We start from the raw sequence: 57,671 nt of genomic DNA, 5'->3' as shown, positions 1-57,671 counted from the left end.
CAGTAAGTAAAACATTGGTATTGGATATGGGTAAACGTGTAAGTTATGCGCATGACAAAATGGAAGGTCTATGGTTGATTAACCGACAAACTCTTGGCATTGTGAATGATGATGACATGGGTCTTTGGACAACCAATGGTTTAGAGCAAAAGTATTTGGATAATGTGGGCATGCGTGTCGATACACCTACCTTATATATTGCCGATAAGTTAAATCTTTTCAACCCATAACAATGAATGAAGCCCAAAAGCTAAAACTTTTGGGCTTTTTAAATTCAACTTTTGTCTAGAGAGAAAAATGAGAATAACTCAATCGGCTTTGATAACTTTCTTGGCAATTACAGTGCTACCATCGCTGAGCTATGCATCTCCCAAAGTCACATCTCGCGAATACAAAGTACTATTAGATCCCATAAATTTTAATTATGGAAATGAAGCAAGCAGCATAAATAGCTATTTTTCAGCGGTGAAAAATGCGATTGAAAATAAAATCAGTCGTGACGTAACTGGTGCTATGATCTTTGATACACAAAGAGAAATCCGCTTTTACGATACTCAAGGAAGCTGTACTTTAAAAAATATGGGATACAGCTTCAGAGAGCGTAATGAAAATGGTACAAAAGAAGTAACTTTAAAGTATCGTGGATATGACCATTATATTGCTGACTTCAAAGATTTGACTAGCAATGTATCAGGCGCAAAAACTAAGCTAGAAGATGACATTACTCGTAAAGATAACTTGAGTTTCCTTGTAGTTGCAAGCAAGTCAACAACCGTACCAACCTCGCGAACCATTAACGATTTTGAGGATATCAATATTCTATTTACTGGCTTCAAAAATGACTATAATTTTAATAATAGTCTAGCCCTGAATCAAGTTGGTGGTCTAACTATCTATGAACGAAAATATAGTGGTGCAACGATTGATTTAGGTGAATTCGATGCAGATTTAGAGTTAAGTTTATGGTATACCCTATTGCCTTACGGTAGTCTAAAACCTGTTTTAGCAGAAATTTCGTTTAAATATTCAGATCCCAATGCGAATTTCACAAGAAAAGTAGTTGATCGTGCTGCTTTAAGCTTCAGTGCTTTAAAAGGTTTAACCCAATATAATGCACCAACTTCGACAGCAACAAAGACTCAGTTTGTGTACCAATATCAATCAAATTTCTGCAATTAGCCTTCATACACATCTAGAAAATTTAACCTGATAGAAACAATAAAAAATGGGTAACTGTCAGATCAGGTTTGAGATACAAGTTATCCTTCTCTGCCCCAATTTCAAGCCCAATATTTAAAGCTTGGGCTGTTCTAAACACATTAATCACACAGCCTAAACCGAGTGAATAAATCGGCTGTCTTAATAGAACAACAACAGCACCTAGAATATGCTCAACTTCAGCCACAGTTTCAGGCTCGTATAGGTATTTTCCGTTCGCTTCTACGTGATTGTCAGTTTAGGACGCAAACTGGGGCTCATCCCGCCTGCACGTCCAACGCACAGCTTGGGGTATGAAGAATCACTCTATTGGTTCAGAGTATTGGCCTTCTTCGATGGCAAACGCAGCCGCATGTCGAAAAGGCCCATCAGGCGAAAATAGCAAGCCCCCCATTTGATCACTTACCGTGGCAGTTGGGACAATGGGGCAACACTTGATATGCCGAGCTTAAGAGGGTGAATAAGAGGGATGTGAACCGCCCCAAGGAATGGGGCAATTGGGGATGCGGTAACAACTCCTAACCGCATCAAGAATACCAAACTTGCAAAAGTCCCAAATTGGGACTAATATCTATTTATGAGAATTATCGCACTATCAACCTTAAAAACATTTTGGGAAGACAGCTCAGAATACATTGACGCTAAAGAGCCAACGTTAGCTTGGTATAGGCATGCATTAAACGCTGATTGGGGAGCACCGGCGGATGTGAAACAGGACTTTAGAAATGCCAGCATCCTCAAAGATGGGCGTGTCGTGTTTAACATTGCCGGTAATAAATACCGGTTAGTTGCTTGGATCAATTATGCGTACAAAGTGGTTTACATACGGTTTATCGGCAGCCATGCGCAATACGATAAAATTGATGTACAAACGATTTGAAGCCAAAAGGTAGTAACAAGAGGTAAATATAATGGACATCAGACCTATTAAAACAGATGCCGACTACCGCGCGGCATTAAACGACATCGAAAACCTAATGATGGCGGAGCCTGATACCGTCGAAGGCGAAAAGCTGGACATTTTGGTTACGTTAGTCGAGGCCTACGAAGCAAAGCATTTTCCAATGGATTTGCCAGACCCTGTTGAGGCAATAAAGTTTGAGATGGAGCGCAAAGGCTTAACCGTTAAAGATCTTGAACCCATGATAGGTAAAAGCAATCGTGTTTATGAAATCCTAAACCATAAGCGATCACTCACGCTAAAAATGATTTGGAAACTTCATGAAGGGTTAGGTATTCCAGCAGAGTCGCTGATCAAGCCACCGCAAGTTCGCGCTTTATAGTGCTGCGAATCAAAATTAGTTTGTTATGAATGACGCTCGCTACCCAAACATTTCTGCTATTGATAACAGGCTAGCTGAGCTTGAAAATGAAAAGCAGCAGCTTCTCGCATTAAGAGAGGCTTTGCGTAGCGCTCAAATCGAGCGTTCAGTACAGACATTCACGCCAGAACAAAAGGTCGCCTTATTCAGACAACGATTTCGTGGAAGAGAGGATATCTTTGCCAATCGTTGGCAAAATCAACAGGGGCGCAGTGGCTATTCCGTAGCCTGTGATAATGAGTGGGTAAGCGGGCTATGCAACAAACCCCGCATTAAATGCCAAGACTGTTCACACCGAAAGTTTAGCGAATTAAACGAGCACATTATTTACAGGCACCTTGCCGGTCATCAAGTGGTTGGTCTGTATCCACTACTTAAAGATAATTCGTGCTATTTGTTGGCAGCCGATTTTGACAAAGGCTGTTGGCAAGAAGAAGTCAAAGCAATGTCTAAAGTGTGCCAAGCGTTTGATATTCCGCACGCGATAGAAATCTCGCGTTCTGGCAACGGGGCTCACTTATGGATATTTTTTGAAACCAATATCCCAGCGAACCATGCTCGGGCACTGGGTTTCGCTTTGCTTGATAAAGCCATGGAAATATTTCCAAATCTATCGTTTGACTCCTATGACAGGCTCTTTCCTAACCAAGATGTACTTCCTGAAGGCGGGTTTGGCAATCTCATTGCGTTACCACTTCAAAAGGAGGCTCGCCTTTCAGGTCGTAGTTGCTTTGTTGACAGTGACCTGAATGCCATCGATGATCAATGGCGGTACCTTGCTGAGCTTAAAACGCTCACTCAGTCGAGTATTGACCAACTCATAACAACTATTTCACCCAACACCCTATTACTGTCCGAGCAAGGGCTAACAGACAACCGCCCTCCTTGGGAAATCACAGCCAAAGCCGCACCAATAAAATTAGAGTCTTTGCCGAAAAACGTGACCATTACCTTGGCCAACCATATCTACTTTTTGATGAGCGAGTTACCTGGGCCATTACTGGCCGGACTAAAGCGATTAGCTAGTTTTTCTAATCCTGTGTTTTTTAAAACACAAGCGTTGCGCTTTTCAACCCATGGCATTCCGAGGTTTATTTCCTGTGCTCGTATTGAAAACGGTTATCTAGCACTACCGCGAGGCTGCCTCGATGATGCGATTGCTTTGCTACAAGAGCAAAACATTTCGCCACTATTTGACGATAAGCGTGAAATTGGTAAACCATTATTAAAGCTTACCCCTGAGTTCACTTTGCGAAAGAACCAGCGTGACGCAGTGGCCGCAATATCTAAACATGACTTCGGTATTTTGCATGCGCCAACTGCATTTGGAAAAACGGTTACTGCCATTGCTATGATCGTAAAACGCAAAGTAAATACCCTCATACTGGTTCATAGCCGACAACTGCTCGAACAATGGCAAGAGCGCTTACGCACGTTCCTACCCGAAGTAACCATTGGCAGTATAGGCGGAGGTAAAAGAAAGCCGAGTGGCATTATCGACATAGCCACCTACCAAAGTTTGGTTAATAAAAAAGACAATTCCATCACTCCTCTCATTCAAGACTACGGCCATATTATTGTTGACGAATGCCACCACCTATCTGCACCAAGGTTTGAAATGGTACTCAACGAGGTAAGAGCAAAATATGTATTGGGCCTTACAGCAACACCAGAGCGACAAGATGGTCATCAAAAGATCATTTTTATGGCGGCAGGGCCTATTCGCTACAAAGTGAAACAAAGCCCTGATGAGCAATTTACTCAAACCGTGATGATTCATCAGCTCTACGATGTACCAGCAGCAGAGCTTATAAAAACAGATGAGCGCCCCAAAATAAGCGATGCCTACCGCTGGCTCGTCAATAATGAGCAGCGCACTTCAAAAATCGTCTCAGACGCCTACGAGTGTGTTCAAAATGGCGGACACCCGTTAGTCCTTACAGAGCGTAGAGAGCACGCAGAATCCATACACTCACGACTTACCGAAATGGGTATAAGCACTGTCGTACTTAAAGGCGCCATGAAAGCTGCGGAACGCAAGAACGCTGACAATCATCTGCAATCGGCTCAAGTCGTCGTCGCAACAGGAAAATATGTAGGCGAAGGGTTTGACCTACCAAGACTGGATACGTTGTTTTTGGCCATGCCCATCTCATGGAAAGGAACATTGGCTCAATATGCCGGTCGTATTCATCGTGAATCGGAAGGCAAAACACAAGTCACTATTCACGACTATGTGGACTGCACTCTCCCTATGCTGCAACGCATGTTTAAAAAACGCGAGAAAAGCTACAAGGCTATGAGGTACGCCCTTGAGTACATTGATGACAACAGTAACAAGCAACCTTCATTGAAATTAGAAAACATCCCTTCACCAAATACCAAGCCAAAATAAACAGCAGCACTTCATTAAACACTTCCCCATGCCTTTACCCCCATACGCCAAAACTGAGCTAAATCAGCTGTGGTTTGTGCTCCACAATTGGAAATAAATTCAGCAATCTCTAAGTAGCTGGCACCTTGAGATTGTTCACCATCATAGTATTGAAGCTGTGTCATGGCCGACGAAAAATGCAGCCGCTTGTCACCGTCGCGGTCAAACCGTTTTGTTAAGAAGGTATGGTGCTGTGACGAAAATTGCCTCATCTCACTTGGAAACATGTCAACACCTGCCGCTAACGCCAATTCATAACAGACCATCTCCCACGCGCCCACATCATGGGTATCGTTTAAATTGGGAAACTTAGCAATCCACAAGTGGTCTTGTTCATCTGTGACACAAGCTTTGGGCCTTGCACCACCTAATGATGAGCCTGGAGAAATCAGCATTTTCAACCAGCGGTAATACTCGTCACTGTCGATGTTATCGTCTTTTTCAATCTGCATTGCTGCATGCTCTAGCTCTCGCAAAGAAGCCATTGGCGGCGCAGCAAATTCAGAATTGTCGTCCAAAAAAGCATTCGAGCCTGTTCGCTTAAATCGAATACCACCCATCCGGTAAGAGTCATTTACGCCCAGCAGGTAATCCAATTCGTTTAATCGACTTGTTGCTCGAATGCCTTTGCGCGCCTCAATCGCCGCACGCCGCTGCATTAAAATACGCCCCCATCTATCAGGCGATGAATCAAGAAATGCGCGGAAGCTTTTATCGACTTCATCGTTTTAGAGTACACCGGAGTGGAGGGTCAGGATGGGATCAATTTGCAAGCGATAGGCTGAGGTTAAAAATGCTTTATCGTAGGCAAAACTAAACACGCCACCTCGGCTTGAATCGCTGTAAGAAAGCAGCCCTATTAGCAAAGGTGCTTCAATTGGCTGCCAGTCGGCATAGACTTCAACGATTTCACGGCTCATCTTGAACCTTCCAGCAATTTTATGTTTTGCAGCTTGATACCCACTTCATCATGGGCGGCCATTTCTGCAAAGTTGCTTTCCATGCCAAGAACGGCCATCACCTTTAAGTAAGTGCCTATGGCAACGCCCGGATCACCGGCTAAGACTTAATTCACGGTTTTATGATCAAAACCAGTACGTTCACACAGTAGCTTTTTGGTAAAACCACGTCTTTTCATCGCCAACAGCAAGTCTTCACCAAACTGCGTCAGGATTTTACGCTGCTTTGGAAACAATATATTGTGTAAGTCACGCTTAGCCATATCACCAACCAAAGGGACTATATTCCCACTTTACTCAATATAATTGGATTTATATCCTACTTTTAGGTTTAGCTTGCGCGTTGGCCAAGGCGATGATGTGAATCCCTGAATGCCAAAGGTCATCAAATTACACTTTTATGCGCATAAAAATGTAAAATTCCGCACTTTTCTGCGCGTAAAAGTGTAGGCTGAGTTATACTACAGGCAGTTAACAGTCTTAATTGGCGGGAAATGACAATGCAGCGCAACTTACTAAACGCCCTAATAACATGGAAAAATCAACCGGTGCGCAAGCCATTATTGATCGATGGTGCAAGACAAACAGGTAAAACCTATCTGCTACAAGAGTTATTTGGGAATACCTTTGCCAACATCCTTCGTATCGACTTCCTTGAAAACCCTGCCTACAAAGAAGCGTTCGATGGCTCTCTGTCACCTGACGAGCTAGTAATGAATATTGAGTTGTTAACCAACCAAGCGTTCAACCCAGAAACCGATCTGCTGATATTAGATGAAATTGGCGAATGTGAACGTGCCGTTACCTCACTAAAGTACTTTGCTGAAAAAGCACCGTCCTATTTTGTCGCTGCCAGCGGCTCGAATATTGGTTTGCTCAACACCTTCCCTGTGGGCAAGGTAGAACAATACAATTTACGACCACTGACCTTCCAAGAATTTATTTACGCATCCAACGAGCAAGCGCTGATCAAAGCGTTTGATAGTCAAGCAAGCACACCGGCAGTACACACCAAATTGATGGACAAACTCACTGACTACTTTTTTACTGGTGGTATGCCGGAAGCCGTTTCTGCTTGGTATCAGTATAAGGATTCAAGCATTCTAGAGCGTGTTGAAAAAGTCACAAAAATTCATGCCGATTTAGTGGAAGGTTATCGCCGCGATTTTGGTAAGTACGCGGGCAAGGTCGACACCACACTGATTGAATCGGTATTTAATAGCATTCCAGCCCAGCTATCACTTGTCAGCGATGAGTCGGTTAAACGCTTTAAATTTAAGCATGTGCATGAGCGTAAATCTCGTTATAGCGATTTTGAAACCGCGATCCATTGGCTTAACTGCTGCCGCCTAGCTTTGCCAAACTACCCTATTGAAGGATTGCCGAAATCTCCGTTAGCGGCCTATAAAAAAGAAAATATGGTGAAACTGTTTTTGTTTGATGTGGGTCTGCTTAATCATATGCTCGGCAGCAGTTATAAAGAAATTAAGCAACAAAACTATGAATACAAAGGTTATGTGGCTGAAAACTTTGTGCAACAAGAGCTCACTGCCATTGGCGTTGACCCAAGCTATTCATGGAATGACGCCCGTGCCGAAATCGAATTTATTTTGGCGACCGATGAAGGCGATATCGTCCCTGTGGAGGTCAAAAGTGGTAAACGTACAAGAGCAAAATCGTTGGCATCCTACGTTGAAAAATGTACTCCAAGTAAAACCTTTAAGTTAACGGGTACACAAGGCTCATCCGCATTAGAGCAAACCAATATCGTGATGCCTTTGTATTTCACGCAGTATTTACCACAGAGATGGTAAAAGCGCGTTACTTAGACCCCGAGGTCTACACAAAGTGACTTCATAGGTAACAATTTGTAGACCTTTGGTGGGCTTACAACCTTTCAACCAACCCTCAATCGGTTTTTTGCTAACGTCATTTGGCCAGCCTATCGCCTCATCGTTTAAAGCAAATCACTCAAGCGATTTAACAGTGCTTTACGGCTATTATTCGCCACAACAAAGCGCTTAAAACGTTGTTCAAACGCCGCTTCATCAGCTTTGAACTGATAGGCCTCAAACAGCTGATGCAGATAGCGTGATGCCGCATCGTAACCACTGGCGCAAGTTCGATCCGCTTGCTCTTGTGATTGCTGCCAGTAGTGCTCACGTTGATTGTAGATATACGTCAACGCTTTTTCTTTTTCCGCTTTTTCGATAGCTAATTTTTTTGCGAGTGCTGCGGCTTGCTCTTGCTGTAATTGACTTTGCGCTTGCTCAATGAAAGGAGAAATGACGGCGGAAGTTAACCAGTATTGATAGATCTCGTCTGTGTTGACAGGTTCTTTTCGCGTCAGCGCTAAGGCTTGGTGACGGGTTAGCTGGCCTTGCTCAAACAACGTGCGTAATAGCGTGTCTTTCTCTGCTTGCGAGAGATTATGGATCCACGCATCAAGCGTAAGCTGAGTTTGTTTGGCTTGGTGACTGGGTTGTTCGCTCAGCACCATGGCGAGCGCCTTAACCAATGCTAAGGGAATATCATACAGCGCAGCAAACGCCTGCTCCTCTTCCCTGAGGTGCTCAAAATCGAATTGAATTAACGGCACTCGCTCAACGCCATCATTAAAATCAAACGCTTTGAGCCACATTAAGTACACAAGGCGCCAATCCCCTTGCATTAACCCGCCGCGTAAAGCGGCTAAATGCTGGAAAAAGTCGTCAGCATGCTCATCGTCAAAATACTCATCACACTCCTCAAGGGAAAAAATCAGCAACTGCCACTCATCGTTTTCGTGAACATGAAGTCCATCACTTGAAAAGCCAAGTAACGCATCTGGAAGCGTTCCTGCTGGTAGCTTGATGTATACATCGATTGAGCCCCAATCGGCATAGTAAAAACCGATATCAAAGTATTTTAACATCAGCTCAAAAGGCTCGGCCTTTAGATCACTGTAGGTGTAATACACCTGAAAGGCCGTAGCGCTGATCTCGGCACGGCTTGAAATGGCTCTGAGTGCTTGACGTGCTTTAGCATCTAAATACCCATCCAGACGCTCAAATTTATAGTATTGAAATTCGCTCACGGTGACCTTGCTATTTATTTATTGTGAATTGAAAAGTTTGTTTTAACAAAGGCTGTACCTGAATCACTCTGGCGACTTGTTCAGCGTTTATATAACGTCTTGGGTCAATCGTTACAAATCCCCAAAACTGCAAAAATCGCTCAATAAATCGTGATTCGATGAGCATACTTAAGTTTCTTTCTGGCGAGAAGTAATCATCCGTAGGGAATACCAGCAATAGATTAGGGAAAGCTGTCATCACCTCTTTCACAAGCTGCTCCACACTGTTGTGGCTTTGAATACGCCACAGCATAAACAACCAAAAAGTGCGCAAGTCGACATCGTATTCGAAACTGTCCAAATAACCCCAGTTATATTTGCTGATAGCGGCCTCTAACATAGGTTTGAAAAAGGCCTGTATGCCTAGCGCTTGATACTGCTTTTGCGCTGATTTTTTTACATGGTAGCGGCCACTGCGCCGATAAATAATACCGCTAATTTCGGCAAGCACTCGGGTGTAGTGCAAGGCATTAAATTTGTCTTCATTGCTGCCCGAAAACTCGCTGATGCTTATACTACGTTCTAATTGAGCAACGGCAAACTCAGGCAATAACTCACTGGCCTGTTTAACCAACTTAGCCGGTAAGTTGCCTTTACTCGTGGCTTTGAAGGAGCCTTCTTGCGCCATGGCCTCATCAAGAATGAGGGCTAGATAACGCATTATTGGGCTGGCAGAAAGAGAGTCGGGAGTGCAAATTGTCACCCACTTTAATTCATCAAAAGGCGCATAAAGCCAATTGGCCATTTGCGTTGGCGTTACGCCACAAAAATCGGGATGAGGTTGATGATTGCGTTCTTGCACTTTGTGCTGCAAAGCGGCATTGAGTTCATCAAGACTCAAATTTGGGTTCATTGCCAGCATGGTTTCAACATCATCGAAGACTTGGGCATGTTGCTTGGAAACGCTGCTCATACAACAACGTTTAAATTTTTTACCACTGCCACAATGGCAAGGATCGTTTCGGCCGAGCTTCATTACTGTCCCTTCTTATTGTTATAGAAAAAGCGCTGCATTTTCTTGTTTACGCTGCTCCAATGTCTTAGCAATCACGGACATTGTTGTTTTACTGATCCCTTGTTGCTTGGCAAGATACGTAAATTGGCTGATGGCTTCTGCGACTTCTTCAATAACTTGCTTTGCATCATTCCAATTCGCAAAGCCAGCACTAGTAGCAAGTTTTTGCATCACCTTAAGCGATGGCGCTTTGCCATAACCGCCGAAAGCAGTGGCGTGTTCGTTGAATGGATGTGGGCTGTAGGTAACATCGTAAAAAGGTGCAGGGTTCCATTGACCGTCATCCGCTTGCAAAAACGCCCAGTTTTTACTGTGGTCGTCTTGGTTAGACGACAGCAGGTTAAAAACGGCACGGCGAAATTGCAGCTGCCCAGCAGCAGGAGATTTACACAACTGACGGCTGGCTTTGATCAAGTCAATATAATCTAAACTTGGCGTTCGAAAGTCTGCATCCAGCAGCCCGCAAGCGCTGTGCATATGCAAGCGACCTGAACTGCGATTACCGCTTAAACGGGCCTGCTCCGTGACATAATCAAAACGCTTAAGCGCCAACCAGGCAGACGCACCGCTTGTAGTTGGTGCTTCAATGAGTTGCCAGACTGGTGGTTGGCACTTGGCAAGCTCGGCCATTTGCAAATAAACCGCTTCACACAACCCTTCTTCATGCCCGAGCGCGAGATTTTTCGAGGTAAACTTAATCAGCCAAGCCTCATCTCCAGGCTGAGCAAAGGTTCGACAATGCTGAGTTTCCCCTGCAGGCATATAAATCTGCGCCTTAGGCCTTGCTCCACCCGAACTACCACCGGCGACTAATGCGGCCAACACCTGTTGCGTATGCCCATCTAACTCATCGTGATTATCATCCATATAATCTGACATTGAAGCATCGAACAGCGTTTGTGCTTCTAAGCCCAAGGTTGCTAAATCAATGTCCGCGTATGTCGTGGCTGAAAACTCAGACACCGGAGCAAAAGACAGCGCTCCCATGCCTTTATCACCGACAAAGGCCAGTCTATCCATCGCCGTTAATTGATTAGGTAGGATGCCCTTTTGCCGGAAAATACGATCTTGTAACAACATGCCCCAGCCATCGGGCAAACAATCCCCAAATACGCCATGTACACCTTGGTGCGGCGCTTTAGGTGCGGCTTGAACTAGCGTATTCGCTTGCAAGGTAAACGGTGATAAATTGCCAAACTGCTGCAAATAGTCGTCAGTATACTGAAAAAAAACGCCTTGCCGATTCTGCGCCAAGACTCCAACAGATATCTGCTCACCTGAGCTTAGCGTACGAGTAACATTAAGCTTCTGAATCGGTTTAAAACTCATCTTTTAGCACCTCATCAATACTCATGGGTATAGCAGCGCGTTCTTTGCTAAGTTGCGTGAGCTGATAAAGCCTATCTAGCGAATCAAGTGTCTGCCATAGCAACAGCAATTGACGAAATGAAATTTGCCCGGTCAGCTCAAATTTCTTAATGGTGGCCGCAGGTACGCAGCTTCGCTCAGCCAATGCAGCGCGCGACAGCTTTGCCTGCTTGCGTAACTCACGTAAATAAGCCGCATAAGCTTGGCTTACATCGGTATCATCAAGTAAGGTAAAATTCATCCGCAAAGACCAAATGGATACAGTTATATCCATTATAGCGAAATAAAACATAAAGTGGATACTATGATATCCATAATTGCGTAGAGTGTTGAAAAAATCACTCGATAAAGCCCTTCAAAACTGCTATTTTTAGACCCTAACAGCAGCATAAGATTAACCCGTTAGGTCAGGTGGCCTAACTTAAATAAAAAAGTCTCCGACAAACCCGGTACGGTTCAGCCATATATAACTCCATCAACCTGATTTTTTACCATTCGGTTTACCTAATTAATCATCACAAAATTATGTTGGTGATTATTTGGTAAATTTTTAAAAACTTATGTGACCAAAATTAAACGATCTTAATAAACATTAATTCCAATAAAAATATTTTAAAACGTAAGTTATTGATGTTATTGTACTTATATACACAGCAATTTATACAATTTAATGTAAATTATGTTGGTGACTATTGCCAAGGTTGGGGTTTCTTGTAGAGTGGCAACTTCCGCAACACTTTTACCTTCAGAAAGCCAGAGAATAGTTTGGGCACGTTGTCTTTCACGCCAATGTTTTGCATGCTTGGCCAGAAAAATGAGTCATTCTCGCTGTTCTAAACTAAGTGGTACAGAAACAATTCGAGGCATGTGTGAACATCTGTTAACTAAAAAAACTTTTTCGCATGATTAGTTATTTTTGTCAACTTATCGAAATCATAAAGTTTGTCTTCTAAATCGTTTTTAGAAAAAATTTTGCTAGGATGCATGAGGAGTGCAGTGAGAATAGACCATTCCCGATTAGACAACTCGATCGGTTCACCATTAAAGCATACGATGTGCTGTTCCAGGTCCAGTTCCAGCCCACTGTGTGATAATTTCTTATTCATATCTGTCACAGTATTTTTTAAGCCGGCACGTCGGATTAAGGCATGAATACGGGCCAGCAGTTCGTCAAACTCATAGGGTTTAATCAAGTAGTCATCAGCTCCCTGATTCAGCCCATCTACCCGGTTTTGTAATTGATCCCGGGCAGAGATAATCAATACCGGTAAATTCGGAAACTTCTGCCGGATATTTTTTAGCACCAACATGCCATCCATCATTGGCAAACCTAAATCGAGCAGCACAATATCGTAGACCTGCTGCTGTAATTGTTTTAAACCCTCAATCCCATTATTGACCCAGTACACCTCAAACTGATGCAGTTTAAGCAATGTTTCAGTCGACTCGGCAATCATAAAGTCATCTTCAATAATCAGTATTTTATGCATTTCAAGCTCTGTTTTTTAATGATGATGAGCATTGTGCAAGCATATCATTTTTAGCTTCAATCACTTGCGTTTTTATATCCAGCATACTTAATAAGCTGGGGAAAAGATGATCGTGACTGCGTGCCTGTCCGGTCTGTGTTTTTAAACAGTTTAGCTGCAGGGCATTATACTGTTGCCAGGTATCAGAAAACCACATCAGCATTGGGATATGGGTTTGCTGCGTGGGCGCCATGCTATAAGGAGCACCATGCAGGTATAAACCGTGCTCTCCGGTAGATTCTCCATGATCAGACAGATACCAGAAACCGGTTTGATATTGAGTCTGTTGCTTTAAAGTTTCAATGATCTCGGCAAGAACATGGTCTGTATATACAATCGAATTATCATAGCTATTCTTTAATTCTTCTGTACTGCAGCCCTGAATGGCATTGGTATTACAGGTCGGTTGAAATGGCTGATATGGTGCTTTGGAGCGCTTGAAATATGCGGGGCCATGACTGCCCATCTGATGCAGTACAATTAACTGCGGTTTCGAGTTGTTTTTATCCAGATGCGCCAGATAATCTTTCAGGCTATCCACCAGGATTTCATCAAAACATTCACCACCAGCATCACACCATCTCTGTTTCAGTTGGGCTGGAATCTGGTATTTTTGTACGCGGTCACAGGCACCTTTACAGCCCGAATTATTATCAATCCAGGTCACCTGATAACCGGCCCGCTGAGCAATATCCAGCAAACCTTCTCGGTGGCTAGCCAACTGTTCATTATAGTTTTGACGTGTCATCCCTGAAAACATACACGGTACTGAAACAGCTGTGGCAGTTCCGCAAGAACTGACTTGATTGAAATTAATTATCGGTAACTTGCTCAGTTCAGGATTGGTATTGCGTGCATAACCATTTAAAGCAAAACTCTCGGCACGTGCAGTCTCCCCAACCACCAGCACCATCAATTTGGGTTGTTTCTGTATTTGAGCCTGCTGCAGCAGATGGGCATCTTCACCATAAGGAATCAAAGGCAAATTGGCTTTAGGTGCTTTCTTTTTATAGTAGGATACGGTGGATGCAATACTATTTTGCGGGGAAATCATGCCCTTCAGATCGCGGTGCTCGCGGAAGATGGCTGCATAATCGACATAAAAACAGAATAACAGTCCTAGAATCAATACGGCCGAAAACAGACTGCTCAGGCTTTTATGCAACAATTGACGCCCGAAAGATGCAGGCTGAATGTTCAGCATCCAGACGATACACAAAGGAAAAATCACAAAGACCAGCGTCCAGATCACCAGCCGTATTGACCAGAGATCACGGACTTCCCGGGCATCGGTCTGCAGCATATTCTGGATCTGGTCCGGCGTAATAACAACCCCCAGACTATTGACAAAATAAGCACTAAAACCGCCCAGAATGATCAGCACACTGGCCAGTATCTTGGCATTCCATTTCCAGTTCAGCCACTGCAAGACCAGATTGTACAAGCCGATAACTACCAAGACTGTAGCCGCCAATAATGCGTCTGCCTTGAGGTTGGTATAAGGCGTCAGTTGATGGATTTTCTGATAGAAAGCAAAGTTTAAGACCAGTCCCAGCCAAATGGCGAGTAACAGGTTGAAGCGTGCAAGGCTGAGGGGTTTGATCTGGCGTAGACCGGGAAAAGAAGGCAGCTTAAGCATTTTTTTTAGTTCAAAGACTTTAATATGCTTTAGCCTAAAATTTGAATCTTAAAAATGACTTAAAATAATCTGAGAGCTACAAAAACTTATACATATTTTGATTTCAAATCAAATCTGATAAAACCAAAAATGCAGCCCAAGCACGTTGGGGAAAATCCGCAAGTAATGCTCAAGCAAATCATGAGCACAGCCCGAGTATTACTCAAGTCATGCTTGAACCAGGCCCTGGACTGCCACCATTCTCCTAGACAAATTTCGTCTATTCTTTTTGCATAGGAGAGAACATTATGAGTGGACAACGATATACGCCAGCATTTAAATTAAATTTATAAATCAATATGATAAAATCTATTTTTTTGACTATCGTTTTAATAAATATTCAATTTTTTGAAAAATTCAATTCTGACAATCAATCCTCCAACTGCATTTGCACGTTGTAAAGTAATCTTGCCTAAATGAGAGTCAATAATCTGCTTCACAATAGATAATCCCAGACCACTTCCTACTACAGAACTGGCTTGATTTATTCTATAAAAACGCTGAAATATAAATGGGATTTGTGCTTCATCTAGACCTATGCCGTTATCTTCAACCTGTATAAAACTACCATTTCCAATACTTCCACAACTGACTTTAATAATAGGTTTATGTATTGAACTACGATAAAGAATGGCATTTTCGAGTATATTTCTCAACATAATTTCCAACTGATCTGACTGCCCCCAAACGCACACTGAGGTGAGATGCAATTGTAAGTCTACACCTGCTTTTCTGAACTGAATACCCATCATTTCAACTGTACCTTTAACAATATCTACCAAATCAATATTGCTTTTGTTTTGTGTGGCATTCGGTTCAAGCCTCGCTAATGTAAGCAACTGAGTAATCATTCTTGATGCTTTGTCTACTCCTGTAATAATGTCCTGTGCAGCTTCCTTAGACTCCTCATTGGAACGTGCATTTTGAAGTACTTGGGCATGTAAGCGTATAGCAGCTAATGGTGTACGGAGTTCATGAGCGGCATTTGAGGTAAAACGTTTTTCACGTTGCATACTTTCAGCAATCTCACTAAGTAAGGTATTTAAAGAGCTCACTAAAGGTTCTATTTCTTTCGGTACAACTGGCTTAATTGGATTTAAATGTTCAATGGATTGTTTTTCTAAGTTTTGACTAATGCTATATACAGCCAATAAATGACGACGGATCGTGCAAATAATCAACCATAATAATAATGGCAAAAATATGATTGAAACCAAAATCAAAAACAGCAACATATCTTGCTGAATATCTTTTCGAATTGTCCAAACCTGCGCAATTTGTACCTGTATTGTATGCGTACTATCCCAAACAGAATAACTACGATAAGTATTATTATTCAGTTTAATCCAACCAAAATTATCTTGCTGAACAAATGGCTGTGTTTCCACACCAATAGAACGATAAATTAATTGTCCATCACGATGCCAAATTTGAAATACAATTTGGTCATAATGCTCACCCTTAGCTTTTTCAATCACTGTATGCTGCGGTACTTTTCCATCTAGGGTACTTAGAGTCGTAGACAATAAAGCATGAGCAGTTTCTGCTAATGACTTATCAAAAATATTATTGGCAGTGTTTTGCATTCCCCAATAAATACTTCCTAAACTACCCAACCAAACGCTAGTGGTAATTGCCAGTAAAATTATAGATAAGCGCTGGGTTAATGAATAGCTGCGAATTGGATCAGCCATTTAATGCTGTTCATCCATGATATATCCAAAACCTTGTACTGTACGGATAATATTTTTACCTAATTTCCGACGCAAGTTATGAATATGGACTTGTACAACATTACTACTCACATCAACGTCATAAGCATAAAATGAATTTTCTATATTTTCACGCGAAATTACACGACCACGATTGAGAGTAAATAACTCCAATAAATGAAACTCTTTATGTGTCAACTCAATTTCGACTTGATTTAACAGTACTTGTTTACTCGCTTTGTTAATACTAATATTTCCAACCTGAATTAGGTCCCCTACCTCTCCTGAAATTCGGCGTAATACAGCATGAATCCTTGCTACGACCTCATGTAAATCATAAGGTTTAACAACAAAATCATCAGCTCCTGCCTCTAGACCTGTAATACGATCATCAACTTGATCTTGAGCAGTCAGAATAATAATTCCAACTTGATTCTTTTTGCGACGTAGTGATTTTAAAATTTCAATCCCATTTCGATCAGGCAAACCTAAGTCTAGTAGAATAAAGTGATAATGATAACTCACTAAAAAATGGTACGCTTGCTCTGCTGTGCTCGCAATGTCAACTACAAAGCCCATTTGATCTAGACCACGTGCAGTTGCTTTTGCCAACAAGCTATCATCTTCTACCAATAGAACTCTCATAACACCTTTTTCTCTTGCTTACCAAACTACAGCGCAAATTTATAATCCCTACTATGCTCGTAAATATTACTGTTAAATTCTATCCATCTCATGTAAAGGCCACAATTGATGAGAATCAAGTAATAAGGAACTCATACTTTCTGCATAATCTACTTTAGCTTGATCGACTCGGCTACGTGCTTCAATCAATTGCTGCGAATGCAACAAAAGCTCATTGAGATTCAACTCACCTAATTTATACGCTTTTTGCATCAAGTGATGTTGTTGTTGCAACAGTTGTAAGTTTTCTTGCGCCTTCGTATTCCGTACAGTCGCTGACTCCATTTGAATCACCCACCCCTGTATTTCTTGACGCAGACGTTTTTCTACACGCAATACCTCCAAATCCGCTTTTTTTGCTTCTGCCGCTGCCATTCCTGAAGCAATACCGACTTGTCGCGCAGTCAAAGGAATTGAAACACTAACCCCTAATAAATTCTCCTCTCCCGATTGCTCCCTACTGTAACCAAAACCAATCGTAGGATCTGGCAGTCTATTAAGCTGCTCTCTTTTTAATACTGCGTATTGCTGTGTAGCTTGCATCCTTACGAGTGCTAACTCATGATTAACTGACAAAATTTTCTGTACCCACTCTGCTTGACTATACTGTATAGGGCTAGGCTGTATAACATCGCTGCTCCACTGTTCAGGGATCTTTCCTCTATAATCGCGGGCCAACAATTGCTGAGCTTGAATATATGCAGCTTTAGCTTGCATATATTGTTCCTCAAGTTGTTGGTACTCATTCTTCAAGAGCATTAGCTCAAGTCGTGGTGCATCTCCTGCTCGAATACGTTGTTCAGTCACTTGGATAAATTGCTGAATTTGATCCAGCTGTTCTTGCAGTCGCTTCAAATGCAATGTGCTTCGCATATAAGCAAACCAACTATTTAACAACATTTTAGATGCTTGATGTTGAGCATTCTCATACTTCAGTTCTGCAATACTTGAAATACGTTGTGCTAGATCTTGATCTAGCCGGTATTTATTAGGCAAACGTATTTGTTTTTCTATCCCCAAACTAGGTTCATAACTATTGGCTTGTTTTCGCTCTAGTTGTGTATCCGTCTTACGTACTTGCATACCGGCTGTAACAGTCCACGGATTTTGCCCTACTTTTAATCCTTGTCGGGCAAAGTCTGCATAATCTTGCTCTGATATTGCAGCACGCACATTCGGATGTTCTACTAGACTCTGTTGTACTGCTTCAAGTGGTGGCAAAGCAGCTTCAAGTTGAGGTTTTGCAATTGCTGTCGAAGCCACTGTAAAACAATAGCCCAACCCAAACAGATACCAAATTTGGCCTAGAAGTGTTGATTTAAATTTGATATTTAATGTCATTAGTCAAGTGCTCCTTGGCTCATATAACCAGAAATTAATGTAGGTATGACCCAATAAAAACAATCACTTGATTTAAATTTTTGCTGAATATGCGCCAAAACCAATGATACAGATTCGTGTTGTACAATCAGCAATATAAGATTCCGTTCAGTTGCTCCGCGAATTTTTTCCTGAACATTACGATAATGTTGGCGATTACCAAACCCTTGTGCGTTGACACAAGTACACCCTGAAATCAACTCAGGAATTAACCACAAATGCTCCATAAGTTCTTCAGCAATATCAGAGGACACGTTAATAGAGAGTTGGCATATTTCAGACATGATGATCTCGCGCTAAACCAAATTTTTTAAACAAGTTAGGAAGTAAAATCAGAGTCAGCAAAGTACAAGAAATAAGCCCTCCAATCACAACTATCGCCAATGGACGTTGAATCTCGGCACCAGGGCCAGTAGTAAATAACAATGGGATCAAACCTAAAGCTGCAATACTCGCGGTCATCATGACTGGACGTAAACGGCGCATAGCACCTTCACGAACAACTTCCTCAATTGCAACACCACGAGAAATCAGTTGATTAAAATAACTAATCATCACTAAACCATTCAGTACAGCAATCCCCATCAAGGCAATAAAACCAACTGATGCAGGAACAGATAAATACTCACCTGTTAATGCTAATGCAAATACTCCACCGACTAACGCAAAGGGAATATTGACGAAAACCAATACGGCTTGACGCACCGAACCCAAAGTCGTAAATAGTAAAAAGAAGATCATTGTTAATGCAGCAGGTACAACAAGCATTAAGCGAGCAGCCGCACGTTGTTGGTTTTCAAATTGCCCCCCCCATTTGAGTGAGTAGCCGGTTGGTAACTTGACTTTCTCTGCAACCAATTGTTTTGCTTCATCTACAAAACTAACTAAATCACGATCACGTACGTTGGCACGTACCACTGACATTCGTGATGCATTTTCACGATCAATTTTTACGACACCCTCAGTCTTAACCACTTCTGCTAAAGATAACAATGGCACTGCAGCTGCATTCTCAATTGGCAAGGCAATATTGGAAAATTCAAAACTCGACTCTCCCAAACGTGGATCCCCTTTCATCATTAATGGAACAGGGCGCCCCTGTTCAATAATGGAACCTATTTCTTTGCCTTCCACGAGCATCTTGAGTTGGGCTTGAACATTTTGACTGTCCAATTGATTTCGTATAGCCATATCACGATGGATTCGCAGCTCTTGATACTGTACTCCCGAATTTTCGAGTGTCATGACATCTTCATTGCCTTCAATGCCTTGTAGAACTATTGCAATTTGCTTTGATAAATCATTAAGCTGGTCTAAATCACTTCCAAAAATTTTGACAGCCAAATCTCCTCGTACTCCAGACAACATTTCTGAAGTGCGCATCTCTATGGGTTGACTAAATGTTAAGTTCACGCCAGGAACATCTTGAAGTACAAGACGAATTTTTTCTAAAATTTGCTCTTTATTTTTGACTTGCCATTGCGTTTGTGGTTTTAGCACAATGAAACTATCTGTTTCATTTAACCCCATAGGGTCTAATCCCAATTCATCAGAACCTGTACGTGCCACAATTCTTTCAACTTCAGGCACTTGTTCCAAAATACGTTTTTGAATATCCAGATCTAATGCAATTGAGTTTTGTAAGCTAATCGAAGGGATTTTTTCTAACTGTAAAATAGTATCTCCCTCATCCATGGTTGGCATAAATGACTTTCCAATGAATGGGAAAATCAATGCAGCCAGAAGTAAGGTACCACCTGCTAAGACATAAATCTGTTTAGGATGGGCTAAACTCAGATTCAAAAGTTTTCGGTAACCAGTTTCTAATTTAGCTACTAAAAAGGGTGTGTGATGTGCTTTCGGTTTTAGAAAGAATGAACACACTACAGGAATCACTGTCAAAGAAAAAATTAGTGAACTTGATAAAGCAAATACAATTGTTAAAGCCACAGGTGAAAAGAGCTTCCCTTCCAATCCTTCAAGCGTGACCAATGGAATAAACACTAACATAATAATGATCATGCCTGCTGTGACTGGTACTGCAACCTCAGACACTGCGCGGTAAATCATATTTAATGGCGGTAAAAAAGAACGTTGCGGTGACTCTTTTGCTTCAGCAAGTTGCATTTCAATATTTTCAACCACTACAACTGCAGCATCCACTAATAAACCAATCGCAATCGTCAAACCACCTAAAGACATTAAATTGGCACTTAAACCAAAATGGTGCATCATCAAAAAAGTACTTAGTGCAGATAATGGTAAAACTGCCGCAACCACTAAAGCAGACCTTAGGTTTCCTAAGAACAATAAAAGTAAAATCAAGACTAAGACAATAGCTTCTAATAACGTTTTACTTACGGTATGAATGGCTCGGTTTACCAACTCACCACGATCATAAAATGGTTCAATCGTTGTACCCTGTGGCAGAGTTTTTTCAATGTCGGACAAATGCTCACGAACATGTTGAACGACTTGACGTGCATTCGCACCTTTTAAAGTTAATACAATACCTTGGACAGCCTCACCTTGGCCATTTTCAGTCACTGCACCATAGCGTGTGAGTGCTCCAGTATGTACCTGTGCAACATCTTTAACCCGCACCAATGTTCCTTGATGGCTAGAAACAATAATATCGCCTAACTCTTCAAGGTTTCTGACGCGGCTATCGCTTCGGATCAGTAATGACTCTCCATTTTCATTAAGCCGCCCAGCACCATCACTGGCATTATTTAGCTCGATTGCCTGTTGTAGCTGTGTTAAAGATAAGCCTCGTGCCGCCAGGGCCTCTAAATTAGGGGTCACTTCAAATGTACGAACAAGTCCCCCCAAAGCGTTAACATCGGCGACCCCTTCAATTTTACGAAGTTGTGGACGAACCACCCGATCAAGTAGAGTTCGTTTTTCCATATCACTGAGTGGCCCATGTAAGGTAAACATAAAAGATTCACCTAATGGGGTCGTCATGGGTGCAATTCCACCTGACGTACTACTTGGTAATGCAGACATCACATTACTTAAACGTTCATTCACCTGTTGTCTAGCCCAATAAGGGTCAGTGCCTTCAGCAAAGTCTAATGTGATAATCGCAATCGCGTATTTAGATTGCGAACGCATTACTGTCTGATGAGATATTCCCAACATTTCTTGTTCAATGGGTACAACAATACGGCTTTCCACCTCTTCGGGCGTCATGCCGGGCGATTTCATCACAATTTGTACTTGCGTACTTGACACATCAGGAAAAGCATCAATTGGTAGTTTCGTAAAAGCAATGTAGCCTGCCACACTGATCGCCAATGTGAGCAATAATATTAAAATGCGCTGACTAAGTGAAAAGGCGATAAGACGTTTTAACATATGTCTCACCTCAACGTTCTGTAGTGCTAATAGGTGCTTGCTCTGCACCAAAGCCAGACCACACCGCCTTGAGACGCTCTACACCACTGATAGCAAGTTGCATTTTGGGTTTTAATTTTTCAGCTGTAATATAACTTTGCTGCTGATCAGCTGATAGAACTTCAACCGTTACAGCTTCAAACCCCTTCTGATTTTTAACAAAAATAATGTGTTTACCATCTTGTGAGGTTATGGCAGTACTTGGTACTGGCCATGCTGCAATTACTGTTGGCTGCTTACTTTGAACATGAACTTTGACAAATTGTTGCACCCGCAAACAATTATGTTTGGTATCCATTTGTACGATGATATTTTGAGTTTGTGTATTCCCTACAAGTGCTGGAGCGATATTTTGTATATGCCCTGTAATATCACAACCTTCAACCTGAACAACATCCCCAATATGCACATATTTACTGTCAGCTAAATTAGCTTGTAATAACAATTGTAACGGTGAATCAGCGTTTACAAGTTGACCTAATACTGTACCAGCCTCAACATACTGACCTGTAGAAACCTGTAAGTTTTCTATATAACCACTTGTTGGGCTTTTAACATAGACAATGGAATTTAGACTATTTACCTGCCCTCCTCCCATAAATTGCAGCATTCGCTGTTTTGCACCTAAGTTAATATTAAGACGCTGTACTTGATTCTGTGCCTCTTGCACACGCTTCTCGGCAATAATGCCTTCAGCATATAAGCTACGTTCACGTGTTAAATTTTGCTGGGCTAATTGTTGTTGAGCACGAAGCTGCAATATTTCATTTTGAATCTGAATTAAATCTGGACTATGTACAGCAAGTACATGATGATTCCGGGTAACTTCTGCCAAGGGTTGTACCAAAACTTGCTGCACCATTCCTGAAACAGGACTAGTCAGTACAACTTTGCTTTCTGGTGACCACTGTACTTGCCCTTGTAAAATAATTTGTTTTTGTATGTTAGTAGAAGAAGCACCTAATGTGTGTAATTTGATCCCAACTTGCTCAATTTGTTTTGAAGAAATTAAGATTTGTTGCTCTGAGACTTCAGGACTCCTCTCAGCCTCTGAAACCTGTCTCTCTACTTTAGCCTCTATATTTTTATTCGAGAGCAGCTTACTTCCCCACCATAGCCCAAGGCTAATCAAGATCAAGACGCTCATTAGATATAATAGTTTTTTAAAATTTAGTACATCTACTCGCTGATCCACTCGTTTCATCCTTCAAGAGATTTTCTCTACAAAGCTAAGATTAAGTTCTTAAGATCAGATTAAGTTTATAAACCTATTTCAGACTGCATAGGCCCAAGTGAACCGTATTGGGTTTGTGGGAGACTTTTATTTAACTGATGTTACGTAGTAAGTGCATTTTGAGCATCTTCGCTACTACATGTTGTAGTCGATTTATAAATTATTAATAATCATTATATTAAACTATATATTGTTATTATTTCTCACGAAAATCAGCATCAAAACATAGGTGACTTTTATAAACTAAAATGTCTAAAATGAAGTGACCAAAACCACATTAAATGATCTAAATTGATCAAAATTTTACTCCACCAAAAACTATATACCAGTAATCAAATCATATACTTATAATTAAGGTCATTTAATGGAATAAATCTCGGTGACCTTGCCAAGGTTGGGGTAAATTTTTATGATCTAACTTTTACTACTTTGTAGCAGGAATCACAGCCATACAATCAATCAATCCCAACCTCGGTAATAGCTTAAAAATATTACTAATAAAAATAGAACCAAATTAAATTATGCACACCAAAACTATAAATTGTGTCTACTTTTCTACACTTACACAATAAATACCGTTAGATTACTTGAAAAGTAAACAGTTAAATAGTAGAAATGTATCATAGTTATATTTTAATAATCTAAATATGTGCCGTGGAACGCGTAAACAAGTAACTTCTGAATGTTCATTTAATTTTGATAACCCCAAAATTATCTTCAAGCGAGATCTTTCTAAACTCGCATTAAACACTCATCCAGATTTTGCTGGCATTCATCACTGCTATCACATGGCCTTTCGAGCTCTACGATTAACTTCTCATTTTCGTTTAGCATCAAACAAACTCAATGTTTGGTCTATAGCAGGAATATCCAATTTCTGGATCGCTGATAATTTTGATTTGTACCTGCATCACATGAAGCTTCCGCCTTCACCTCAGGAATTACATGTATATACGTTCCCACCTGATGCCAACTTACAACAACAACTCAAACACTATGCAAGCTTTGAATTCTTAAGTTTTTTGCAAGCAAATACTTTTGATATACACAATTTAAATCCGCAGCATCTTCAGCAAGCGATCAACCGATATATTTCGACTGAAGTTTTACTCGACTTTAATCGCTTACATTCATTCAAAGCACATAAAACGCTCAGTCTTGAGGGGCTTGGTAAGTTACTCAATTTTAGCCATACACAACTCCACAATAGAAACAGAAAAATCCATGCACGTCGCCAGCATCTACTTGACGAAGTCAGCAAGCAATCAAAAGTCGTCGATCATTATTTAAATCAAAATGATTTTTCACCAAATCCAACAGATTTTTGGAATTGTTCATATGCACGAAAGTGAAACTAAGCCCCTTCCTCAACCCAAAATTTTATTATCAGACTTATTAAAAAAGCTTTTTAATGCAGAGGATTTGTGTCTTCATGCACATATTAACTTTATCGCAGATCTATTGGTTTACCATGACTGCTCAGATTATCTTAAGGGGCTTGTTCTCAGTGAGATTGAATCTGATATTTCTACAAGTTCACCACCTCGCATTCCCGCTACTCTCCAAGCGTCTAGAAAATCTAAAATTGGTGATTCCCCAATCACGTATTACATCAACAGTATTGCCAGCATTTATCATGCGCACACGGAACTACTCACCTGGAATGTGCTCGTCCTTAAAGCAGCACTATATTTATTAGCATTGCCGCAGATCAAACCAGATTTATTTGAAAAACAACATACAGAGCATCTCAATACGATTAAGCGCTTATTTCAGCGTTTCCGCGTTGCAAACAAGTCTTTTTTTGCAAAAAAAAAAGATGCTCACGCATTAGATTATCAAGCATTCTTAACTCTTAAATTCCCTGCTTTATTTCTATCATTAGAGCAATTTGTAGAGTCTGCTCTTCAACCTGAAGCAGATCAAGAACTAAATGATTTTCAGAAAAATTTCTGTGATGAATTACGTATTGCATTCAATTATGTACTAAAAAGCCGTCCAAAAATTGCCAAATCAAGTGTAGATAGTAAACTGCAATATCGTACATGGGATACCGATGGAACTATTAACGAAATCATTGAGACTAAAAAAAGTAATAGAGGTTTAGCTAATGAGCAAGCCCTTGACGAGCAAGAAGACCCCTCTGTTATTGTTCAAGCAGATCAGATTACACCACTTGCCAGACATTCTAAAAATGCCCAACGTATGGCACTTTCGTTAATTCCAAAACATATGCAACGACAAGATCATTTGCTCACTGCAAGTTGTTTACTCCCAAGTGTTTATACTATTTCTGACCTAATTACATACCTGTATCATGATGATAAAAAACATAATGATAAAAGCGTGCTCGTTGTATTACTTTGCTTAATCACAGGCGTTGGCTTTAAAGACTGGTTAAATTTTCAAAAAAGGCGTGTAAAAAGATTAAATCATCGCCAAGTCATTAAATTGCAAAGTGACCAATACTATCTCTCAACCAAATTCAGCATTTTTGAAGATGCAACGTTTGAATATCCGGAGTCACTGATCAATAACACCGTTCATTTAGATATCCCTATCCCAAATCACTTTATTGATCGTATCAAAGCAGAACCAATCATCACTGAAGATGAGCTAAAGAAAAAAATTAGAATAATAAAAGATGAAGTCAAAATTCCTCAGCTGAACTTATCAAAAACTAGCTCATTACTGCATCATGTTATTTTGCAAAAAACAGGCAATAGGCAACTTGCTGACATCATCACTGGTGTAGATGCAAGTCACTCTTCTTCAAGCTCTTACTGCCATTACAATGTAAATAAATTACAAAAAAATTATGTCAAAGTTTTATCTGAACTATGTACACAGCTCGCTGAAAATGACTACGGTGATATTGTCTATAGTGATCAGTCCATCTGCTTTGGTAGCCAAAAAGCACCAAGTAAAAATGTCATAAAGGACATCCTTTTCTATCTTTACACCAAAATTTATACGACTTCAGATAACGACTGGGTAGAAAGTTTTAATGCTTATAGCATTTGGATGTGGCATATCCTACTTTTGTTTACCGCTGCACGACCTGTTCGGGACTTTCCAGGTTTTTTGAATAATATAAGTTTTCAGCAACAGACAATTATGCTGTCTGACAAAGAGGTCGGTGGTAGACGTGGCTTTGGACGCTTGATTCCACTTTGTGCATTTCTCATCGGTGAATTAAAGAAATATCTTCGTTTCCTCGAACATATCCAACAACATTACATGGCGATTAACCGCGAAATCTCAGCCCAAATTGATGCCATATTTAATAATGAACAGCCTCTGTTAAATCTTTTACAAAATGGCACACTCACTCCGCTTACACCTTCCAATGTGCGTGACTTTCATCCTGAAGTTGGGTTAGCACATCCCAACTGGCACCGCCATACAACACGTGCCTTTCTCACCAACAAACAAATCCCCGAGCCTTTAATACTTGCACTTTTTGGACATGAAGCCTTCCAACAGGAAGCCGCACATCCATTTTCTAGTTTGTCTCTGAACCAATATCGCGCGCTCGCAACACATTTAAATGAAATGCAGGAATATTTTGAAATTATTGGAGTGAATTTAAATGTCCTCATCGCTTAAAAAAGCAGATCAACTGTTTGCCGAAAAGAAACGAGAACTTACTCGACAATTAAATGAACAAAAAATTCAAAATGAAGTTCATGCTTCACTCCGCAAATATTTTTCAGAACAGCAGTTTGATCAGAATCCACATTTGCTAGGTGATTACGGCGAGGTTTATAGCCACATCAAGAAAAACTCTACGAGTAAAAAGTGGATCAAGTTTGCATATGATTTTTTTGAAGATTACATCAAAGAGTTAAATGCTCAGCATCGCTTGGATTTAGAGCTGCCTCATGCTGTTTTAGATATTAAAAGAGATAAGCCTATCGTGACCATGAGCTGGAATGCCGATGGTCATGAAATAAATGACCTCGTACAACAGCTTTATAATTATTGGGAATTGGCTGAAAGCTGTGACTCATTCTCAAATGAGGAAATCGTGGGCAATATTATATTGTCTGCCATTCTATTTGGTGGCTTAAATGAAAAAGCTGAACTTAATGCCTTGCTTGAACACCTCAGAAATCCAGTAAAAGTACGCCATTATAAAGACCTTAATATTCTTTTTTTAGAATCCCATTCTAATCATTATGGCGATATTTTTATTGATGAATATACTGTTCGAAAATCTAGAAATTTTATTCCAGACCCCGTCACACGTCTGTGGCTAATACATTTTAATCTGAGAGATATTCGACATGTTCATCTTCCCGTAGAGGGCTATCTTGAGTATATCTTTCGAAAAATAAAGAAAAAGTTTAAAAAAAATAGCTTATCGCATTTACTTCAGCATGCTCGCTACAACTGGTTACAGCTTCCCAACGTAGATATAGATCCGGCGCTCTCTGAATGCCTCATCGGGAATTTACTCAGTTGTGGTTTACCCGAACAAGAGTTTGAGCGTTTTGTGCAACCAAAATTTAAATATAAGCATGAGCTCACTACTGAAGTCATTCATCAGTCTAAGAATTTACCTCCACAAACTGTTTATTTGCATCATGAGCAAGATGCACTAAAAGATGTACTAAAAATTCATAAAGACTTATTAAAAATTATTCGTCTTCGCCAAACAGATGCCCCAATCTATCAACTCATGATCGATTATTGTATGGAGAATGCAAAACTCTTTAATGAATACAGTAAACGAATCACCCTGTGGTTAATTAGTCTCTTTAAACCACCTCAAGAAGATATAGATCTGCTAGCTCAGAGATTTGATTTTTGCGCTACAATTTTTGCTAAAATCATTTCCAACAATAGCCAGTTAGCCAAAAGCTCAATTTACACATACTACACTCGAATTGGTGAGCCTTGGCTAATCTATTCTTTACAATATCAATTTTCTGAGGACGATGAAGAAACACGCCTGCAAAAAATATATGCACAGATTTATCAAAATAACTGTATTGCTGAAAGTCTGCTCGAAGATACTGTTAAAAAATCGGCTGCTCAAATTGTAAAAACACTCAAACGTTTTCATCAATTTCAAGAACAACTATTCGATGCCCCAGCATTCACTTTAGAGACGCTGGATCAACAAACCAGACCACGCACACGTATTATCAGCCCAGTCACATTTCAACTGTTAATCAAAAAACTTCAACAAGCACATCTACAAAATATCATCTCTCAACATGACTATGAAAATCTTAGTCTTATTTATACGCTTGCTTACAGAACTGGGATGCGAATTAATGAAATGATTGGTTTACGTATCAAAGATACTGAAGGATTAAACAGAATATCATTATTGGTCAAGCCATATGGGTCAGAAAAAATAGGCAATGAACACAGATTAAAGACTGACAGCGCGCAACGTAGCGTGCCCGTGTATTGCTTACTCAAAGCATCTGAGTATCAACAATTTCATCAATATGTTGTCAAACAGCGGTTAACAAAAAAACCGAATGATTATTTATTCAGTCAGTTCAATGAGAATAAGAAACTCAGCCAGCACATGCTGACTGCACCCTTTAAAAATTTTATGGATCAGTTATTCAAGCAACATCACTATACATTTCATTCATTTAGACATTCTGCAGCAAATCATTTAGCATTAATTTTTAAATGTGATTATCATTTTTTGTCTGATAGCCTCACAGACTATACGGAAGTTGAATATAATCAGCTCAGGGCTGAGTTATTACGTAATTCAATTGATCAAAATCATTGGATTATCATCGCACATCTTTTGGGGCATCTCGAACCCATCGAGACCTTTAAAAGTTATATTCATGTAGCTTACTTTATTGCAGGTTATCAATTTTCCAAATATCGCCCATTACTAAGCAATGGTTTGGTTAAGAAAATGCTGGGGATAAGCAATTCAACACAAGAGTTACATTTTCTAAAATCGCTCAATGATCAGTCTGAATTCAATTTTGAAATGCATGCTACAACGCTCTGTAAACTCCTTCTAAACAATCAAGAAAAATGGATAGCGAGCAATGCTCACACACTACATGCAGAATTAGAGGTAAATCAAACGCAAGAACATTGTATTTTTGACTATTTTGTCGCGACTCCAGAATCTAAAATCGATCTTGATCTATTTTATAAGGCACTCTGCTTATTAGAGTTATACAAATATGATACGGAGCGCGTAGCACAAGAACTTTGCCTATCTCATGAGCTCATCAAGTATTGGTATGACAATGCAATCCAACTCAAACAACTTAAATCTAGAAAAAACAATCCAAGACTTTTTCATATAACCGAACTGCAATACATCAAACCGTCAATGATTGATACTAATGAGGACCTTTTATTGGTCACACATTTTTTTAACTATCTACAAGCCTGCTATCAAAAGTCACCTGAAAATATTAGGTATGTCTTAGAATTCTTTATTAATCACGTAACTGCTTCACATACAGGTTTACATTCAACGCGGAAAAATATTCAGAATCTGGAAAAATTCTACTATGCGGCCAAAGATCTGTTTCCTGCCAACATGTGGCATTTACTTGGAATAGATATGGTTAATTTTTTAAACAAAGAAATTACGCCGAATCTACTCAAACTTGCCAAGGCAAATCAGAAACTAGAAGGTTACCCAACAACAAAAGAAAATAATGCACGCTTACAGCTATATTCCTTAAAACAAGGCAAAGCACTACCAGCTTTTAAATTTTGTTTACATCTGGCTTGCATTGGTAGGCCTGCTCAATTGCAGTTAGAAATAAAATGACTTCAATAAATCATCGTAACGGATACTGCTTAACTCTCGTGCTACACCTAAGTTTTAATGGTGAGTGTCTGTTTTAATTTTTTTTGGGGGTTATACAGTTAATTAATGCTGATAAAAGCCTAGGTTGGCCATATATAATTCCATCAACCTGATTTTTTACCATTCGGTTTACCTAATTAATCATCACAAAATTATGTTGGTGATAATTTGGTAAATTTTTAAAAACTTATGTGACCACAATTAAACGATCTTAATAAAAATTAATTCCAATAAAAAATATTTGAAAACGTAAGTTGTTTATTTCATTGTACTTATATACACAGCAATTTATACAATTTAATGTATATTATGTTGGTGACTATTGCCAATATCGGGCTTTGGATTTTGATGCTGTATTGATTGAATTTAATGGGGAGGATGATCATGTTCATTTATTAATTAATTACCCACCAAAAGTTGCTATTTCAAATTTAGTGAATAGCTTAAAAGGTCTATCTAGTCGCCACCTTAGAAAAGACTTTCCTGAAATTAAAAACAAACTTTGGGGTGATTCTTTATGGTCGCCAAGTTACTTTGCTTCAAGTTGCGGTGGTGCGCCATTAGAAATTATTAAACAATACATCGAGCAACAACAATCACCTCATTAGAATTAAAAATCGAGCCTTATATCACCTCCATAAATGAGGGTGTTTTACGGCTCATTGGATAAATAAACATAAACGTCGACTACTCCCAGATCATTTAGCAACCGTACGTATTGAGCATGAATCTGCATCAACGCAATACATCTGTGGGTGCACACTGCGTCGTATCGGCGAATATCAGTGAAAAATTGAATTTCAGACCAGCGCAGTTCTATAAAGAACAGCATGTGCGTGGTAAATGGGTTTGTGATCAATGTGACACCCTGACTCAGCAAACGATGCCTGCCTATGTGATCGATAAATGTATTGCGACACTTGAGTTACTTAGCCATGTGCTGGTATCCAAATATGCTGATCACTTACCGCTGTATCGTCAGCGACAGATCTTTCTGCGCGCAGGTGTAGATCTATCTAGATCCACCCTGTCAGATTGGATTGGTCGCTGTGGTGTAGACACTTGAACCTCTGGTCAATGCCTTAAAACAGGTGGTGCTGCAGCAAGGGGGTGATCTATGACTTTCAAGAAACCGTTCAGGTCTGCATGCAGAAGAATTCCTGAATGGCTGGCAGGGACATCTGGTCTGTGATGATTACAGTGGTTATAAAGCACATTTCAAATCAGGTCAGATCATTGAAGTAGGTTGCATGGCACATGCATGTCGTAAATTCCATGAACTGCATATCACTGGGAAAAGTCAGATTGCTGAACAGGCACTGGTGCTGATTCAGAAATTGTATGCGATAGAAGCAGAGTTAAGGCACAAGACCGACGGTACAGCGCAACAACGCTGCGAATACCGGCAACGGCATAGTCAACCAGTGATGCAACAACTATATGAATTGCTCAACCAACATCATCTGATGGTGCCATCAAGCTCTACCACCGCTAAGGCAATCAATTACACTCTAAAGCGCTGGCAAGCCTTAAGCCGCTATTCAGATGATGGTAATCTATCTATTTACAATGATTTGGTGGAGAACCAAATGCACCCTTGGGCTTTAAGTCGTAAGAACTGGTTGTATGTTGGATCACTGCGCAGTGGTCAGCGAGTTGCTAACATCATGACATTGATCCAGTCAGCAAAGTTGAATGGTCTAGATCTGTATGCCTATTTAAATGGTGTACTGCAAAAGTTGCCGACATACAAAGTGATCCAAATTAAAAGATTGGCATAGAGTTTAGAGGACACTTACAAATCAATGGTATCGCCAAGTTGATCGTCATCATCTTTAGCTAAAACGGTCTTTAGCTTATCATTTGTGGCTAGACGCAACAGCATCAAATATCTAGCTTAAGAAGCATCTCAGAGTAAATTTTTACAACAAAGCTAATAAGCTTAGGCTATTTTAATAGTTTTCATGATCCGCTGCTTTATACAAAGGCTATAAAAATATTTAGTAATTTTTTATCTAAATTACTCTATATACTTAAAACTTGGTTGATCTCCCTATCTTAACCACACCATTTTTTGAGCACTGAAAAACTTTTTTCTGCAAAAATATATGAGGAACAACAAAAGTGTAAAATCTAAAAATAATATCTATTCTTTTAACTATTTTTCATTCAGCTATACACACAGATATTTTGTATCCAATTTTCTTAGTACTTGAATTCTTCAGTGATACATTAAAAAATGTGTAGCAAGTTGCTACACTTTTCCTTAGACAAGCTCTTTACCAAAAATATCATTCAGCCTATCACGAATACTTTGTACAAATTCCGGATTATTTTTTAGTTTATGCTTCATATTACGTTTAAAGTCATTCAAGCTCATACCAACTTCAGCAAAATCCATTTGGAATAAAGTGTCATTAATAACAATATTTGCTTGAGAGTCAGTGAGACAACCAATTTTTTTAAACCACTTCTTGAACTGCGAATACTTTTCATCATTATTAAAAATGTACCAGGAACGTACATTCGTATCGAATTTTGCCCCCAATTCTTTTACTAATGCATTCTCTTCAAATGGAACATCAAGATAAATTTTTTCAATTACAGCAGTTTCATTTAGTGTTTTATCAGTAATACGCTGATGCAGTTTAAAATTCACCCCCACAATTGGGCGCCCTTTTTTTATGGTTTCATACTCTAGTTGTAGATCTGTATTTTCGTTAATTTCTGCAACTATTTTATCTAATACATAGCGTCTAAAATCTACCCAGCGATCATATTTAGTTTCATTAATATCAATCAGAGCTTTCAAGTTTTCTAAAAGCATTGGGACTTCATAACTCTTTTGGCTTGCGTACTTGAATTCATTTTTAATGAAATACGTATAAAGACTCATACTAGCAACAGAATCCAAGGCAAACAGATGTTTCAATTGATAGGTGGTGAAATTCCCCCCAGCCAACTGCGTGAAATACGGTAACACCTCACTGGTAAAACGAATCTGAATGGCATTTTTAGAATCATCTTCCCATCTTAACTCACGGATAATAGGAACGACAGAATGTACTTTTTTAGTCTTTCTCTTACCATCATCAGTAGGTTCCTCAATAATAAAATGAGCCACCCTAGATGAAAGTTCTTTATAAATCCGGTCTATTGCAACATTAATCGAATTGCGTTTATTCAATCCTAGTAAATCTGCCAAATCATCCTTATACAGATAAATATAGGTTTGTTCTGTGATTTCACCATTTACCCTATTTTTCTCACTATAATTTGCAACAGCCATTGCATATAGGAGCGCCTTATATTCATTGGCTGATAACTCAATTGGGCGAATTAAGCGGTTACTAGTGCTAACAACGCCATTATGACGAATATTGCCTATACAGTAAGGAATATGATTCAATTCTTCTTGCAATGATTCTGATTCTGTCATAACCGTGATATTTATATATTTAATTCTATTTTTATATACAAAAGTGGAAAAACTTTCAAGACTTTCACCACAAGAATCTAAGAGTGGAAGGCTTGTCATCAGAAATATGCATTTTTGACGATTTATTGTCCTTAAAGTGGAATGAAATATATTATTTCCACCATATAGTGACAGACCTTCCACCTTTAGCTCTAAACTAACAGTTCAAAATACCCATTTTCACTTATTTCTTCCAAATTTAGGTATGCTATGTCAGATAGAAACCTAGATGTGACAAGGCTTCCACCTTTCATTAGATTTGAAAGGTATAAATGAATAGATAATCATCAGGAAATATCCAATAAAAAAAATTTATCCACAGGGTGCTAACACATAGTGACAAACCTTCCACCCTTAAAGATTGTTTAGCCAACTTTATCAACAAATTAAGTATTTATTTTTGCAAGAGTTTTTTAAAAAATATAACCTTTTTAAAAATAGTAGTGACAAACCTTCCACTCTTGTGACAAACTTTCCACTTTACGGTGACAGACCTCCCACCTTTGAGTGACAGACCTTCCACCTTTGAGTGACAGACCTTCCACCTTTGAGTGACAAACCTTCCACTTTACGGTGACAAGCCCTCCACTTTTAAACTTATAAGCATTTGTTTTATATAGCAAAAAAACAGTCTTAATTATTAATTAGCTAAATAAATAATTATACTAATTATTAATTAAGCTAGCTTATTTAAAAATTAGTTTTTTAAGTTGTTTTACACCTAAATAAATAAGATTTATAAATTTAAAAACTATAGTATGATGAGTGAAAGTTATTTATATTGTTAAACATTCAAATACGGAAGCATCTGACACGTATGTCTGCAAAAATTATTACGGTTGCTAACCACAAAGGTGGATGTGGCAAAACAACGACCGTTGTACATCTAGCCTCTGAACTTGCAAATCTTGGCAATAAAGTTTTAGTCATTGATTTAGATCCTCAAGCAAACGCAAGTTTACACATTGGGATCCAACATCCAAGCGAAATTGTTGTTACTTCAGCAGAATTACTCGTTGGTGATATTTCATTATTAGCTGATGCATTACAAGAAGAAACAAACTTTGAAAAAGTATCATTAATTTATGGCTCATTAAATTTAGGAAAAACTGAAGACCAGCTTAAAGAAGAAGCTCCTCGTCCTTCAGAAGAATTAAGCATCAAGCTAGAACTGTTAAAAGATCTTTACGACTTCATATTAATTGATTGCCCACCTAGTCTTAAACTATTAACCAGTAATGCCTTAGCATCATCAACACATGTCATTATCCCTATCGAATCTGGATCACAATATGGACTGTATGGGGTAACAGATCTTTTAAACCATCTTGAAAAGATAAAACGTATTAATCCAGATTTAGAGCTTTTAGGCGCTTTACTGATTAAACATGATGAACGTCAGAATGTTTGTAAATTGATTCGGGATGAAGCTTTAAAACAGGTTGGAAAAATTTTACAAACTACCATTCCTCAAAGTACTAAAGTTAATCAAGCAGCAATTCTGCAACAGCCACTTTTGAAAGTAGAAAAAAATTCAAAAGTACGTAAGGCTTTTGAAAGCCTTGCTTATGAAATTGTAGCGAAAGTTTAAACCTGAGAGTATTATGGCAAGCACTAAAGAGCTTTTAGCTCAAAAATTGAAACAAAATACAGAAAAACATCAGCAAGCACAGAAAGACAATATTAAAGAGCTAAAAGAATTTAGACGTAATGTTCCTATTGAGGATATCAGTCGCAGTCCCAACCAACCGCGTAAAGTATTTGAAGATTCTCAATTAAAAGAACTGGCGGATTCTATTAATGAAATCGGCCTTTTGCAGCCCATTACAGTGCGTAAACTTGATAATCTGAAATATGAACTGATTGCAGGCGAGCGACGCTTACGGGCGCATCAATTACTCGGCAAGTCGGTGATTGAAGCCATTATCATTGATGCTAATGATGAAGAAGCATCTTTGTTAACCCTAGCTGAAAATTTAAAGCGTCAAGATCTGACAGATTATGAAATTTTTATTGGTTTGAACTCACTTGATGAAAAGTTGAAGAAGAACAAGCAACGTTTAGCTAATTCATTGGGTTTAAATCGCGAAGATATGTACAAATATCTATCGTATGAAAAGCTGCCTAAAGCAATGTTGAATGACCTGGATTTGGAGCCAGGTCTAGTCGGTCGTACTGCTGCAACAGCGTTCAAGAAATTTTTATCGGATCATATAGAGCAACTTTCGGAGGCGGAAACAGCTTTACTCGGTGCTTGGGAGAAATTAAAAGAAAAAAAACTGGAGCAAAGCAAAGTTACTTCTTATGCTGAAAAACTATTGAGTCAAGATCCAGAAAAAGTAACCACGACATCAGTGGTAAGAAAAATCGAATATGATGGTAAGGTTGCTGGAAATATCAAACTGAATCAAAAACAGCTCAATATCTCTCTTAAAATTTCAGAAATTGATGAAGCTAGTCTTTTACAACTAGAAGATTTTTTAAAACAGCTTATTCAGAAAAGTGAAAAAGTGTAGCAACTTGCTACACTTTTCAGTTTGCTCATAAAACTCTCACACTTACGTGAGAATTTTTTATAATTATCACATGCGAAAAATTATACCACCCAAACTGAAATTGATATGGTTACGCTAGAAGAGTTTATTCCTAAAAATTATCTTATACGTAAAATAGACAAAGCGATTGATCTCAATATCATTCATGAACGTGTCGCGCATCTATATTGTCCCGATAAGGAGACTGTTGAACGAATTTTGCCGTTGCAAAATAATTACAGGGTCTCTGTTATGCAAGTAACGCAGCAATGTTTACTGTCAGTTACAGCACAAAACTTGAAGAAAATCGCCTTGCACTTATCGAAGTTAATTTTTATTGTATTTTTTAGCCATCAATACGCTTAAAAATAAATCACTATGAATAAGCGATAGAAGTTTAGAAAATACCCCCACTTTAACGATCGCTAAAGTGGGGTTTGTGATTAGTCTGAAAAGTGTAGCAACTTGCTACACTTTTTTAATACTTAAATTGTACGACAAGAAATGACGTATCAATACTTACACACGAGCGTATTATTGGGTACTATTGGTTTAACTAAAACTAGATAACCTATTCATTGCAGGACAATTCCATGGCACGTACTCCAAAGCAAACCAAACAAGAACCCATTGAGGTCATTCTTTGGAAAGCTGCAGACAAACTTCGTAAGAACATTGATGCTGCTGAGTACAAGCATGTAGTCCTTGGTTTGATCTTCCTCAAGTACATCTCTGACTCATTTGAAGCTCACTACAACCTATTGGTTGAAGGTGAGGGAGAGTTTGCAGGAGCTGATCCTGAAGATCGTGATGAATACACTGCATACAACGTCTTCTTCGTTCCTGAGATCGCACGTTGGTCATACCTGTTAAACCAAGCAAAGCAAGTCACCATTGGTAAGATTGTAGACGATGCAATGGAAGCCATTGAGAATGAGAACCCTCAGCTCAAAGGTGTACTACCTAAAGTCTATGCACGTCAAAATCTCGATCCTACGAGCCTAGGTGAGCTGATAGACCTCATTGGTAACATTGCCCTAGGTGATGCAAAAGATCGCTCTGCCGACGTTTTAGGACACGTATTCGAGTACTTCCTAGGTGAGTTCGCTTTAGCTGAAGGTAAGCAAGGTGGGCAGTTCTACACGCCTAAATCCATCGTGAGCTTATTGGTTGAAATGCTAGAGCCATACAAAGGACGTGTATTCGATCCTTGCTGTGGTTCAGGTGGTATGTTCGTACAGTCTGAGAAATTCGTAGAATCGCATCAGGGTTTAGTGGACGACATCTCCATCTATGGTCAAGAAAGTAACCAGACAACTTGGCGTTTGGCCAAGATGAACTTAGCCATTCGTGGCATTAACTCAGAGCATGTGAAATGGAACTCTGAGGGTTCATTCCTGAATGATGCACACAAAGACCTGAAAGCGGATTACATCATTGCTAATCCACCATTCAACGTCTCTGATTGGAGCGGTGAGCAGTTAGTGGGTGATGCTCGTTGGTCTCTAGGTACACCACCTGCAGGCAATGCGAACTTCGCATGGATGCAACACTTCTTGTATCACATGAGTCCTAAAGGTCAGGCAGGCGTTGTGCTTGCTAAAGGTGCATTAACCTCTAAGACCAGTGGTGAAGGTGAGATTCGTAAAGCCTTGGTTTCAGAAGCCAATGTCATCGACTGTATTGTGAACCTACCTGCCAAGCTGTTCCTGAACACACAGATTCCTGCTGCTTTATGGTTTATGCGTCGTGACCGTGTTAACTCAAGCCAATACCAAGATCGTAGCAATGAGATTCTGTTCATTGATGCTCGTAACCTAGGTCATCTGATTAACCGCAGAACCAAAGTCTTGTCTGATGAAGATATTAAGCTCATCACAGACACTTACCACAATTGGCGTAACAAGGGTGGTGAGTATGAGGATGTTGCAGGCTTCTGTGCATCTGTACCACTTGAGAAAGTCGCTGAGCTTGATTATGTACTGACGCCAGGTCGTTATGTTGGTTTAGCTGATGATGAAGATGAGTTCGACTTCAAGGTACGCTTTACAAGCTTAAAGGCAGAGTTTGAAGCACAGCTTGCTGAGGAAGCCAAGCTAAACCAAGCCATTGCTGAGAACTTAGCAAAGGTGGTTGTATGAGTGAGTGGCAGGTTGGGCGATTAGATAGCTTCTTTACCCTAAAACGTGGTTATGACTTACCAAAGCAATCTCGTGTTTCTGGTAGTGTTCCCATCATTGCTTCTTCAGGTTTTGCTGATTTTCATAATGAAGCCAAAGTAAATGAATCAGGTGTTGTGACGGGCCGATATGGAACCATTGGTTCAGTTTTTTTCAGTGATGTACCATTTTGGCCATTAAACACATCTCTTTATGTAAACGACTTTAAGGGGAATGACAAAAAGTTCATCTACTACTTTTTGCAAACATTGGATTGGGAAAAATTTAGTGACAAAAGTGCGGTGCCTGGAGTTAACCGTAATGATGTTCATCAAGAAGAGATATGCTTTCCGTCTCTCCCTGAACAAAAAGCCATAGCCTCAATCCTTTCATCATTAGATGACAAGATCGACTTACTGCACTGTCAGAACAAGACTTTGGAAGCCATGGCTGAAACACTGTTTCGTCAATGGTTTATTGAGGAAGCGAAAGAGGATTGGGATGATTTACTAGTAAGTGATATAGCTACTCATATCAAAGACAATGTGAACCCATCAAAAGATCCTCTTAAGACATACTATCATTTTAGTTTGCCTGCTTTTGATTCAGGAGAAAAGCCTACTATTGAATTGGGTGCGGAAATTCTGAGTAATAAGTACAGAGTATGTGAGAACTCAATTTTAGTCTCAAAGCTGAATCCAAGAGTGCCTCGTATATGGTTATTAACTGATGTCAAAGATAATTATGTATGTTCAACAGAGTTTCAGAATTTGAAGCCTAAAGTAGGATCTCATTTAATGTTCTTGTATAGCTTATTCAATTCAAGAGATGTTATTGATGAATTAGCAATGAGTGCTTCGGGAACCAGTGGCAGTCATCAAAGGGTTAAGCCAGAAGATATGTTAAATATCTCTTTTAAGACTCCAAGTTTAGACTACCTTGAAGAGTATTCGCTGTTGATTACTCCTTCGATGCAAAAGGTTTCATCTAACAAGAAGCAAATCCAAACACTTGAACAACTACGAGATACCTTGCTTCCTAAGCTGATGAGCGGCGAAGTCAGAGTCCAATACCAAACAGAAGAAGTTGCATAACATTTGAGGTGAAGTCATTTGATGGCTTCACCTTTTTTACATTCAGGGGGCTGAATTGAATAAAAAAATTATAGGGGCAATCATTGCCTTAGTCGTAGTGATCTGTGGCTACTTGTATGCTTCGCCATACATTGCCATCAATAACATCAAGAATGCTGCACAAGTAGGTGATAGCGAAAAGGTGTCCAAGTACATCGACTATCCAAGTGTGCGTCAGAGCTTCAAAGATCAAATGAATGCCATGATGATGAAAGAGATGGCAACCCATAAAGATGATGGTTTCGCAGCACTAGGTGCCATGCTTGCATCTACCATGGTAGACAAGATGATTGATGGTTTTGTCACACCTGAAGGGATGACCATGATGATGCAAGGCAAAGACCTTAAAGATGCAGCACATTCATCACAGGGAGCATCAACAACAGAAACCAAAGAAGAAGATCAAGCAGAGTACAAAACTCGCTATACCTCATTCAGTGACTTTGAGGTTGTGATCCAACATCCAAATGATTCCAAAGCCGTCACTGTCAAAATGGTTCGTGATGGTTTGAGTTGGAAAGTGAATAAGATCGCTGTGCCGATGGATTAAGTAAAAGAGAACAAAGAGGAAAAACAGAATGATAAAGCGCATGATTCAAATGGGATTTGGCTTGATTGCTGTAGTTAGCTTTGCTGCAACCGTTCAAGCAGCACCGGCTAAATTCAATCATAGCGGCATACAAAAAGGTAAAGTCATAGAAACCTGTTATCACTCTCCTTGTTCAGTCGCCAAGTTTGTCTCTTACAAACAACTGAATAAGACAGCGACTGAATCCAAGATTCAAGTCACCTTGCTGGGCGGTAGTCGTGAGTGGGAAGCCAAGAAAATTGACTGGAATAGATCGCCACATAAAGTCACTGTGAATTGCTCATACCAACGACCAACAGTTCAGATTGGTTCACAAAAGACTCTGATTCCACTCAATGATGGTTTAGGTGTTCCTGGAGTACTGATGGTAGATGCTGAACTCTATCTATATGTTTGCCATAAGTTTGAGGGCGCTATTGAGAATGCTGTGCAGAAGTATGGCTATAACGTGCAGGACGATGAATAAGGTTTCTTAGCTTTACATCATATAAAAAATTAATGAGTCCAGGTTATATGGATAAGTTTAGGGGGAAATAATCAAGTGACTAAGATGACCGAATCAGACATTGAGCTGATGGCGATAGAGCAACTAGAGGGATTGGGCTATACCTATGTGTATGGACCTGAGATTGAATCGAAGGGCACTAACCCTCTACGAAGCTATAAGCAGGTCATCTTGGAAGACAAAGTGCTTGATGCATTACAACGCTTAAATCCTCATTTAAGCCAAGACAAATGTACTGAAGCACTAAAGCAAGTCACCAATATTCAATCCCCTGATCTACTCAGTAATAACCAAGCATTCCACCGACTGCTCACTGAGGGCATTAACATTGAGGTGAGCAAAGAGGGTAACACTCAAGGTGAGTATGCTTGGTTGATTGACTTTGAGAATCCAACCAATAACGAATTCCTTGTCGTCAATCAAGTAACCATCAAAGAAGATCGCTGGACAAGACGACCAGACATTATCTTGTATGTGAATGGCTTACCCTTGGTGGTCATTGAACTCAAGAATGCAACAGACGAGAATGCCACTGTAGAAGGCGCATACAAGCAAATACAGACCTATCAAAGCCAAATCCCTAGCTTGTTTACCTACAATGCTTTCAACGTCATCTCTGATGGTTTAGAGGCGAAAGCAGGTACTGTCTCAGCAGACTACAGTCGCTACATGGCGTGGAAGACAAACAATGGTCAAACCAAAGCCAAGAAGACACAAGCACAGCTAGAAGTCCTGATTCATGGTTTACTGAATCCAGTCACACTACTCGACATGATTCGACACTTCATTGTCTATGAATCAACGAAGCACGAGGATACCAATGGCTTAATCACCATTAAGACCATCAAGAAGATGGCTGCATATCATCAGTACTATGCAGTGAATGCAGCAGTCCTCTCGACTATTCGTGCGTCTGCAGTGAACTCGGACTCGAAATCAGCAGAAGTTGCCATGCAACATCAAGGTAGAAGTAAGCTCGAATTGGTACAGCAACAAGCAGTCGGTGACAAGAAAGCCGGTGTGGTATGGCATACCCAAGGCTCAGGTAAGTCTTTGTCTATGGTTTTCTACACAGGCAAGATTGTCTTGGCTTTGGATAATCCAACAGTCGTTGTGATCACAGATCGTAATGATCTAGATGATCAGCTCTTTGGTACATTCGCTGCATCAAGCCAACTCCTTAGACAAACACCACGACAAGCAGACAGCCGAGAAGAACTCAAAGAGTTACTCAAGGTGGGTTCAGGTGGCGTGATCTTCACCACCATCCAAAAGTTCCAACCGGATGATGGCACTAGCGTCTACGAGCAACTGTCAGACCGAACCAACATTGTCGTGATTGCAGATGAAGCACATCGTTCTCAGTATGGCTTTAATGCCAAGGAAGTCGATGTCAAAGATGAAGATGGCAAGGTTGTCGGTAAACGTACTGTCTATGGTTTTGCCAAGTACATGCGTGATGCACTTCCTAATGCTACTTACCTTGGTTTCACAGGAACACCAATTGAGAAGACGGATGTAAACACACCTGCAGTCTTCGGGAACTATGTAGATATCTATGACATCTCGCAAGCAGTGGAGGATGGTGCAACTGTTCGTATCTTCTATGAAAGCCGCCTAGCTAAGATTGCCATCAGTGAGGAAGGCAAAGAGCTGATTGAAGACTTTGATGACCAGTTTACTGAAGATGACTTAAACCAAACTCAAAAAGAACGTGCGAAGTGGGCAAGAGTCGAAGGTTTGATCGGCAGTAAAGAACGTATCAAAGCCATTGCAAAGGACATCGTAGAACACTTTGAGCAGCGTCTTAAAGCCAATGCAAACCAAGGCAAAGGCATGATCGTCAGCATGTCTCGCAGGATCGCTGTAGACCTTTACAACGAGATTGTAAAGATCAAACCAGAGTGGCACAGTGATGATCTGAATGATGGTGTAATCAAAGTTGTGATGACTGCCTCAGCTTCAGATGGTGAGGTGATTGCTAAACATCACACTACCAAGCAACAGCGCCAACGCTTAGCAGATCGTATGAAAGACAATGATGATAAGCTCAAACTCGTTATTGTTCGTGATATGTGGCTGACTGGTTTCGATGCCCCAAGTATGCACACCCTTTACATCGACAAACCAATGAAAGGTCACAACCTCATGCAAGCGATTGCACGAGTCAACCGTGTCTACAAAGACAAGGCTGGTGGCTTGGTTGTGGACTATCTTGGTATCGCATCTGACTTGAAAGAAGCCTTATCGTTTTACTCAGAAGCAGGTGGTAAAGGTGATCCTGCATTGGTGCAGGATGAAGCTGCAACGATCCTGCAAGAAAAGCTAGAAGTGCTTGATGGCATTTTGCATGGCTTCAACTACCAAGAGTACTTCACTGCAGATACTTCTCGTAAGCTCAACATCATTTTAGAAGCGGAAGAGCATATCCTTGGTGTAGATCAAGGAGAAGGGAAGACTCGCTTCCTGACAGCAGTCACAGCGATGTCACAGGCATTCGCATTAGCTGTACCTCATCCACATGCTATGGAAGCTGCACCAGTGGTGGCATTCTTCCAAGCAGTCAAAGCACGTCTTGCTAAGTTTAGTGATGGTACAGGCAAGATTTCTGGCTTAAGTAATGCTGAGCTTGAAGCCAAGGTAAAGCAAACCATTGACCAAGCTCTAGTCACAGAGCAAGTGGTAGATATCTTCGATGCTGCAGGGATTCAGAAACCAGATATCTCGATTCTCTCTGATGAGTTTATGCAGGAGATGAAAGACTATAAGCATAAGAACATTGCGCTTGAAACACTTAAGAAGTTACTTGGTGATGAGATTAAGGTACGAGAGCAACGCAGTGTCACCCAAGGTAAGAAGCTCATGGATATGTTGATTTCAGCAATTAAGGGTTATCAGAACAAGGTACTTACTGCAGCAGAAGTCATTGATGAACTGATCAAGTTAGCTAAGACAATTCAGGAGTCAGACAAACTGGCTGAAGAACTCAACCTGACTGAATACGAATATGCGTTCTACTCAGCAGTAGCAGACAATGACAGTGCTCGAGAATTGATGCAGAAAGACATATTGAGAGAACTTGCAGTCGTACTCACTGATTCTATTCGTAAGAATGTGACTTTGGATTGGACGATCAAGGAAGCTGCTAGAGCAAAGTTAAGAGTCATCGTGAAGAGATTGCTGAAGAAGTATGGCTATCCACCTGATATGGCTTTATTGGCTACAGAAACTGTATTGGAACAGGCTGAGCAGTTGGCTGAAGAGCTTTCCAGTTCAAAAGAATAGGGTACAGATAGTGTTCAAAAAGACCGCTATATTAACCATAACCAAGGGGGCATTTTTACACTGCTGCTAACAAGGACAACCCTTCACTTATACTAGCTCAAAACTGATCTGACAGTTCCCCGTTTTTTATTGTGCCTGTCAGGTTAAATTTGGGCTAAATTCTTATCAGCCCAAATTCGTTTTCCATTAAGTAAAGTTTCAAATGGGCTTCCTGTTTGACATCTTTTGGGAATAGTTTCGGATATTTTGTTGTTCTAACTTTTCATGATGCTGTTGAATTTAGTCCAGATCTCATAAAACATTGTATAACTGAAACGCTGGAAAACCTATTTAGCAAATTTGGGGTGTAGTTTCCACTTGAAATAATTCAATTAAAAATAAATGTATGTATTTTATTTATTTTTTGATATATTTCAGTTTAACCTAAAAACGACTAGTGATAGTTATAAAAAGTTGCGCTTAGAAGAATCTTTATTATTTTCAGAGGTTTACTTATGAAAAAGTTAGTAATCTTATTATCAATGTCGACGGTTTTTTTATCAGCTTGTGGTAATAAACATGACAAAATGGTTGGCTACTGGCAATTAGAAAATGTGCAAGGAAAGCGCATTATGCAAATTTTTAAAGAGGGTAAAGATAGTTATATTCTTAAAGAAAATGTGGTTGCTCGTAGTAATGTGGTGAATGGTAAAGAGGGAAGTTCTCTCGTATTGGAAAAAAAAGATGATACTTTAGCGGTTAATAATGGTTTAGCTGCTATGCCCTTACATTTATCTGATGATGGTCAAACATTACGTATTTCTAAAAATCAGTACAAAAAAGTAGATGAAAATTTTGTCAATAAAACAATAGAAAATATTAAAGTGTGTCATGAAATTGAAACAGAATATCGGACTAAAGTTAAAGAACTACCTATTTTTACTCGTGACCCTGCAATTCAAGAGCAACGTAAAACGTTGGCTGAGTCAACTACTAAAAAAATGCAAGCCATTGAAGATTGTAAATTTGGTATCTACTGATAATTACACTATTTAATGAGGGTGTAAATAATTCTGTGTAAATGTGGTTTTAAAAATACTTGGTTACACGTTCATCAAACATGATACTAAAACGATTCATGGCAGCTTTCCAATTCTGAATGGGCATCGTCCATTTTTTGCTTGCTGCCATAATCGCTAAATATACCACTTTTTTCACAGATTCATCGGTTGGGAAGATTTTTCTTTTCTTGGTGGCATGGCGAATGACACTGTTCAAGGATTCAATTGCATTGGTGGTATAAATCGCCTTGCGAATGTCCATTGGATAGGCAAAGAACGTGTTGAGATTCGACCAGTTGGCAAGCCATGATTTACTGATTTGAGGATATTTATCGTCTCACTTTTGACCAAATTCATCCAGGGATGACATACAATCGATACAGCGCATCATTATTATTGAAAATGGTGCCATGATGAATAGGGTATTTGATTGGTATATGCAGTTGCCTCTTGAGTGGCAGTCGAGCCTGTTTGTCTATCGTGGGCATGGGGCCAACATTAAAACAGTAGTTAAATTATTAGAACAAGTATCGGATAACTGCTTGTTGGCATTTTATGGTGATCTTGATCCGTATGGGATTAATATTGCCTCTCATTTTTATAAAATACGTCCTTTAGCCCTGATTGTGCCTAGTATCTGGCAGGAGATCACAGTCACTCATATCGACAACAATGTGAATAAATTCTTGAAGCAGATCGTTCAGACTAGGGATATTGCATTTGATCAAGCTGAACCTTTGATTTTAAGAGAGCTATTTCATCATGTTGATCCTAGCCAAAATAATGGACAGTACTTCCCTCTAAAGATAACGTAACGTTAACTTTGGAGATCCAAGAAATGGCCAAACGTTTTAATCCCAAATTTAAACAGCAAGCAATTGATTATGCACTTTCAAACTCACACGAGCCTACAGCTGCAATCGCCCAGAAATTAGGTGTGGGTTATTCAACTTTAGACAAATGGATTCGTGAAGCCAATCCAGTGGGTTCAAGCAAACGTCAACTTTCACCAGAACAACAGCGGATATTGGAATTAGAGAAAGAAGTCAAACAGCTTAGGGAAGTCAATGACATCTTAAAAAAAGCGCATGTGTACTTTCTGACAGATCATGCCAAGAAAAGTACACGGTAATTCAAGATCTGGATGTGAATGAAGTCACTGTATCTTCTGTCTGTAAATGCCTGGGTGTCAGCACTTCAGGCTATTATGCCTGGCGAAAGCGCCAGACCAATCTAGCGCAGAAATATAATGATTTAAAAGCCGTATATTGGCAGCATCATGCACGATTGGGTGCACCTTCATTGGTACATGACATGCATGATTTAGGTTACAGCATGAGCGAACGAACCGTTGGAAGAATGCTTAAAAAGCTTGGTTTACGTAGCAGGATTGCACGTAAATACAAGCATACGACTGATTCAAACCATCGTTTGCCTACAGCACCTAACTTGTTAGATCGTCAATTTACGGTCAATGAACCCAATAAGATCTGGACAACAGATATTACCTATATCCGTACTAAGCAAGGTTGGCTGTATTTATGTGTGATGCTGGATCTATTCAGCCGTCGTATTGTCGGTTGGCAAACCAGCTATCGAATAGACCGTCAATTGGTATGTGATGCGTTTCATTATGCAATGGCTCGTCAGGGGTATCCAATGGGTGTCATGGTACATTCGGACCAAGGCTCACAGTACTGTAGTCGTGATTTTAGGGCGCTATTATTGACGAATAACTGCGTTCAAAGTATGTCACGCAGGGGAAACTGCTGGGATAATGCAGTGACCGAAAGCTTCTTTCATACATTGAAAGTTCATGTGGTCCATGGCAGTGTATTTGCCACTCGAAAAGAAGCGAATGCTGTCTTGTTTGACTATATTGAGATTTATTACAATCGAATCAGAAGACATTCTGCAAACGGCTGTTTAAGCCCAGAAGCCTTTGAACAGAAATATTTCAAGAATTTAGAGGGATTTGTTGTCCACGATACTGTCTAGGATCAAAAACTAGATCACCTACCTGTATATCTTCGATTTTTTTCCAAATTCTCCGTGGTAAATTTAGATCCCTCTGTACACGCACTAGAGTACCCGCAATAAACACCCAGTAAGTGCTGGTATTTCTTTCAATTTATCACCCATAAAAAATGTCCCCTATTATTTGTTAATGATAATGTATGACTGTTAATTTTTTATCGTTCAAATTCTATTCTATTTAACATAATCAATGTTATACGAAATACAGATGTTAGAACCCATTTAAAGTGTCTGTATTCTCACCAATAAAAATGTCTAGTTTATGATGATTTAACCATCATGGACTGGATATGAAATATAGATGCTGATCACTATGTCTGACAAAGAAATTCAACGTCTTGCGGTTCTGCAAGACGTTCGAGATCATCGTATTACCCAAGTCCGTGCTGCTGAAATCCTGAATCTTTCCCCCGTCAAATTACCCGGTTATTGCAGAAGCTCAATCAAGATGGTGTTTCAGGTCTGGCTCATGCCAGTCGTGGTCAACCTGGCCATCGTCGCCATGATGACTTGTTAAAAGCAAAGTGCCTTTCCATTATTTCTGAACATCTGCTGGGCTTTGGGCCCACCTTGGCGCATGAGAAGCTCAGCAGCATGTTTGAGCTGAATATTCCTGTGGAAACAGTTCGTCGCTGGATGACTGCCAATGAGCTCTGGATTCCGCGATCCAAGCGTCTGAAACGTCCATATCAGCCTAGATATAACCGTGATTGCTTCGGTGAACTGATCCAGATTGATGGCTCCTATCATGACTGGTTTGAAGGACGATCCGCCAAATGCTGTTTGCTGGTTTATATCGATGACGCCACTGGAAAGCTGTTGCATCTGCGCTTTTGTGAGGCTGAAACGACCTTCGACTATATGCTTTCCACGAGAGCCTACATTAAGCAATATGGCAAGCCTTTGGCCTTTTATAGCGATAAACACTCAGTATTCCGAGTGAATCAGAAATCGAGCCAAGACAGCAAGATCACGCAATTTGGGCGGATTCTGAATGAGTTAAACATCGATATTATTTTTGCCAACTCACCACAGGCCAAAGGACGTGTGGAACGTGCTAACAGGACACTTCAGGATCGTCTGATCAAAGAGATGCGTCTGGAAGGCATCAGTTCGATTGCTGAAGCCAATGCTTGGCTACCCTGCTTCATTGAGCAGTTCAATCAGAAGTTCGCCAAGTGTGCGCGTAACTCAAAGAATTTACATCGACCATTAACCGAATCTGATCTTGAACTGGATGATATTTTTACCTGGCAGGAACCACGTAAGGTCACCAAGAATCTAACCCTGACGTATGACAAATGTATTTATATGCTTGAACCGACTGAATTGAACCAGAAATTAGTTGGACAATACATTTCATTTCTGGAGTACCCGGATGGCACTGTTGCGATCATGTATGAAGGACGGAAGATCAACTACAGTATCTTCAATAAACTGACTGGACTGCAGCAGAATGAAGTGGTTGAGAATAAACGGTTAGGCGCAGTTCTGGCCCATATCCAACAACAGCATGAAGAGTTGGAAAAACAGAATAAACGTTCCCGTGCCAAGAAAAGTATGCCGAGTCGTAAAGCTCAGAAAGCTAGCAATGAACAAAGAAATTTAAATCCTGTTCTTGACTCTTGCAGTTAAAAACAGGACATTTTAAATGGTTTATCGCATAGACATTTTAATTGGTGAATAACAACAGCTTTTTAAATTGTGTTATAATTCAGTATGCTAACACCTAGTTTACAGCCCACTCACCCTCGAGTGGGCTTTTTTTATGATTTTTCACGTTCCACGCCTATTCTTTAATCAATGTTCCACGGTTTTATTTAATGTTGCTGAACAATCAATGGATACCAGTAAAGCCCTTTAGGTCTTCTGTTGCTTCAAATATAAAGTCTCTACGATCAAGGATTAGACAATCTTTATTGTGTCGTCTGACTGATCTTGTGGCTTTGCTAATATCATGGCAATCCCAAGATTTGGGATAATACTTTATTAAAGAACGGACAATCTTGTTTTTATATTCTGAGTTTTCTATAATCTTAATTATGTTACATAATCAAGATTGATAATAAAAATGACGCAAAATAAGCATGGTGGTGCACGCAAAGGTTCTGGCCGTCCTTTTGTCTATAACGAACCGACCAAGGTCATTCGGGTGCCAGAGTCTCGTGTATTGGAAATCAAGAAATACCTGAAAAAAAATGACACTCCAAAGTTTAACGATATTTCCTCTATTACATTGCTTGAGACAAAAACACATTATGAGATTCCTGTTGCTTTGCAAAAAGTTGCTGCAGGCTTCCCTTCCCCTGCTCAGGACTATATCGATAAGACCCTTGATCTAAACGAGTTTCTTATTCAAAACCAACAGGCAACCTTTATCGTTGAAGTGGAATCCTTATCCATGCGTGATGCAGGGATTGATCTGAATGACAAGCTAATCGTTGACCGTAGTATTGAAGCCAAGCATGGGGATATTGTTCTGGCATTGATAGACAATGATTTTACGATTAAACGTTTAATGATTGAGGGTAATCAATGCTGGTTGCAGGCGGCTAATCCTGATTTTGCTGATATCTATTTGAAAGATAATCAAACCATGCTGATTTGGGGTGTGGTTACCAGTGTGATCAAGAAGTTCAGATGAGCAGTTACGAGCGGATTTATGCCCTGATTGATATTAACAACTGTTATGTCAGTTGTGAGCGGGTATTTAATCCCAGTCTAAACAACAAACCTGTCATTGTTCTCAGCAATAACGATGGCTGTGCTGTGGCAAGAAGTAATGAAGCCAAAGCGCTGGGCATCAAAATGGGCGTTCCTCTCTTTCAAATACAAGATATTGTTCAGCAACATCAGGTCGTGGTGTTATCCAGTAACTATGCTTTATATGCTGAAATGTCCAAGCGTTTTCATTCAATTTTGGCTAGTTTTGTTGCGCCACCTGAACAGGAAATCTATTCAATTGATGAGTGTTTTTTAGACCTGACCAGTTATGCACAAAATTTTGACTTAACTCAGTATGCGCATCACATGAAACAACGATTGTTGGATTGGATTGGCTTGCCCGTCTCGATTGGTATCGGGCGTAGTAAAACTGAAGCCAAAATGGCCAACCATCTTGCCAAAAAAAGACAGGGTTTCAAGGGTGTGTGTAACTTACTCAATATGGATTTCCTAGATCAGGAAATGCTTTATTCAGACATTGAGGTCGGTGAAGTTTGGGGCGTTGGTCGTAAGTTAGTTAAAAAACTAAATGCCATGGGAATCTATTCGGTACTGGATTTAGTGATGCAAGATTCTCATCGCATGGCGAGCCTTTTTTCTGTGGTAATGCAAAGAACAGTATTGGAGCTGCAAGGTGTTTCTTGTATGCAGTTAGATGATGCCCCTCCCCCCAAACAGCAAATCATAGCAAGTCGTTCATTTGGTGAAAAAGTTACCGAGCAAGATGATCTCAAAGAGGCTATGGGCAAGTATGTACAGGATGCGGTCATACGTTTACGAGCAGACGCTTCCTTATGTGGATGTGTCATTGCTTTTGTGCAATCGAATCCTTTTGATTCAAAGGTTCCCTATTACAGTAAATCGTTGGCTTTTGAGTTTCCTGAACCGACGGATTGTGTTTTGGATCTGATTAAAACAGCTATGCAACTGCTGGAACACATTTATAAATCTGACGTGAAATATAAAAAGTGTGGTGTAATTCTGACGGATTTAATTGCTAAGCAGCGCTTTACTCCTGACCTGCTGACGGACCACAGCCAGCGTGAAAGTAATGAAAGCCTCATGCAGACTTTAGAAGCGGTACAGGCGAGATATGGGAAAACTAAATTAGCTGTTGGCAGCTGCTACTTGCCACAACGAAAGTGGTCCATGAATCGTACCCATTTGACCCAAAACTATTTCAGCTGGCAGGGATTATTAAAGATCAGCCATTAAATTAATTAGCCTCACCTATTTGGTTTAAGTCAGCTTAATGAAGAACTCGACACATAAGCCGACACAGGCTTGATCCTCAGTCAACCATTTAACAACGTAAGTATGTTGTTTGGGATCCATGTAACACCTCTCGAGGAAAAGGTGGTTAGTAATAAAACTCTGCTCAAGCAAATTTATTGGGTTAACTGTCAGTTTTCACCATCTCATGTCCTTTATTTCTAGAACATTCTAGACTTTTCTCGACCTAGAATTTTTATTCTTTAAAGGTGTCATTCAACGCCTGTTGCACAGCATCAATACGTAATTTGCAGGCTTTATAGGCAGTCATGGACTCTTCAACGATCGCCATAAGGTTATCAATATCCGGTTCTTCCTGAGATTCAAGAAATTCGGCATTTTTCTTGAGAATTTCATAACCTTTCTTGAAACTTAGTTCTTCATTGTTCATGTGCGTTTACCTGTGTCACGGTGGCATCAATGGTGCCATCCTTAAGTTCAATCTGTAATTGCTGGTCAGTAATCTGCTGTATGGAACGGATGGCTTTGCCTTGGCTACGGACAATTGCATAGCCCTTGGCCATCACATTACGTGGATTCTGTAGCAAGGTTTCCCTCATCAATGACTCTACCTGCTGTGAAGCTAGTTTAATCTGTTGTTGAGCAAGATACTTAGTATCACTCTTCAGCATATCAACTCTACGTTGGGCTTCATTGATCTGGTTCTGTGTCAGAGTTTTGATAGTTTTCAGATACTGATCACTCTGGCTCTGGTAGGTGATCAACTGGTGCTGTGACAGTAGCTTGATGGTCTGCAAAGCAGTACTAACTTCATTGACTCGCTCCACAATCAGGTTACGGATCCCTGCGATCACTTTACTCGGAGTATCAAAGGAACGGTGTGCAATTTCATCCAAAATAGTGTGGTCTTTCTCGTGGCCAATACCGACCCAGATAGGCACAGTTCTTTTACACAGCAGTGCGGCCAGATCATAATCATTCAGGTAAGCTAGGTCATTCACGGCTCCACCACCACGGATAATCACAATAAGGTCTGGTGCTATCAAGTAATCTTGAGCCCACTGTCTTAAGGCACGGCCCAAAACCTGAATGATGCTGGCAGAAGCAGTATTACCCTGAAAAGTTGCTGAATGATAAACGAAATGGCAGACACCAGCCTGAGCCAGGGCATCCGCATCTTTTTTAAAGTCACCTAACCCTGCAGCATTTTCCGGTGCAATGACCAAGACATTCTGAATATCAAAGGGTACCGGCAACTGTTTATTGTTATTGAGCAGGCCTTCCTCAGTCAGTCGCAGCAGAATCTGCTGATAGCGTTTGGCGATGTCTCCTAGAGTAAAGCTAGAGTCGATATCTTCGATATTGACCGAGAAGCCATATTGCGGATCAAATCTAGCTTTGACCTTGATCAGTACATTCAGGTCTTTCGACAGTTCAATACCACTTTCTCGTTCAAACTTTAGAACTATTTTTTGTGCCGTAAATTTCCAAATGGTGCCTTTACAACTAGCGATCACCTTATGGCTTTCTTCATCTTTCTCAGCCAACTCAAGATAATAGTGACCGCCTTTAATACTTAAATTACGGATCTCAGCCTTGACCCACACTGCCCCATCAAAAGTCAGATGGATGACTTCCTGTACAGTGGCAAGGTATTCACTAAGGCTGAGTTGTTGACGTTCTGACATGATGTAAAGGATAGCTAAAATATAAGGAGGTGAGATTTAACCTAATATTGATCAATTCTACTGCAAATCAGATGAGTTTATTGCAATTTTGAGAAATGTATAAGTTCTTCTTAGACACCTAGAGTGATCATTGAGATTTTTAGTTTAATTATACTTTTATATTAAAATAGATATATAATCAATAAAATCATTATATTTTACTATTTTAATAAAATTATGAAGCAATACTGTACACTGCAAATCTACCAAGACTATGAATGGCATGACTGTGCTTTGGTTGAGGTTACGGATGATCAAAATGCTGGATGGCAGGCAGCTACACGTACATCATATTTGTTCGAATATGCTATTTCATATATGGATCTAAGAGATGGTCATGCGCTTGCTTATGACTTACCAGTGAACGTTCAAAATAGATTGGAATCAACTTGGCCAGCATTTCTTATGGATCTATTACCTCAAGGATACGGCCGCAAAGAATTACTAATACAGCTTGATTTTTCTGAGAATGTTCAGGAACAAGCGGACTGGGCGCTTTTAAAAGCAGGCGCAGGAAATCCAATTGGGAATCTGCGAGTCAAAGAGGCTCATGAGTGGTTACAAAGTCATTTCCCAAAGCTGCAGAATCAGGGATTTAGCCTAAGCCAAATTATTGAACGTAAAGAGAAGTTTATTGAATCGCTCGCATCTTATGGACTTTTTATTGCTGGTTCATCTGGTATTCAGGGTGAGTGGCCAAAATTGTTGTTAACACAAGGTTATGATGATCTTTTCTATCTAGATCATACTCTTCCAGATGATCAAGTTAAGCAGCATTGGTTGGTTAAATTTAGCCGCGGCAGTGATCAAAATTTGAATAAAATCCTGATGAACGAAGCTTTGTATATGAAAGTCGCTCAGTACTTGCAACTACGTGTACACCGGGATCTTGAGCTACATGGCAAGACTTTGTTTATTCCAAGATTTGATCGCAAAGTAATTAATGGCAAAGTTGAAAGAATTGCTCAGGAAAGCCTTGCATCTCTAGGTGGGAAGGCGGGCTTTGGGGTTAGAATGACCCATAATCAAATATGTACCCTGCTTATGGAGGCTTGTACCGAACCAAAGCAGGAAGTATTTGAGTATTTGAAGCGTGATCTCGCAAATGTTGCCTTAGGCAATAAAGATAACCATACTCGCAATACAGCAATCCAACGCTTCAATAATGGTAAAATTCAGCTCACACCATTATTTGATTTTGCGCCAATGTGGTTACATCCTGATGGTATTGCACGTACTACTCGTTGGGAAAGAGATGATCATGGTGGTATGCCACTTTTGAGTTCTGTGATTGAGCAGATAGCTGAAAGCACTTCGATTGGTCCACAAGAAATTAAAACTTTATTAATTGAACAGTTACCAATTTATCGGGGATTGTTAGAAAAGATGCAGGCTCTTCAAGTAGCGGATGAAATTCTGGAAAATAGCCAATATCGAATAATCAATATTTGCCAGCAGTTGGAGGAGATCAGCCATGGATAAACGTTTTAAACCATTGACCCCTATTCAACAAATGGAAAAAAGACTATCTGTGCTTGAAACCATCAATAATCATCCAGACTGGTCTTTTTATCAAGTTGCTCGATTTATTCGAACAGAGCTACATTTAACACTGAATGATATGGCTAAAATTACTAAGATTGCGCCACAGACACTGCAAAAAATGGAGCAACCAGGGAGCAATCCTACTTTGAAATCCATGCAGAAATTACTCGATACTTTCGGTTTACAATTACAAATAAAAGTTAAATGATTTTTAATTCTGAGCCATCGGTTTTTCTAAAATCTTATCCGTTTAAGGATACAAAGAGGAAATAAACAGGCTCTAGGTTGTTTTATGATTATTTTTAGACAAACGACTCCAAAACCTTATGTAGCAAGGGTTTTGTCTCTACAGTAATTAATTTGTTTTTGAAAAAATGGAGTAGAGTGTTTGAAATATGAATAATCGAATTCGGTTTCTGTAAGCACAGTAATTTCATCTGCATGTGCTTTATATTCATCTATATTTTCGAGTAATTCATCCTCTGAGAATGGGAGTTTTTTTTGATTTTCAGTGTCGTTCATAGAGTCATATCCTGAGAAGTTATTTAGATCATCATAAACCAGACATTTTTAATGGTGAGAATACAGACACTTTAAATGGTTTCTAACACAAAAAAGGGAGCTTATAGCTCACTGCTGTCCCATAGTTTGATTTAAATAAAAAAACCTGAGTCTGAATCGTTAAAATATAAGTGCGAACCAACACTTTAACGACCAAGGACTCAGGTTTTGTCATATCAGAATACCGTATTTCATCAATTGATTAAACCCATACTCCGACAAGATTTTGAACGTCTTGTTCAAATACATCATGTCGGTCAGAAATTTAGAGCCGCTTCAAGATGGGATCAGTTCATTGCCATACTGATGTCTCAACTTTCCTGCAGACAAAGTCTGCGGGATATTCAATCTAATCTAGAGTGTCAACAAGAAAAGCTGAATGCTCTCGGAGCAAAGTCTATCACCCTCGCAGTACACTGGCTCGAATCAATCAGGAACAGCCTGCAGCCTTGTATGAACAGCTATTTTACACCTTACTTAAATCTTATGAACACTCAAAAGTAGCTCATAAATTCCGCTTTAAGAATCCCTTATATTCCCTGGATGCCAGCCATATTGATCTGTCATTTTCCTTATGTGAATGGGCCAAAGTGCATGAATCCAAAGCCAGCATGAAACTTAGCGTTGGCTTAAATTACAGCAATACCATTCCTGAATTTGTGGCGCTTGGGGATGGCATTGAAAATGATATGGTACAAGGCAGAGCATTCAAATTTCCTGCTGGCAGTATTGTCGTATTTGACAAAGGATATATTGATTATCAATGGTTTGCCCAATTGACTCATCAAAAGGTCAGTTTTGTCACCCGATTGCGCCCAAAGACAGTTTATCAAGTGAAATCTAGCCGCAGCGTATTAGCATCTAAAGGTATTATTGCGGATGAATGGATTGAATTAAGTAGTGCTTATGCAAAGAAAAGAGGTGCTCCCAAATTATTAAGACGTATAGAATTTTATGATACCGATAAGAACAGGACGTTTGAGTTTCTGAGTAATAACTTTCATCTGGCAGCATTAACGATTGCTGCAATTTATAAAGACCGTTGGAAAGTGGAGCTGTTCTTTAAAGCACTTAAACAGAATTTAAAATTAAAGTCATTTCTAGGCCGAAGCCGTAATGCCATACAAACTCAAATTTGGATCGCGTTAATCGCCTATTTGCTGGTGAGTTTCGCTCAACATCTGGGGAAAGAAGGCTGGACAGTGCAGCGCTTACTCAGAATCATTCAAGTGAATTTGTTTGAAAGAAAAACGTTAAAAGCTTTATTCTCACCCGATAAAATCCCCATTAAACAAGAGGAAGCTTATTTAAGCTTCCTCTTGTGAAAAATTGTGGGACAGCAGTGGCTTATAGCTACCTTTTTTATCGTTACACATTAAATCCTATATGTTTTCCTGTTGGAAGCTCCACATCAATACGGAGCTTACCACCCATTGCCTCAACATACTTTTTCATGGTTGAAATCTTTAAATCATTACCACGATTTTCAATTGCTGAAAGTGATGGCTGTTTTATTCCCAAAGTTTCAGCAAGTTCTTTTTGGGAAATCTCTAACTCTTCTCGAATAAGATGGAGCTGAGTCTCTAACAGTAGCTCATCAGCCATTTTTTTAATACGTGCTTGGCTCTCTGGAGAGCGACTAACCAATAATTCCTGTAAGGTTTTAGCCATTAGATTGTTCTCCTAGGGTTGAGAGATGAAGTTCGTATTGCTGTTCTGCAATGTCCAGCATCTCTTTTATAGAAACGCTTTTTACCGCCTTTATCACCGATGCAAAGCACAATGGCCTGTCGTAATGGATCAAATGCAAAAAAGGCTCTAAGTGGTTTACCTCTATGCTGAACGCGTAGCTCTTTCATATTGGTAAATTTAGAGTCATACACGGTATCCACTAAAGGGCGACCTAAGCTAGGTCCCTGCTGCTGTAGAACGACCAAAGCTGCGAGGACTTTCTCTTGTGTTGATTCATCTTGCTGCTCAAGCCACTCATTAAACAGATCTGTTGTGATGACTGTCCACATATCACAACCAAAATATAGATTATAGTCTATATTTTATAGTGAACTTAGTCAGTTTTCAAATGGTAATAAAAAACCCCGACATCCTGTCGGGGTTTTTCGTGTTTGGTTGCAAGGTATAACTTCTGTCGTACCTAACCATCCTTGTGCTGATCTTTCTTATTCTTGTTGTTTGGAGCTTCCTGCTTTCCTTGACTACATCATAAGAAATAAAGCTTTGATCAGCTAGAAGCAGATTCCTTAAATTACTGTACGTCAAAGCGTACAAAAATGGCTTAAAAATAGCCCCAGAGTTATCCCCATAAATTGTGGATTTTTTTCAGGTTGAAAGCCTTATAGATTGTAGGTGATTTTCTGTTTTGAGTGTTTTTTGAGCAAAAATGTTGGCAAAAAATATCAAAACCGCTCATAAAAAAGCCGACTTGTTTCAAAATCGGCTTTTTGTGCATTTTTAGATTTTTCTGGTTTTATTAAGTATCTGATATTTATATTAATATACAAGTGTATTGCGTATAACCACCATTATGTTAAATAGAATCAAAAAACCTCCAATAAAATCGTTATAGTATTATTATTTATTGAGTAGATAAGAGAATTAAATTAGTGAAATATTCAAATGAAAAAATAGTAAAAGCTCTCTTACTTTCTCCTTTACCACTACTTTTTTTCACAGCAGTCCTGTTTATCGTAATGAATCAGGAATACAGCCTATACTCGATTTTAGTGGTTCTTGTAGGGCACGGTCTTGTCTACTTGGCTTATTGTATTTTGACTGTACCTTTCAGCTTCATATTCTCAATTCTTTTAAATCGTTATAACAGTCTTAATTTATTAACTATCTGTATTGCCTCTATAATTATTGCTACTCCATTTTTTATTCTTTTTGGATGGAGTCACACAGGAGAAATTTCGAAAGAGTGGTGGAAGATGTATACAGATACATGGACTATCTTTATGGCTCTATTTCCTGGCTTATGTTATTGGCTATTTCTGATTAACCTAAAAGATAAGAAATCAAAGAATATTGAATAAACCATTGCATAGAGATTCTTAAATTTCCCTAAAATTAACATAATACACGTTATACGAATTCCCAAGGCATGGCTTCCAGTCATGCTTTTTTTATCAAAAGACTATACCTGAATGATAGCGAGCCAAATCGCATACAATATCTATCATTAGACTTAATGCAATAATTAAATGATAGTATTATCATTAATCTAATAGAATTAAGAT

43 protein-coding genes and 9 pseudogenes (1 of these 52 running past the window's edge) are annotated in these 57,671 nt (G+C 39.7%); 29 read left to right on the top strand and 23 right to left on the bottom strand.

The window, feature by feature from the left end:
* Together FTV43_RS09395 and FTV43_RS09390 are read left to right on the top strand one after the other, a co-directional pair.
* Nucleotides 1–230: the final stretch of an esterase-like activity of phytase family protein gene (locus FTV43_RS09395; RefSeq protein ID WP_167846514.1), read on the top strand. Its footprint begins 1,324 nt before the window's first position; 230 of the gene's 1,554 nt are visible here — the last part of the coding sequence; its start codon lies beyond the left edge, outside the window; the stop codon is at nt 228–230.
* Nucleotides 231–297: 67 nt separating this feature from the next.
* A complete protein-coding gene (locus FTV43_RS09390; protein WP_094069355.1) occupies nt 298–1,179 on the top strand; it encodes a hypothetical protein in 882 nt (293 codons plus the stop codon).
* A gap of 22 nt (nt 1,180–1,201) precedes the next feature.
* On the opposite strand, the gene FTV43_RS09385 is transcribed toward FTV43_RS09390, so the two are convergent.
* The gene (locus FTV43_RS09385) at nt 1,202–1,405 is read right to left on the bottom strand and encodes a hypothetical protein (protein ID WP_094069354.1); all 204 of its coding nucleotides are present in this window, start codon (nt 1,403–1,405) and stop codon (nt 1,202–1,204) included.
* A 390-nt stretch (nt 1,406–1,795) separates the two neighbouring features.
* Here FTV43_RS09385 and FTV43_RS09380 point away from each other — a divergent pair, with 390 nt between their 5' ends.
* Genes FTV43_RS09380 through FTV43_RS09370 form a run of 3 tightly spaced genes read left to right on the top strand, consistent with a single transcriptional unit; the run spans nt 1,796 to nt 4,935 of the window.
* Nucleotides 1,796–2,098 carry a type II toxin-antitoxin system HigB family toxin gene (locus tag FTV43_RS09380; RefSeq protein WP_154320130.1) on the top strand — a complete coding sequence of 101 codons (303 nt, stop codon included), beginning with the start codon at nt 1,796–1,798 and terminating at the stop codon, nt 2,096–2,098.
* A 31-nt stretch (nt 2,099–2,129) separates the two neighbouring features.
* Nucleotides 2,130–2,501 carry a type II toxin-antitoxin system HigA family antitoxin gene (locus FTV43_RS09375; RefSeq protein ID WP_000354814.1) on the top strand — a complete coding sequence of 124 codons (372 nt, stop codon included), beginning with the start codon at nt 2,130–2,132 and terminating at the stop codon, nt 2,499–2,501.
* A gap of 25 nt (nt 2,502–2,526) precedes the next feature.
* The gene (locus FTV43_RS09370) at nt 2,527–4,935 is read left to right on the top strand and encodes a DEAD/DEAH box helicase family protein (RefSeq protein WP_094069352.1); all 2,409 of its coding nucleotides are present in this window, start codon (nt 2,527–2,529) and stop codon (nt 4,933–4,935) included.
* Nucleotides 4,936–4,979: 44 nt separating this feature from the next.
* Here FTV43_RS09370 and FTV43_RS09365 read toward each other — a convergent pair.
* Together FTV43_RS09365 and FTV43_RS16160 are read right to left on the bottom strand one after the other, a co-directional pair.
* Nucleotides 4,980–5,894, bottom strand: a pseudogene (locus FTV43_RS09365) (type II toxin-antitoxin system HipA family toxin); the annotation flags it as partial.
* Nucleotides 5,891–6,196 (bottom strand): annotated as a pseudogene (locus FTV43_RS16160) (transcriptional regulator). The pseudogenes FTV43_RS09365 and FTV43_RS16160, both read right to left, overlap by 4 nt.
* A 285-nt stretch (nt 6,197–6,481) precedes the next feature.
* On the opposite strand from FTV43_RS16160, the gene FTV43_RS09355 reads away from it, so the two are divergent.
* Nucleotides 6,482–7,747 carry an ATP-binding protein gene (locus tag FTV43_RS09355; protein ID WP_368856083.1) on the top strand — a complete coding sequence of 422 codons (1,266 nt, stop codon included), beginning with the start codon at nt 6,482–6,484 and terminating at the stop codon, nt 7,745–7,747.
* Nucleotides 7,748–7,890: 143 nt separating this feature from the next.
* Here the strand turns inward: FTV43_RS09355 and FTV43_RS09350 are convergent, their stop codons facing one another.
* The 13 genes and pseudogenes from FTV43_RS09350 to FTV43_RS09290 all read right to left on the bottom strand — a co-directional run bounded on the left by FTV43_RS09350 (nt 7,891) and on the right by FTV43_RS09290 (nt 23,008).
* Nucleotides 7,891–9,009, bottom strand: a complete 1,119-nt coding sequence (locus FTV43_RS09350; RefSeq protein WP_154320131.1) for a hypothetical protein — start codon at nt 9,007–9,009, stop codon at nt 7,891–7,893.
* Nucleotides 9,010–9,019: 10 nt separating this feature from the next.
* Complete coding sequence (locus FTV43_RS09345) at nt 9,020–10,024, bottom strand: YecA family protein (RefSeq protein ID WP_070153169.1); 1,005 nt, start codon at nt 10,022–10,024, stop codon at nt 9,020–9,022.
* Nucleotides 10,025–10,042: 18 nt separating this feature from the next.
* Nucleotides 10,043–11,392 carry a type II toxin-antitoxin system HipA family toxin gene (locus tag FTV43_RS09340; protein WP_154320132.1) on the bottom strand — a complete coding sequence of 450 codons (1,350 nt, stop codon included), beginning with the start codon at nt 11,390–11,392 and terminating at the stop codon, nt 10,043–10,045.
* Nucleotides 11,382–11,672: a helix-turn-helix transcriptional regulator gene (locus FTV43_RS09335; RefSeq protein WP_070153163.1), complete on the bottom strand. Its 291-nt coding sequence runs from the start codon at nt 11,670–11,672 to the stop codon at nt 11,382–11,384. Before FTV43_RS09335 ends, FTV43_RS09340 begins: the two co-directional genes overlap by 11 nt.
* A gap of 467 nt (nt 11,673–12,139) precedes the next feature.
* A pseudogene (locus tag FTV43_RS09330) lies at nt 12,140–12,247 on the bottom strand (helix-turn-helix domain-containing protein); the annotation flags it as partial.
* 110 nt (nt 12,248–12,357) lie between these two features.
* Nucleotides 12,358–12,921: pseudogene (locus FTV43_RS09325) on the bottom strand (response regulator transcription factor); the annotation flags it as partial.
* A 1-nt stretch (nt 12,922) separates the two neighbouring features.
* A complete protein-coding gene (locus FTV43_RS09320) occupies nt 12,923–14,599 on the bottom strand; it encodes a phosphoethanolamine transferase (RefSeq protein ID WP_154320133.1) in 1,677 nt (558 codons plus the stop codon).
* Between the two features lie 368 nt (nt 14,600–14,967).
* Entirely contained in the window at nt 14,968–16,332 is a 1,365-nt protein-coding gene (locus FTV43_RS09315; RefSeq protein ID WP_004974307.1) for an ATP-binding protein, read from the bottom strand.
* Nucleotides 16,333–16,995 carry a response regulator gene (locus tag FTV43_RS09310; RefSeq protein ID WP_154320134.1) on the bottom strand — a complete coding sequence of 221 codons (663 nt, stop codon included), beginning with the start codon at nt 16,993–16,995 and terminating at the stop codon, nt 16,333–16,335.
* A gap of 72 nt (nt 16,996–17,067) precedes the next feature.
* The gene (locus FTV43_RS09305; protein WP_004974304.1) at nt 17,068–18,375 is read right to left on the bottom strand and encodes a TolC family protein; all 1,308 of its coding nucleotides are present in this window, start codon (nt 18,373–18,375) and stop codon (nt 17,068–17,070) included.
* The gene (locus tag FTV43_RS09300; RefSeq protein ID WP_004974301.1) at nt 18,375–18,698 is read right to left on the bottom strand and encodes a DUF3240 family protein; all 324 of its coding nucleotides are present in this window, start codon (nt 18,696–18,698) and stop codon (nt 18,375–18,377) included. Before FTV43_RS09300 ends, FTV43_RS09305 begins: the two co-directional genes overlap by 1 nt.
* Nucleotides 18,691–21,774 (bottom strand): efflux RND transporter permease subunit, encoded by a 3,084-nt coding sequence (locus FTV43_RS09295; RefSeq protein WP_179995369.1) that lies wholly within the window; start codon nt 21,772–21,774, stop codon nt 18,691–18,693. Before FTV43_RS09295 ends, FTV43_RS09300 begins: the two co-directional genes overlap by 8 nt.
* A 10-nt stretch (nt 21,775–21,784) precedes the next feature.
* Nucleotides 21,785–23,008 (bottom strand): efflux RND transporter periplasmic adaptor subunit, encoded by a 1,224-nt coding sequence (locus FTV43_RS09290; protein ID WP_004974297.1) that lies wholly within the window; start codon nt 23,006–23,008, stop codon nt 21,785–21,787.
* 686 nt (nt 23,009–23,694) lie between these two features.
* On the opposite strand from FTV43_RS09290, the gene FTV43_RS09285 reads away from it, so the two are divergent.
* From FTV43_RS09285 to FTV43_RS09265, 5 genes and pseudogenes are all read left to right on the top strand, one after another.
* On the top strand, nt 23,695–24,399 hold the full coding sequence (locus FTV43_RS09285) for a hypothetical protein (protein ID WP_094069346.1): 705 nt from the start codon (nt 23,695–23,697) through the stop codon (nt 24,397–24,399).
* Nucleotides 24,386–26,656, top strand: coding sequence for a hypothetical protein (locus FTV43_RS09280; protein WP_070153152.1), 2,271 nt, complete (start codon nt 24,386–24,388; stop codon nt 26,654–26,656). The genes FTV43_RS09285 and FTV43_RS09280 overlap by 14 nt, the downstream gene beginning before the upstream one ends.
* Entirely contained in the window at nt 26,640–29,828 is a 3,189-nt protein-coding gene (locus tag FTV43_RS09275; protein ID WP_154320135.1) for a tyrosine-type recombinase/integrase, read from the top strand. The genes FTV43_RS09280 and FTV43_RS09275 overlap by 17 nt, the downstream gene beginning before the upstream one ends.
* 329 nt (nt 29,829–30,157) lie before the next feature.
* Nucleotides 30,158–30,475, top strand: coding sequence for an IS200/IS605 family transposase (gene tnpA / locus FTV43_RS09270; RefSeq protein WP_257229519.1), 318 nt, complete (start codon nt 30,158–30,160; stop codon nt 30,473–30,475).
* A 61-nt stretch (nt 30,476–30,536) separates the two neighbouring features.
* Nucleotides 30,537–31,648: pseudogene (locus tag FTV43_RS09265) on the top strand (IS66 family transposase); the annotation flags it as partial.
* A 485-nt stretch (nt 31,649–32,133) separates the two neighbouring features.
* Here the strand turns inward: FTV43_RS09265 and FTV43_RS09260 are convergent.
* On the bottom strand, nt 32,134–33,306 hold the full coding sequence (locus FTV43_RS09260; protein ID WP_094069347.1) for a replication initiation protein: 1,173 nt from the start codon (nt 33,304–33,306) through the stop codon (nt 32,134–32,136).
* An 856-nt stretch (nt 33,307–34,162) separates the two neighbouring features.
* Here FTV43_RS09260 and FTV43_RS09255 point away from each other — a divergent pair.
* The 9 genes from FTV43_RS09255 to FTV43_RS09215 all read left to right on the top strand — a co-directional run bounded on the left by FTV43_RS09255 (nt 34,163) and on the right by FTV43_RS09215 (nt 44,569).
* Complete coding sequence (locus FTV43_RS09255; RefSeq protein ID WP_094069344.1) at nt 34,163–34,936, top strand: ParA family protein; 774 nt, start codon at nt 34,163–34,165, stop codon at nt 34,934–34,936.
* 13 nt (nt 34,937–34,949) lie between these two features.
* A complete protein-coding gene (locus FTV43_RS09250) occupies nt 34,950–35,861 on the top strand; it encodes a ParB/RepB/Spo0J family partition protein (RefSeq protein WP_070153141.1) in 912 nt (303 codons plus the stop codon).
* 105 nt (nt 35,862–35,966) lie between these two features.
* Nucleotides 35,967–36,245, top strand: coding sequence for a hypothetical protein (locus FTV43_RS09245; RefSeq protein WP_070153138.1), 279 nt, complete (start codon nt 35,967–35,969; stop codon nt 36,243–36,245).
* A 227-nt stretch (nt 36,246–36,472) separates the two neighbouring features.
* Nucleotides 36,473–38,020, top strand: coding sequence for a class I SAM-dependent DNA methyltransferase (locus FTV43_RS09240; RefSeq protein ID WP_154320136.1), 1,548 nt, complete (start codon nt 36,473–36,475; stop codon nt 38,018–38,020).
* Nucleotides 38,017–39,132 (top strand): restriction endonuclease subunit S, encoded by a 1,116-nt coding sequence (locus FTV43_RS09235; protein ID WP_104915058.1) that lies wholly within the window; start codon nt 38,017–38,019, stop codon nt 39,130–39,132. The genes FTV43_RS09240 and FTV43_RS09235 overlap by 4 nt, the downstream gene beginning before the upstream one ends.
* Before the next feature lie 55 nt (nt 39,133–39,187).
* Complete coding sequence (locus tag FTV43_RS09230; RefSeq protein WP_167846516.1) at nt 39,188–39,721, top strand: DUF2939 domain-containing protein; 534 nt, start codon at nt 39,188–39,190, stop codon at nt 39,719–39,721.
* Nucleotides 39,722–39,749: 28 nt separating this feature from the next.
* Nucleotides 39,750–40,226 carry a hypothetical protein gene (locus tag FTV43_RS09225; RefSeq protein WP_070153126.1) on the top strand — a complete coding sequence of 159 codons (477 nt, stop codon included), beginning with the start codon at nt 39,750–39,752 and terminating at the stop codon, nt 40,224–40,226.
* Nucleotides 40,227–40,301: 75 nt separating this feature from the next.
* The gene (locus tag FTV43_RS09220) at nt 40,302–43,550 is read left to right on the top strand and encodes a type I restriction endonuclease subunit R (RefSeq protein WP_167846494.1); all 3,249 of its coding nucleotides are present in this window, start codon (nt 40,302–40,304) and stop codon (nt 43,548–43,550) included.
* A gap of 494 nt (nt 43,551–44,044) precedes the next feature.
* Entirely contained in the window at nt 44,045–44,569 is a 525-nt protein-coding gene (locus tag FTV43_RS09215; protein ID WP_154320138.1) for a hypothetical protein, read from the top strand.
* 49 nt (nt 44,570–44,618) lie between these two features.
* Here the strand turns inward: FTV43_RS09215 and FTV43_RS09210 are convergent.
* A pseudogene (locus FTV43_RS09210) lies at nt 44,619–44,954 on the bottom strand (transposase); the annotation flags it as partial.
* Nucleotides 44,955–45,000: 46 nt separating this feature from the next.
* On the opposite strand from FTV43_RS09210, the gene FTV43_RS09205 reads away from it, so the two are divergent.
* The 5 genes and pseudogenes from FTV43_RS09205 (at nt 45,001) to FTV43_RS09185 (ending at nt 50,566) form a co-directional block, all read left to right on the top strand.
* Nucleotides 45,001–45,405, top strand: coding sequence for a hypothetical protein (locus FTV43_RS09205; protein ID WP_154320139.1), 405 nt, complete (start codon nt 45,001–45,003; stop codon nt 45,403–45,405).
* A 23-nt stretch (nt 45,406–45,428) separates the two neighbouring features.
* Nucleotides 45,429–46,588 (top strand): IS3 family transposase gene (locus tag FTV43_RS09200; protein WP_154320140.1). Its coding sequence is split into 2 segments (ribosomal slippage): nt 45,429–45,663 and nt 45,663–46,588, totalling 1,161 coding nucleotides; the frame shifts between segments, so codons are not numbered across the junction.
* A 340-nt stretch (nt 46,589–46,928) separates the two neighbouring features.
* A pseudogene (locus FTV43_RS09195) lies at nt 46,929–48,262 on the top strand (ISNCY family transposase).
* A 436-nt stretch (nt 48,263–48,698) separates the two neighbouring features.
* Nucleotides 48,699–49,271 carry a LexA family transcriptional regulator gene (locus FTV43_RS09190; RefSeq protein ID WP_000193118.1) on the top strand — a complete coding sequence of 191 codons (573 nt, stop codon included), beginning with the start codon at nt 48,699–48,701 and terminating at the stop codon, nt 49,269–49,271.
* Nucleotides 49,268–50,566: a Y-family DNA polymerase gene (locus FTV43_RS09185; RefSeq protein WP_000100479.1), complete on the top strand. Its 1,299-nt coding sequence runs from the start codon at nt 49,268–49,270 to the stop codon at nt 50,564–50,566. Before FTV43_RS09190 ends, FTV43_RS09185 begins: the two co-directional genes overlap by 4 nt.
* 253 nt (nt 50,567–50,819) lie before the next feature.
* Here the strand turns inward: FTV43_RS09185 and xseB are convergent, their stop codons facing one another.
* Nucleotides 50,820–51,014 carry an exodeoxyribonuclease VII small subunit gene (gene xseB / locus FTV43_RS09180; protein WP_001058302.1) on the bottom strand — a complete coding sequence of 65 codons (195 nt, stop codon included), beginning with the start codon at nt 51,012–51,014 and terminating at the stop codon, nt 50,820–50,822.
* Nucleotides 51,004–52,272 (bottom strand): exodeoxyribonuclease VII large subunit, encoded by a 1,269-nt coding sequence (gene xseA, locus FTV43_RS09175; protein WP_000004127.1) that lies wholly within the window; start codon nt 52,270–52,272, stop codon nt 51,004–51,006. The genes xseB and xseA overlap by 11 nt, the downstream gene beginning before the upstream one ends.
* Before the next feature lie 216 nt (nt 52,273–52,488).
* Between xseA and FTV43_RS09170 the strand changes: the two genes are divergently transcribed.
* Together FTV43_RS09170 and FTV43_RS09165 are read left to right on the top strand one after the other, a co-directional pair.
* Nucleotides 52,489–53,793, top strand: a complete 1,305-nt coding sequence (locus tag FTV43_RS09170; RefSeq protein WP_000816116.1) for a type II toxin-antitoxin system HipA family toxin — start codon at nt 52,489–52,491, stop codon at nt 53,791–53,793.
* Nucleotides 53,786–54,064, top strand: a complete 279-nt coding sequence (locus tag FTV43_RS09165) for a helix-turn-helix domain-containing protein (protein ID WP_000361155.1) — start codon at nt 53,786–53,788, stop codon at nt 54,062–54,064. Before FTV43_RS09170 ends, FTV43_RS09165 begins: the two co-directional genes overlap by 8 nt.
* Nucleotides 54,065–54,180: 116 nt before the next feature.
* On the opposite strand, the gene FTV43_RS09160 is transcribed toward FTV43_RS09165, so the two are convergent.
* Nucleotides 54,181–54,378 (bottom strand): hypothetical protein, encoded by a 198-nt coding sequence (locus tag FTV43_RS09160; RefSeq protein WP_096902802.1) that lies wholly within the window; start codon nt 54,376–54,378, stop codon nt 54,181–54,183.
* A 207-nt stretch (nt 54,379–54,585) separates the two neighbouring features.
* Here FTV43_RS09160 and FTV43_RS09155 point away from each other — a divergent pair.
* Nucleotides 54,586–55,742, top strand: a pseudogene (locus tag FTV43_RS09155) (IS4 family transposase).
* A gap of 43 nt (nt 55,743–55,785) precedes the next feature.
* On the opposite strand, the gene FTV43_RS09150 reads toward FTV43_RS09155, so the two are convergent.
* Entirely contained in the window at nt 55,786–56,088 is a 303-nt protein-coding gene (locus FTV43_RS09150) for a helix-turn-helix domain-containing protein (RefSeq protein ID WP_096902794.1), read from the bottom strand.
* Nucleotides 56,081–56,438, bottom strand: a pseudogene (locus tag FTV43_RS09145) (type II toxin-antitoxin system RelE/ParE family toxin). Before FTV43_RS09145 ends, FTV43_RS09150 begins: the two are co-directional and overlap by 8 nt.
* A gap of 600 nt (nt 56,439–57,038) precedes the next feature.
* On the opposite strand from FTV43_RS09145, the gene FTV43_RS09140 reads away from it, so the two are divergent.
* Nucleotides 57,039–57,467 carry a hypothetical protein gene (locus FTV43_RS09140; protein ID WP_000877730.1) on the top strand — a complete coding sequence of 143 codons (429 nt, stop codon included), beginning with the start codon at nt 57,039–57,041 and terminating at the stop codon, nt 57,465–57,467.
* The last annotated feature ends 204 nt before the right edge of the window (nt 57,468–57,671 follow it).

This window comes from Acinetobacter sp. YH16053, assembly GCF_013417035.1.
GTDB lineage: Bacteria > Pseudomonadota > Gammaproteobacteria > Pseudomonadales > Moraxellaceae > Acinetobacter > Acinetobacter towneri.
Note: the sequence above shows the minus strand (reverse complement) of the source record. Positions and strands in the feature narration are given on the sequence as shown.

Bases quoted from the DNA above. Each gene is read 5' to 3' on its own strand.
- FTV43_RS09390 (WP_094069355.1), top strand. From the start codon at position 298: ATGAGAATAACTCAATCGGCTTTGATAACTTTCTTGGCAATTACAGTG.
- FTV43_RS09380 (WP_154320130.1), top strand. From the start codon at position 1,796: ATGAGAATTATCGCACTATCAACCTTAAAAACATTTTGGGAAGACAGC.
- FTV43_RS09375 (WP_000354814.1), top strand. From the start codon at position 2,130: ATGGACATCAGACCTATTAAAACAGATGCCGACTACCGCGCGGCATTA.
- FTV43_RS09370 (WP_094069352.1), top strand. From the start codon at position 2,527: ATGAATGACGCTCGCTACCCAAACATTTCTGCTATTGATAACAGGCTA.
- FTV43_RS09345 (WP_070153169.1), bottom strand. From the start codon at position 10,024: ATGAAGCTCGGCCGAAACGATCCTTGCCATTGTGGCAGTGGTAAAAAA.
- FTV43_RS09340 (WP_154320132.1), bottom strand. From the start codon at position 11,392: ATGAGTTTTAAACCGATTCAGAAGCTTAATGTTACTCGTACGCTAAGC.
- FTV43_RS09335 (WP_070153163.1), bottom strand. From the start codon at position 11,672: ATGAATTTTACCTTACTTGATGATACCGATGTAAGCCAAGCTTATGCG.
- FTV43_RS09320 (WP_154320133.1), bottom strand. From the start codon at position 14,599: ATGCTTAAGCTGCCTTCTTTTCCCGGTCTACGCCAGATCAAACCCCTC.
- FTV43_RS09315 (WP_004974307.1), bottom strand. From the start codon at position 16,332: ATGGCTGATCCAATTCGCAGCTATTCATTAACCCAGCGCTTATCTATA.
- FTV43_RS09310 (WP_154320134.1), bottom strand. From the start codon at position 16,995: ATGAGAGTTCTATTGGTAGAAGATGATAGCTTGTTGGCAAAAGCAACT.
- FTV43_RS09305 (WP_004974304.1), bottom strand. From the start codon at position 18,375: ATGACATTAAATATCAAATTTAAATCAACACTTCTAGGCCAAATTTGG.
- FTV43_RS09300 (WP_004974301.1), bottom strand. From the start codon at position 18,698: ATGTCTGAAATATGCCAACTCTCTATTAACGTGTCCTCTGATATTGCT.
- FTV43_RS09295 (WP_179995369.1), bottom strand. From the start codon at position 21,774: ATGTTAAAACGTCTTATCGCCTTTTCACTTAGTCAGCGCATTTTAATA.
- FTV43_RS09285 (WP_094069346.1), top strand. From the start codon at position 23,695: ATGTGCCGTGGAACGCGTAAACAAGTAACTTCTGAATGTTCATTTAAT.
- FTV43_RS09280 (WP_070153152.1), top strand. From the start codon at position 24,386: ATGCACGAAAGTGAAACTAAGCCCCTTCCTCAACCCAAAATTTTATTA.
- FTV43_RS09275 (WP_154320135.1), top strand. From the start codon at position 26,640: ATGTCCTCATCGCTTAAAAAAGCAGATCAACTGTTTGCCGAAAAGAAA.
- FTV43_RS09260 (WP_094069347.1), bottom strand. From the start codon at position 33,306: ATGACAGAATCAGAATCATTGCAAGAAGAATTGAATCATATTCCTTAC.
- FTV43_RS09255 (WP_094069344.1), top strand. From the start codon at position 34,163: ATGTCTGCAAAAATTATTACGGTTGCTAACCACAAAGGTGGATGTGGC.
- FTV43_RS09250 (WP_070153141.1), top strand. From the start codon at position 34,950: ATGGCAAGCACTAAAGAGCTTTTAGCTCAAAAATTGAAACAAAATACA.
- FTV43_RS09245 (WP_070153138.1), top strand. From the start codon at position 35,967: ATGGTTACGCTAGAAGAGTTTATTCCTAAAAATTATCTTATACGTAAA.
- FTV43_RS09240 (WP_154320136.1), top strand. From the start codon at position 36,473: ATGGCACGTACTCCAAAGCAAACCAAACAAGAACCCATTGAGGTCATT.
- FTV43_RS09235 (WP_104915058.1), top strand. From the start codon at position 38,017: ATGAGTGAGTGGCAGGTTGGGCGATTAGATAGCTTCTTTACCCTAAAA.
- FTV43_RS09225 (WP_070153126.1), top strand. From the start codon at position 39,750: ATGATAAAGCGCATGATTCAAATGGGATTTGGCTTGATTGCTGTAGTT.
- FTV43_RS09215 (WP_154320138.1), top strand. From the start codon at position 44,045: ATGAAAAAGTTAGTAATCTTATTATCAATGTCGACGGTTTTTTTATCA.
- FTV43_RS09205 (WP_154320139.1), top strand. From the start codon at position 45,001: ATGATGAATAGGGTATTTGATTGGTATATGCAGTTGCCTCTTGAGTGG.
- FTV43_RS09190 (WP_000193118.1), top strand. From the start codon at position 48,699: ATGACGCAAAATAAGCATGGTGGTGCACGCAAAGGTTCTGGCCGTCCT.
- FTV43_RS09185 (WP_000100479.1), top strand. From the start codon at position 49,268: ATGAGCAGTTACGAGCGGATTTATGCCCTGATTGATATTAACAACTGT.
- xseB (WP_001058302.1), bottom strand. From the start codon at position 51,014: ATGAACAATGAAGAACTAAGTTTCAAGAAAGGTTATGAAATTCTCAAG.
- xseA (WP_000004127.1), bottom strand. From the start codon at position 52,272: ATGTCAGAACGTCAACAACTCAGCCTTAGTGAATACCTTGCCACTGTA.
- FTV43_RS09170 (WP_000816116.1), top strand. From the start codon at position 52,489: ATGAAGCAATACTGTACACTGCAAATCTACCAAGACTATGAATGGCAT.
- FTV43_RS09165 (WP_000361155.1), top strand. From the start codon at position 53,786: ATGGATAAACGTTTTAAACCATTGACCCCTATTCAACAAATGGAAAAA.
- FTV43_RS09160 (WP_096902802.1), bottom strand. From the start codon at position 54,378: ATGAACGACACTGAAAATCAAAAAAAACTCCCATTCTCAGAGGATGAA.
- FTV43_RS09150 (WP_096902794.1), bottom strand. From the start codon at position 56,088: ATGGCTAAAACCTTACAGGAATTATTGGTTAGTCGCTCTCCAGAGAGC.